General features: G+C 63.6%; 56 protein-coding genes (2 of these 56 only partly in view). 31 read left to right on the top strand and 25 right to left on the bottom strand.

From position 1 onward, the window contains the following. The 10 genes from OGV19_RS26920 to OGV19_RS26875 all read right to left on the bottom strand — a co-directional run. Positions 1-74: the start of a DUF493 domain-containing protein gene (locus OGV19_RS26920; protein WP_264311439.1), read on the bottom strand. It extends 202 nt beyond the left edge of the window; only the first 74 of its 276 coding nucleotides appear in the window; it begins with the start codon at positions 72-74; the stop codon falls past the left edge of the window. Positions 75-149: 75 nt separating this feature from the next. Beyond that, on the bottom strand, positions 150-1,310 hold the full coding sequence (locus OGV19_RS26915) for a D-alanyl-D-alanine carboxypeptidase family protein (RefSeq protein WP_264311438.1): 1,161 nt from the start codon (positions 1,308-1,310) through the stop codon (positions 150-152). A gap of 222 nt (positions 1,311-1,532) precedes the next feature. Further along, a complete protein-coding gene (locus OGV19_RS26910) occupies positions 1,533-2,537 on the bottom strand; it encodes a septal ring lytic transglycosylase RlpA family protein (protein WP_264311437.1) in 1,005 nt (334 codons plus the stop codon). Beyond that, positions 2,537-3,547, bottom strand: a complete 1,011-nt coding sequence (gene mltB, locus OGV19_RS26905; protein ID WP_264311436.1) for a lytic murein transglycosylase B — start codon at positions 3,545-3,547, stop codon at positions 2,537-2,539. Before mltB ends, OGV19_RS26910 begins: the two co-directional genes overlap by 1 nt. Positions 3,548-3,564: 17 nt before the next feature. After that, positions 3,565-4,668, bottom strand: a complete 1,104-nt coding sequence (rodA, locus tag OGV19_RS26900) for a rod shape-determining protein RodA (RefSeq protein ID WP_264314013.1) — start codon at positions 4,666-4,668, stop codon at positions 3,565-3,567. Between the two features lie 38 nt (positions 4,669-4,706). After that, positions 4,707-6,596, bottom strand: a complete 1,890-nt coding sequence (gene mrdA / locus OGV19_RS26895) for a penicillin-binding protein 2 (protein ID WP_264311435.1) — start codon at positions 6,594-6,596, stop codon at positions 4,707-4,709. 16 nt (positions 6,597-6,612) lie between these two features. Then, entirely contained in the window at positions 6,613-7,080 is a 468-nt protein-coding gene (rlmH, locus tag OGV19_RS26890; protein ID WP_023382530.1) for a 23S rRNA (pseudouridine(1915)-N(3))-methyltransferase RlmH, read from the bottom strand. A 10-nt stretch (positions 7,081-7,090) separates the two neighbouring features. Beyond that, positions 7,091-7,510 carry a ribosome silencing factor gene (gene rsfS / locus OGV19_RS26885; protein WP_264311434.1) on the bottom strand — a complete coding sequence of 140 codons (420 nt, stop codon included), beginning with the start codon at positions 7,508-7,510 and terminating at the stop codon, positions 7,091-7,093. A 43-nt stretch (positions 7,511-7,553) separates the two neighbouring features. Continuing rightward, entirely contained in the window at positions 7,554-8,213 is a 660-nt protein-coding gene (nadD, locus tag OGV19_RS26880) for a nicotinate-nucleotide adenylyltransferase (RefSeq protein ID WP_264311433.1), read from the bottom strand. 1 nt (position 8,214) lies between these two features. Next, positions 8,215-9,486 (bottom strand): glutamate-5-semialdehyde dehydrogenase, encoded by a 1,272-nt coding sequence (locus OGV19_RS26875; protein WP_264311432.1) that lies wholly within the window; start codon positions 9,484-9,486, stop codon positions 8,215-8,217. A 295-nt stretch (positions 9,487-9,781) separates the two neighbouring features. Between OGV19_RS26875 and OGV19_RS26870 the strand changes: the two genes are divergently transcribed. Both OGV19_RS26870 and OGV19_RS26865 read left to right on the top strand, forming a co-directional pair. Next, positions 9,782-10,450 carry a DNA-3-methyladenine glycosylase gene (locus OGV19_RS26870; protein ID WP_264311431.1) on the top strand — a complete coding sequence of 223 codons (669 nt, stop codon included), beginning with the start codon at positions 9,782-9,784 and terminating at the stop codon, positions 10,448-10,450. 3 nt (positions 10,451-10,453) lie between these two features. Then, positions 10,454-11,770 (top strand): bifunctional DedA family/phosphatase PAP2 family protein, encoded by a 1,317-nt coding sequence (locus OGV19_RS26865; protein WP_264311430.1) that lies wholly within the window; start codon positions 10,454-10,456, stop codon positions 11,768-11,770. A 117-nt stretch (positions 11,771-11,887) separates the two neighbouring features. Here the strand turns inward: OGV19_RS26865 and OGV19_RS26860 are convergent, their stop codons facing one another. Genes OGV19_RS26860 through OGV19_RS26850 form a run of 3 tightly spaced genes read right to left on the bottom strand, consistent with a single transcriptional unit; the run spans position 11,888 to position 13,563 of the window. After that, positions 11,888-12,478 carry an LON peptidase substrate-binding domain-containing protein gene (locus OGV19_RS26860; protein ID WP_264311429.1) on the bottom strand — a complete coding sequence of 197 codons (591 nt, stop codon included), beginning with the start codon at positions 12,476-12,478 and terminating at the stop codon, positions 11,888-11,890. A gap of 9 nt (positions 12,479-12,487) precedes the next feature. Beyond that, on the bottom strand, positions 12,488-13,204 hold the full coding sequence (locus tag OGV19_RS26855; RefSeq protein WP_264311428.1) for an LrgB family protein: 717 nt from the start codon (positions 13,202-13,204) through the stop codon (positions 12,488-12,490). Beyond that, positions 13,201-13,563, bottom strand: a complete 363-nt coding sequence (locus tag OGV19_RS26850; RefSeq protein ID WP_264311427.1) for a CidA/LrgA family protein — start codon at positions 13,561-13,563, stop codon at positions 13,201-13,203. Before OGV19_RS26850 ends, OGV19_RS26855 begins: the two co-directional genes overlap by 4 nt. Positions 13,564-13,707: 144 nt before the next feature. Here OGV19_RS26850 and OGV19_RS26845 point away from each other — a divergent pair, with 144 nt between their 5' ends. The 9 genes from OGV19_RS26845 (at position 13,708) to OGV19_RS26805 (ending at position 24,764) form a co-directional block, all read left to right on the top strand. Then, positions 13,708-14,163 (top strand): MaoC family dehydratase, encoded by a 456-nt coding sequence (locus OGV19_RS26845; protein WP_264311426.1) that lies wholly within the window; start codon positions 13,708-13,710, stop codon positions 14,161-14,163. A gap of 134 nt (positions 14,164-14,297) precedes the next feature. After that, positions 14,298-15,176, top strand: coding sequence for a 50S ribosomal protein L11 methyltransferase (gene prmA, locus OGV19_RS26840; RefSeq protein ID WP_264311425.1), 879 nt, complete (start codon positions 14,298-14,300; stop codon positions 15,174-15,176). Positions 15,177-15,216: 40 nt separating this feature from the next. Next, positions 15,217-16,572: a DUF3426 domain-containing protein gene (locus tag OGV19_RS26835; RefSeq protein WP_264311424.1), complete on the top strand. Its 1,356-nt coding sequence runs from the start codon at positions 15,217-15,219 to the stop codon at positions 16,570-16,572. Positions 16,573-16,746: 174 nt separating this feature from the next. Continuing rightward, positions 16,747-17,760 carry a tRNA dihydrouridine synthase DusB gene (gene dusB / locus OGV19_RS26830; RefSeq protein WP_264311423.1) on the top strand — a complete coding sequence of 338 codons (1,014 nt, stop codon included), beginning with the start codon at positions 16,747-16,749 and terminating at the stop codon, positions 17,758-17,760. After that, on the top strand, positions 17,757-18,077 hold the full coding sequence (fis, locus tag OGV19_RS26825; protein ID WP_012274390.1) for a DNA-binding transcriptional regulator Fis: 321 nt from the start codon (positions 17,757-17,759) through the stop codon (positions 18,075-18,077). Before dusB ends, fis begins: the two co-directional genes overlap by 4 nt. Before the next feature lie 80 nt (positions 18,078-18,157). Continuing rightward, on the top strand, positions 18,158-19,765 hold the full coding sequence (purH, locus tag OGV19_RS26820; protein WP_264311422.1) for a bifunctional phosphoribosylaminoimidazolecarboxamide formyltransferase/IMP cyclohydrolase: 1,608 nt from the start codon (positions 18,158-18,160) through the stop codon (positions 19,763-19,765). 147 nt (positions 19,766-19,912) lie between these two features. After that, on the top strand, positions 19,913-21,208 hold the full coding sequence (purD, locus tag OGV19_RS26815) for a phosphoribosylamine--glycine ligase (RefSeq protein WP_264311421.1): 1,296 nt from the start codon (positions 19,913-19,915) through the stop codon (positions 21,206-21,208). 135 nt (positions 21,209-21,343) lie between these two features. Next, a complete protein-coding gene (locus tag OGV19_RS26810) occupies positions 21,344-24,115 on the top strand; it encodes a hybrid sensor histidine kinase/response regulator (protein ID WP_264311420.1) in 2,772 nt (923 codons plus the stop codon). A gap of 52 nt (positions 24,116-24,167) precedes the next feature. Further along, a complete protein-coding gene (locus OGV19_RS26805) occupies positions 24,168-24,764 on the top strand; it encodes a type III secretion system genes modulator TspR (RefSeq protein WP_264311419.1) in 597 nt (198 codons plus the stop codon). Here the strand turns inward: OGV19_RS26805 and OGV19_RS26800 are convergent. The 7 genes from OGV19_RS26800 to cobG form a co-directional block, all read right to left on the bottom strand. Further along, the gene (locus OGV19_RS26800) at positions 24,761-25,384 is read right to left on the bottom strand and encodes a hypothetical protein (protein WP_264311418.1); all 624 of its coding nucleotides are present in this window, start codon (positions 25,382-25,384) and stop codon (positions 24,761-24,763) included. The genes OGV19_RS26805 and OGV19_RS26800 overlap by 4 nt on opposite strands. Then, a complete protein-coding gene (locus OGV19_RS26795; protein ID WP_264311417.1) occupies positions 25,371-26,051 on the bottom strand; it encodes a hypothetical protein in 681 nt (226 codons plus the stop codon). The genes OGV19_RS26800 and OGV19_RS26795 overlap by 14 nt, the downstream gene beginning before the upstream one ends. A 59-nt stretch (positions 26,052-26,110) precedes the next feature. Beyond that, a complete protein-coding gene (locus OGV19_RS26790) occupies positions 26,111-26,800 on the bottom strand; it encodes a hypothetical protein (protein ID WP_264311416.1) in 690 nt (229 codons plus the stop codon). A 101-nt stretch (positions 26,801-26,901) separates the two neighbouring features. After that, positions 26,902-28,599, bottom strand: a complete 1,698-nt coding sequence (gene cobJ / locus OGV19_RS26785; RefSeq protein ID WP_264311415.1) for a precorrin-3B C(17)-methyltransferase — start codon at positions 28,597-28,599, stop codon at positions 26,902-26,904. After that, a complete protein-coding gene (locus OGV19_RS26780; RefSeq protein WP_264311414.1) occupies positions 28,587-29,321 on the bottom strand; it encodes a precorrin-2 C(20)-methyltransferase in 735 nt (244 codons plus the stop codon). Before OGV19_RS26780 ends, cobJ begins: the two co-directional genes overlap by 13 nt. After that, complete coding sequence (locus OGV19_RS26775) at positions 29,318-29,944, bottom strand: precorrin-8X methylmutase (RefSeq protein ID WP_016489386.1); 627 nt, start codon at positions 29,942-29,944, stop codon at positions 29,318-29,320. Before OGV19_RS26775 ends, OGV19_RS26780 begins: the two co-directional genes overlap by 4 nt. Then, the gene (gene cobG, locus OGV19_RS26770; RefSeq protein WP_319026023.1) at positions 29,937-31,268 is read right to left on the bottom strand and encodes a precorrin-3B synthase; all 1,332 of its coding nucleotides are present in this window, start codon (positions 31,266-31,268) and stop codon (positions 29,937-29,939) included. The genes OGV19_RS26775 and cobG overlap by 8 nt, the downstream gene beginning before the upstream one ends. Positions 31,269-31,482: 214 nt before the next feature. Between cobG and cbiE the strand changes: the two genes are divergently transcribed. The 17 genes from cbiE (at position 31,483) to OGV19_RS26685 (ending at position 49,116) form a co-directional block, all read left to right on the top strand. Then, positions 31,483-32,694, top strand: a complete 1,212-nt coding sequence (gene cbiE, locus OGV19_RS26765) for a precorrin-6y C5,15-methyltransferase (decarboxylating) subunit CbiE (RefSeq protein ID WP_264311412.1) — start codon at positions 31,483-31,485, stop codon at positions 32,692-32,694. After that, positions 32,687-33,781: a cobalt-precorrin-5B (C(1))-methyltransferase gene (locus OGV19_RS26760; protein WP_264311411.1), complete on the top strand. Its 1,095-nt coding sequence runs from the start codon at positions 32,687-32,689 to the stop codon at positions 33,779-33,781. The genes cbiE and OGV19_RS26760 overlap by 8 nt, the downstream gene beginning before the upstream one ends. Beyond that, positions 33,778-34,503 (top strand): cobalt-precorrin-6A reductase, encoded by a 726-nt coding sequence (locus tag OGV19_RS26755; protein WP_264311410.1) that lies wholly within the window; start codon positions 33,778-33,780, stop codon positions 34,501-34,503. Before OGV19_RS26760 ends, OGV19_RS26755 begins: the two co-directional genes overlap by 4 nt. Before the next feature lie 130 nt (positions 34,504-34,633). Further along, positions 34,634-35,071 (top strand): NfeD family protein, encoded by a 438-nt coding sequence (locus tag OGV19_RS26750; protein ID WP_264311409.1) that lies wholly within the window; start codon positions 34,634-34,636, stop codon positions 35,069-35,071. A gap of 26 nt (positions 35,072-35,097) precedes the next feature. Continuing rightward, on the top strand, positions 35,098-35,952 hold the full coding sequence (locus tag OGV19_RS26745; protein WP_264311408.1) for an SPFH domain-containing protein: 855 nt from the start codon (positions 35,098-35,100) through the stop codon (positions 35,950-35,952). Positions 35,953-36,178: 226 nt separating this feature from the next. Beyond that, entirely contained in the window at positions 36,179-36,568 is a 390-nt protein-coding gene (locus tag OGV19_RS26740) for a DUF2946 domain-containing protein (protein ID WP_264311407.1), read from the top strand. A 46-nt stretch (positions 36,569-36,614) separates the two neighbouring features. Continuing rightward, positions 36,615-37,100, top strand: coding sequence for a copper chaperone PCu(A)C (locus tag OGV19_RS26735; RefSeq protein ID WP_264311406.1), 486 nt, complete (start codon positions 36,615-36,617; stop codon positions 37,098-37,100). Positions 37,101-37,123: 23 nt separating this feature from the next. Beyond that, complete coding sequence (locus tag OGV19_RS26730) at positions 37,124-37,555, top strand: DUF2946 domain-containing protein (protein ID WP_264311405.1); 432 nt, start codon at positions 37,124-37,126, stop codon at positions 37,553-37,555. A gap of 66 nt (positions 37,556-37,621) precedes the next feature. Beyond that, a complete protein-coding gene (locus tag OGV19_RS26725; protein ID WP_264311404.1) occupies positions 37,622-39,688 on the top strand; it encodes a TonB-dependent copper receptor in 2,067 nt (688 codons plus the stop codon). Positions 39,689-39,746: 58 nt separating this feature from the next. Then, positions 39,747-41,111, top strand: coding sequence for a PepSY-associated TM helix domain-containing protein (locus OGV19_RS26720; protein ID WP_264311403.1), 1,365 nt, complete (start codon positions 39,747-39,749; stop codon positions 41,109-41,111). A gap of 205 nt (positions 41,112-41,316) precedes the next feature. Continuing rightward, entirely contained in the window at positions 41,317-42,723 is a 1,407-nt protein-coding gene (cycA, locus tag OGV19_RS26715) for a D-serine/D-alanine/glycine transporter (protein WP_264311402.1), read from the top strand. Between the two features lie 185 nt (positions 42,724-42,908). Further along, a complete protein-coding gene (urtA, locus tag OGV19_RS26710; protein WP_264311401.1) occupies positions 42,909-44,174 on the top strand; it encodes an urea ABC transporter substrate-binding protein in 1,266 nt (421 codons plus the stop codon). A gap of 129 nt (positions 44,175-44,303) precedes the next feature. Next, complete coding sequence (gene urtB / locus OGV19_RS26705; RefSeq protein ID WP_264311400.1) at positions 44,304-45,791, top strand: urea ABC transporter permease subunit UrtB; 1,488 nt, start codon at positions 44,304-44,306, stop codon at positions 45,789-45,791. Further along, on the top strand, positions 45,791-46,870 hold the full coding sequence (gene urtC, locus OGV19_RS26700) for an urea ABC transporter permease subunit UrtC (RefSeq protein ID WP_264311399.1): 1,080 nt from the start codon (positions 45,791-45,793) through the stop codon (positions 46,868-46,870). The genes urtB and urtC overlap by 1 nt, the downstream gene beginning before the upstream one ends. Then, positions 46,867-47,724 (top strand): urea ABC transporter ATP-binding protein UrtD, encoded by an 858-nt coding sequence (gene urtD / locus OGV19_RS26695; RefSeq protein WP_264311398.1) that lies wholly within the window; start codon positions 46,867-46,869, stop codon positions 47,722-47,724. The genes urtC and urtD overlap by 4 nt, the downstream gene beginning before the upstream one ends. A 146-nt stretch (positions 47,725-47,870) precedes the next feature. Further along, the gene (urtE, locus tag OGV19_RS26690; protein WP_264311397.1) at positions 47,871-48,569 is read left to right on the top strand and encodes an urea ABC transporter ATP-binding subunit UrtE; all 699 of its coding nucleotides are present in this window, start codon (positions 47,871-47,873) and stop codon (positions 48,567-48,569) included. 31 nt (positions 48,570-48,600) lie between these two features. Further along, on the top strand, positions 48,601-49,116 hold the full coding sequence (locus OGV19_RS26685) for a GNAT family N-acetyltransferase (protein WP_264311396.1): 516 nt from the start codon (positions 48,601-48,603) through the stop codon (positions 49,114-49,116). Positions 49,117-49,504: 388 nt separating this feature from the next. Here OGV19_RS26685 and OGV19_RS26680 read toward each other — a convergent pair whose 3' ends face one another. Beyond that, positions 49,505-49,810, bottom strand: a complete 306-nt coding sequence (locus OGV19_RS26680) for a chaperone modulator CbpM (RefSeq protein ID WP_264311395.1) — start codon at positions 49,808-49,810, stop codon at positions 49,505-49,507. Between the two features lie 2 nt (positions 49,811-49,812). Then, entirely contained in the window at positions 49,813-50,769 is a 957-nt protein-coding gene (gene cbpA, locus OGV19_RS26675; protein ID WP_264311394.1) for a curved DNA-binding protein, read from the bottom strand. Positions 50,770-50,933: 164 nt separating this feature from the next. Between cbpA and OGV19_RS26670 the strand changes: the two genes are divergently transcribed. Continuing rightward, on the top strand, positions 50,934-52,205 hold the full coding sequence (locus OGV19_RS26670) for an Hsp70 family protein (protein ID WP_264311393.1): 1,272 nt from the start codon (positions 50,934-50,936) through the stop codon (positions 52,203-52,205). A gap of 123 nt (positions 52,206-52,328) precedes the next feature. Here OGV19_RS26670 and OGV19_RS26665 read toward each other — a convergent pair whose 3' ends face one another. The 3 genes from OGV19_RS26665 to OGV19_RS26655 all read right to left on the bottom strand — a co-directional run bounded on the left by OGV19_RS26665 (position 52,329) and on the right by OGV19_RS26655 (position 54,544). Then, positions 52,329-53,336 carry an AI-2E family transporter gene (locus OGV19_RS26665; RefSeq protein WP_264311392.1) on the bottom strand — a complete coding sequence of 336 codons (1,008 nt, stop codon included), beginning with the start codon at positions 53,334-53,336 and terminating at the stop codon, positions 52,329-52,331. Positions 53,337-53,407: 71 nt separating this feature from the next. Continuing rightward, positions 53,408-53,692 (bottom strand): PsiF family protein, encoded by a 285-nt coding sequence (locus tag OGV19_RS26660; protein ID WP_264311391.1) that lies wholly within the window; start codon positions 53,690-53,692, stop codon positions 53,408-53,410. A gap of 63 nt (positions 53,693-53,755) precedes the next feature. Further along, positions 53,756-54,544 carry an AraC family transcriptional regulator gene (locus OGV19_RS26655; RefSeq protein ID WP_264311390.1) on the bottom strand — a complete coding sequence of 263 codons (789 nt, stop codon included), beginning with the start codon at positions 54,542-54,544 and terminating at the stop codon, positions 53,756-53,758. A gap of 326 nt (positions 54,545-54,870) precedes the next feature. Between OGV19_RS26655 and OGV19_RS26650 the strand changes: the two genes are divergently transcribed. Both OGV19_RS26650 and OGV19_RS26645 read left to right on the top strand, forming a co-directional pair. After that, the gene (locus tag OGV19_RS26650; protein ID WP_264309399.1) at positions 54,871-55,806 is read left to right on the top strand and encodes an IS110 family transposase; all 936 of its coding nucleotides are present in this window, start codon (positions 54,871-54,873) and stop codon (positions 55,804-55,806) included. A gap of 192 nt (positions 55,807-55,998) precedes the next feature. Continuing rightward, a protein-coding gene (locus OGV19_RS26645) for a DMT family transporter (protein ID WP_264311389.1) crosses the window boundary here: on the top strand, positions 55,999-56,058 show its 5' portion. Its footprint extends 831 nt past the window's final position; 60 of the gene's 891 nt are visible here — the first part of the coding sequence; the start codon lies at positions 55,999-56,001; the stop codon falls past the right edge of the window.

The following is a 56,058-nucleotide window of genomic DNA, read 5'->3' as shown; positions in this document are numbered from 1 at the left end:
TCGCCAATGACCTTGATCGGGTAATCGGCGCAGGGGAACTCGATCTTGTGCGACTTGACGTCAGGTTCGCTCATGGCGGAAACGGCCTCGTAAGCCGTGGCAACAACAACGCCCCCGCATGAACAGCGGGAGCGTGGCAGGTCACGTTATCAGTTGAACAACCCGTAGAAGAATAGACGGATGCTATCCCACATACGGCGGAAGAAACCACCTTCCTCGACGCCATCAAGGGCGATCAGGTCGGCGCTGTGAACCACGTTCTCGTCCAGTTTGACTTCCACTTTGCCGATCACGTCACCTTTGGCGATCGGTGCGGTGAGCTGCGGGTTCATGGTCATCGAAGCCTGCAGGCGCTTCAATTGGCCTTTAGGCATAGTCATGGTCAGGTCGTTGGCCAGGCCAGCTTTAACCTGGCTGGTGGCGCCCTTCCAGACCGGGGCCTGAGTCAGCTCGGTGCCCTTCTGGTAGAAGGTCTGGGTTTCGAAGAAGCGGAAGCCGTAGGTCAGCAGCTTCTGGGTTTCGGCAGCACGAGACTGCTCGCTGTTGGTGCCAAACACCACGGCGATCAGGCGCTGGCCGTCACGTACGGCCGAAGCCACCATGCAATAACCGGCTTCGTCGGTGTGGCCGGTCTTCAGGCCATCGACGGTCTTGTCACGCCACAGCAGCAGGTTGCGGTTCGGCTGCTTGATGTTGTTCCAGTAGAACTCTTTCTGCGAGTAGATCGCATAGTGGGCCGGGTCGACGTCGATGATCGCGCGCGCCAGCAGGGCCATGTCGTGCGCCGAAGAGTAGTGCTCCGGGTTCGGCAGGCCGGTCGGGTTCATGAAGTGGCTGTTGGCCATACCCAGGTCGGTGGCCGTCTTGTTCATCATGTCGGCGAAAGCGTCTTCGCTGCCGGCAATGTGCTCGGCCAGGGCGACGGAAGCGTCGTTACCCGACTGGATGATGATGCCGTGCAGCAGGTCGCTGACGGTCACCTGGCTGCCAACCTTGATGAACATGCGCGAACCGCCGGTACGCCAGGCGTTTTCGCTGACGGTGACCGGATCGTTTTCACCGATCTGGCCACGACGAATGTCCAGGGTGGCGATGTAGGCGGTCATCAGCTTGGTCAGGCTGGCTGGCGGCAGGCGCTCGTCACCGTTGTTCTCGACCAGCACGTTGCCGCTGGACGCGTCCATGAGTACGTAGGACTTGGCTGCCAGTTGCGGTGGTGCCGGCATCATCTGCTCTGCCGCGAAAGCAGCAGGCGTGATCATCAGCAGTACGGGCAGGCAAAGTCGTTTGGCAAGGTTGGTGATGTTCATCCGTCTCTCGAAAATCGCTAATGGTCTGAGATGTTCCCTGGGCTACAGCGTGTGCCCAGCGCCAGTCAGTCTAGTTTTTAAGGCCTTGGGCCGAGCCCACGCAGTGCGGCTTTATGTCGCTGCGGGCAAAAGCCGTCATTGTACATGCGCGCGCCCGGCAATTCATGACAAAACCTGTAGGAGCGGCCTTGTGTCGCGAAAGGGCCGCTCCTACTAAAGCTGTCAGTCTGCTGTGACCAGCTTTGCCTGCCCCAAGTTCGCCAGGCGAATGCTGTCTTGCGCCTGCTGGAGCTCACCCTGGCTGCCGATCGGCCCCAGGCGCACGCGGTGCAAGGTCTGCTGGTTACGCACGATGGAACTGATGAACACCGGCGCACTGACCATGGTGCTCAGCTTCGAACGCAGCAGTTCGGCGGCGTCCGGGTTGGCGAAGGCACCCACCTGCAGGAAGCTGCCGCCGTTGCCGGCCGGCACATTGTTGCCGCCGACCTGTACGGGTACCACTGGCGCCGCGTGTTGCTGCGGCGGCGGGGTCCACTGCTCGACGCGCCCGGTGCTGGCCGGGATCGACTGGGTCTGGGCGACCTGCGGCTCCTTCAGCACCAACGGTGGTTGCTGGCCACGCTGGGCCCACCATTGTTGCGGGTCGATCCCCTCGACGCGCACATGCGCAGTGCCGATTTCGGCGTAGCCGAGCTTCTTCGCCGCCGCGTAGGACAGGTCGATGATGCGGTCGGAATAGAACGGGCCGCGGTCGTTGACCCGCAGGACCACGCTGCGACCGTTGGCCAGGTTGGTCACCCGCACATAGGCCGGCAGCGGCAAGGTCTTGTGCGCCGCACTCATGCCGTACAGGTCGTAGAGCTCGCCGTTGGCGGTGTTCTGGCCATGGAATTTGGTGCCATACCACGACGCGGTGCCCTCGGCGCGGTAGTTGCGCGACTCCTGCATCGGGTAGTAGGTCTTGCCCAGCACCGTGTAGGGGTTGGCCTTGTAGTTGCCCGTGTGCACGGTCGGTGTGGCATCGGGGATCTTGTTCACATCCACGTCCCACCACGGCGCGCCGTCCTTGTGGGCACGGTTGATGTCCAGGCCGGGCTGGGCGCGGACAGTATTGCCGCTTTTCTGGGTGGTGGTCGGGCGGCTGGAGGAGCAGCTGACCAGCAGCATGCCGACAGTCATGCAGGTCAGCAGCTTGAAGGTATTGGCAGAGATGATTGCGCGCATTACTTGACGCCCCGTGCTTGGACCAGCTGTTCCGAAAGCTGATGCACCGCCATGGCATACATCACGCTGCGGTTGTAGCGAGTGATCGCGTAGAAGTTCTTCAGGCCCATCCAGTACTCAGGGCCGTTTTCGCCCTCCAGGCGGAAGGCGGTAACCGGCAGATCATCGCGCAGCGCATCATGACTCGACCAGCCCAGCGCTCGCAACTCCCCGACGGTCTTCACCGGCTCGATGCCGGTGGTCAGGCCTTCATCGGCTCGCTCGCCCTGCACCATGGCACGGCTGACCACACCTTCGCCGGCCACCCAGCCATGGCGCTTGAAGTAACTGGCAACGCTGCCGATGGCATCGTCCGGGTTGTTCCAGATATTGATGTGGCCGTCGCCGTCAAAGTCCACGGCATAGTTGCGAAAGCTGCTCGGCATGAACTGCGGCAGGCCCATGGCGCCGGCGTAGGAGCCTTTGAGCGTGAGCGGGTCAAGCTGCTCTTCGCGGGCCAGCAGCAGGAACTCGCGCAACTCTTTGCGGAAGAATTCGGCCCGAGGCGGGTAGTCGAAGCCCAGCGTCGACAGGGCGTCGATGACCCGATAGTTGCCGGTATTGCGGCCAAAGAAGGTCTCTACGCCGATGATCGAGACGATGACTTGCGCCGGCACCCCGTATTCCTGCTCGGCACGTGCCAGCACCGCTTCGTGCTGGCGCCAGAAGTCCACACCACGGGCGATGCGCGCGTCGGTGATGAACATCGGCCGGTAGTCCTTCCAGGGCTTGACCCGCTCGGCCGGACGCGAGATGGCATCAAGGATCGACTGCTTGCGCTGGACCTCGCGGAATACACCTGTCAGCTGCTCGCTGGCAAAACCGTAGTCGCGGGCCATTTCGCCAACGAACTCAGCCACCTGAGGCGAGCCGTCGTAGTCGCCGGCATGGGCCAGCTGGACAGCGCCGAACAGGCCCACCGCGCCGATCCACGGCGCACAACGGGCAGCCCAGTTACGCACTGCTTGCATGAAATTCTTCACCTTATTCAAACCTGTGCGATCCATTTGCGGTGCGTATGGATCGACATCAGAACGCCAAACGCTGACAGCAGCGTCACCAACGAAGTTCCGCCATAGCTGATGAAGGGCAGCGGCACGCCCACCACGGGCAGAAGGCCGCTGACCATACCGATATTGACGAACACGTATACAAAGAAGGTCATCGTCAGGCTGCCTGCCAGCAGCTTGCCGAACAGGGTCTGCGCCTGGGCCGTGATCATCAGGCCGCGACCGATCAGCAGCAGATAGACGATCAGCAGCAGGCAGATGCCCACCAGGCCGAACTCCTCACCCAGCACCGCGATGATGAAGTCGGTGTGGCTCTCGGGCAAAAAGTCCAGGTGCGACTGGGTACCCAGCAGCCAGCCCTTGCCGAAGACCCCGCCCGAGCCGATCGCGGCCTTGGACTGGATGATGTTCCAGCCGGTGCCCAGCGGGTCGCTTTCCGGGTCAAGGAAGGTCAGCACACGTTGCTTCTGGTAGTCGTGCATGACAAAGAACCACATGGCCACCGCCACCGGCACCGCCGCAGCCACCACACTGACGATCCAGCGCCAGCGCAACCCGCCCATGAACAGCACGAACGCACCGGAGGCGAGAATCAGCAGCGCCGTCCCCAGGTCAGGCTGGCGGACGATGAGAATGAACGGCACACCGATCAGGACAAGGCTGATCGCCACATGCTTGAGGTGCGGCGGCAAGGTGCGCTTGGACAAGTACCAGGCGATGGTCGCCGGCATGATGATCTTCATGAATTCCGAGGGCTGGAAGCGGATCACCCCGGGAATGTTGATCCAGCGCGTGGCACCCATGGCGTTATGGCCCATGACGTCCACCACCACCAGCAGCAGCACACCGACCAGGTAGGCCAACGGCACCCAGCGCGCCATGAAGCGCGGCTCCAGCTGGGCGATGACGAACATCGACACCAGACCGATACCGAACGAGGTGGCTTGTTTGAGCAGCAGGTCCCAGTTCTTGCCACTGGCCGAATAGAGGACGAACAGGCTACCGGCCGCCAGGGCCAGGAGAATGACCAGCAAGGGGCCATCGATATGAATGCGCTGCAGAAAGCTGGCGCGCCGACGCATCACATCCTCGCTGGAGAGCATGCGATCGAAATTGTTCATCACGGGGCCAACTCCTGAGCAACAGTCGCTGGCGCGAACTCGGTTTTCAGACGGCCGTTCTCATCGAGCAGCCAGGCGTCCATCACCTGACGCATCACCGGCGCGGCAACCCGACCCCCGGCCTCGCCATTCTCGATCATGACCGCGATCACGATCTTGGGATCCTGTGCCGGCGCGAAGCCCACGAACAAGGCGTGGTCACGGTGGCGTTCCTGGACCTTGTTACGGTCGTACTTCTCGCCCTGCTTGATGGCCACCACCTGGGCAGTACCGCTCTTGCCGGCAATGCGATACTGGGCGCCGGCGGCAGCGGCCCGAGCGGTACCCCGCGCGTTGTGCATCACCTGCTCCATACCGTGAGTCACCTTGGCCCAGTCAGACGGGTCACGCAGCACGATATCGTCGATCGGGCTTTCGTCCACCGGCGGCTGGCCTTCGATGGTGCGGGCCAAGTGAGGGCGCCGCCACTTACCCTTGCTAGCGATCAGCGCGGTGGCCTGAGCCATCTGCAAGGGGGTGGTCTGCATGTAGCCCTGGCCGATACCGAGAATCAGCGTTTCACCCGGGAACCAGGCCTGGCGGCGGGTGGCACGCTTCCATTCACGTGTCGGCATCAGCCCGGAAGATTCCTCGAACATGTCCAGCGAGACCTTCTGGCCCAGGCCGAATTTGTTCATATAGCTGGACAAACGGTCGATGCCCATTTTGTGCGCCAGGTCGTAGAAGTAGGTGTCATTGGAGCGCATGATCGCCAGGTCGAGGTCGACCCAGCCATCGCCACTGCGGTTCCAGTTGCGGTATTTATGGTCATAGTTGGGCAACTGGTAGTAGCCCGGGTCGAACACCCTGCTACTGGCCGTCACCACACCACTGTCGAGGCCGGCGATGGCAACTGCCGGTTTGATGGTCGAGCCCGGCGGATACAGGCCACGCAGCACACGGTTGAACAGCGGCCGGTCGATCGAATCACGCAGCTCGGCATAGGCTTTGAAGCTGATACCGGTGACGAACAGATTGGGGTCGAAGCTGGGCTGGCTGACCATCGCCAAGACCTCGCCGCTACGCGGGTCAAGCGCGACCACGGCGCCGCGCCGGCCACCCAGGGCAGCCTCGGCGGCTTCCTGCAGCTTGATGTCCAGGCTCAGGACAATGTCCTTGCCAGGCTTCGGGTCGGTACGCTTGAGCACTCGCAGCACGCGGCCGCGGGCGTTGGTCTCGACTTCCTCGTAACCTACCTGGCCGTGCAGGGCATCTTCGTAGAAGCGCTCGATACCGGTCTTGCCGATATGGTGCGTGCCGCTGTAGTTCACAGGGTCCAGGGTTTTCAGTTCTTTCTCGTTGATGCGCCCGACATACCCCACCGAGTGCGCGAAGTGCGCACCTTGCGGGTAGTGCCGAACCAACTGCGCGACCACTTCCACGCCCGGCAGGCGGAATTGGTTCACCGCCACCCGGGCGATCTGCTCTTCATTCAGCTCGAACAGGATAGGCACCGGCTCGAACGGCCGACGCCCCTGGCGCATGCGTTTTTCGAAGAGGGCGCGGTCGTCCTCTGTCAGCTCCAGCACTTCGACGATGTTGTCCAGTACTTCCTGCCAATTACCCGCACGTTCGCGGGTCATGGACAGGCTGAAGCTGGGCCGGTTATCGGCGATGATCACCCCGTTGCGGTCGAAGATCAGCCCGCGGGTCGGCGGGATCGGCTGCACATGCACCCGGTTGTTCTCCGACAGCGTCGAGTGGTAGTCGTACTGGATGATCTGCAGGTAGTACAGCCGCGCGATCAAGACGCAGATAAGCAGCACGATCGCCACCGCGCCGACCACGACGCGGTTACGCACCAGGCGGGCGTCTTTCTCGTGGTCCTTGAGACGAATCGGCTGCGACATCGGACTACTTACAGGCTCATTTGTGGTAAGGGTGCCCGGACAACACGGTCCAGGCGCGATAGATCTGCTCGCCGATGAGTATCCTTACCAACGGGTGCGGCAACGTCAGCGGCGACAACGACCAGCGTTGCTCGGCGCGTGCGCAGACCTCAGGTGCCAGCCCTTCCGGGCCGCCCACCATCAAATTCACCGTGCGCGCATCCAGGCGCCAGCGGTCCAGCTCGGTCGCCAGTTGCTCGGTACTCCAGGGCTTGCCATGGACCTCGAGGGTGACGATGCGTTCCCCAGGCTGAACCTTGCTCAGCATGGCTTCGCCCTCCTGACGGATCAGGCGAGCGACGTCGGCATTCTTGCCACGGGTGTTCAGCGGGATTTCCACCAGCTCAAGCGACAGCTCAGGGGGCAGGCGCTTGGCATATTCATGCCAACCGTCCTCGACCCACTTGGGCATGCGCGAGCCGACCGCGATCAGGCGCAGACGCACAGCGCTTTCCTTATTCGCGGTCTTTGAGCTTTTCGGAGTACTCGTGGACGTGCTCCGGGCTGTGGTGCTTGCCATCAGCGGCACGGCTTTGCTCGGCGCCCTGCCACAGGCGTTCCAGGTCGTAGAACTGGCGGGCAGCGGCGGTCATCATGTGCACGATGACGTCGTTCAGGTCCAGCAACACCCAGTCGCTGTCGCCCTTGCCTTCTTCACCCAGCGGCTGGGCGCCTTTGGCCTTGACTGCTTCACGGACCTTTTCGGCCATCGCGTTGATCTGGCGGTTGGAGGTACCGGTGGCAATGATCATGTAGTCGGTCAGGCTGTGCTTTTCGCGCACGTCGATGACCTGGATGTCCTGGGCCTTGACGTCTTCCAGCGCTGCCTTGGTCACTGCGACCAGTTCGTCGCCGTAAATTTTCTGCTTGGTCATATAAAACTCGTTCAACTCGTTGGATGAGGCGCCAGAGGCACCGTCAGTTAGGCGCACGATAGAGTTCGTGCGCCTCGATATAGGCCAGTACGGCGTCCGGCACCAGGAACCTCACCGATTTGCCGCTGGCCAGCAGCTGTCGGATCTGTGTAGCCGACACCGCAAGCGGCGTCTGCCAGACGAACGAAATATTTCCCGCCGGGCCGGACATGGCGGTGGGATCGCTCTCGGAGCGCGCAGCCAGCAGGTTGCGCAGCTCGTCAGGGGGTTCAACGTCGGCATCCGGGCGTTGCAGCACCAGGATGTGACAGTATTGCAGCAGCTCTTCCCAGCGATGCCAGCCGGGCAACCCACAAAAGGCATCCCAGCCCAGCACCAGGAACAACTGGTCGTTCGTGCCCAGTTCGGCGCGGATCGACTCCAGGGTGTCGATGGTGTACGACGGCTTGTCGCGGGCAAGCTCGCGGGCGTCCACACTCAGGCGCTCGGCACCCTGCACGGCGCTGCGCACCATCGCCAGGCGATCCTGCGCAGCCACTTGCGGCGTGTCGCGGTGTGGCGGCCGGGCGTTGGGCAGCAGGCGCAACTCGTCCAACGCCATGAACTCGGCCACTTCCAGCGCGCTGCGCAGGTGGCCGATGTGCACGGGGTCGAAGGTACCGCCTAGAATGCCGATGCGCCGGACTGCCTGGGCCTTGCTCAACTCAGCAGGACTCCTGGCCGCGCAGTTGGCCGTCGCCGATCACCACGTACTTCTCGCAGGTCAGCCCTTCCAGGCCGACCGGGCCACGGGCATGCAGCTTGTCGGTGGAAATACCGATCTCCGCCCCCAGGCCGTATTCGAAACCGTCGGCGAAGCAGGTCGGGGTATTGAGCATCACCGATGCCGAGTCGACCTCGGCCATGAACTGGCGGGCCTGCCCCTGGTGTTCGGTGATGATCGAATCGGTGTGGTGCGAGCCATAATGATTGATGTGCTCGATGGCCTGGTCCAGGTCATCGACTACACGAATCGACAGGATCGCATCCAGGTATTCAGTGTGCCAATCGTCTTCGCTGGCCGGCTTAGCATCGATGATTGCGCACGTGCGCTCGCAGCCACGCAGCTCGACGCCCTTTTCCAGGAAGCGACGGGCCATTTCCGGCAGAAAACGTTCGGCCACGCGCTGGTCGACCAGCAGGGTTTCCATGGCGCCACAGATGCCGTAGCGGTAGGTCTTGGCGTTGAAGGCGACGCGCCAGGCCTTGTCCAGGTCGGCATGTTCGCTGACGTAGACGTGGCAGATGCCGTCCAGGTGTTTGATCACCGGTACTCGCGCATCGCGGCTGATACGCTCGATCAGGCCACGGCCTCCGCGCGGTACGATGACATCGACGAACTCCGGCATGCTGATCAGCGCGCCCACAGCTTCGCGGTCGGTGGTCTCGACCACCTGCACCACTGCCGCTGGCAGGCCGGCCTCAGCCAGGCCACGCTGGATGCAGGTGGCGATGGCACGGTTGGAGTGAATCGCCTCGGAACCACCCCGCAGGATGGTCGCATTGCCGCTTTTCAGGCACAGGCTGGCCGCATCGATGGTCACGTTCGGGCGCGATTCGTAGATGATCCCGATCACCCCCAGCGGTGCGCGCATCTTGCCAACCTGAATACCCGATGGACGGTAGCTCATGTCGCGGATGGCACCGACCGGGTCGGGCAGGCCGGCCACCTGGCGCAGGCCGGTGATCATGCCGTCGATACGCGCCGGGGTCAGCGCCAGGCGGTCGAGCAGCGCAGGCTCCAGGCCGTTGGCACGGCCCGCGGCGAGGTCCAGCTCGTTGGCGGCGGCCAGCTCGGCACGCGCGGCGTCCAGGGCGTCGGCGGCCGCTTGCAAGGCGCGGTTTTTCTGCGCAGTACTGGCACGGCCGATCACCCGGGAAGCCTGGCGGGCAGCGCGACCCAAACGGGTCATATAGTCAAGAACGGACTCAGTCATGGGTTCGGTGTCTTGGCGAAGGGGAAATCGGCTGATTATAACTGCCGCGCAGGTGTACGCCCAGCGGCGGGTGGCGGATGGTAGAAAATGGCCGAAGCCAATGTGTGGGAAAGATGTAACCGGGGTTATCGAAATTTCTATCTCCTGTTGTCGCCCATTCGCGGGCAAGCCCGCTCCCACAGGGTTTTTGCGAGCATCTGTGGGAGCGGGCTTGCCCGCGAATGGGCGACAGGTTCAGCCTCGATTAAGCCATTCATTGCTATCATCCCCGCCTCCTCAGCCGCGAACTGCCCGCATGTCAGCCCTGCCCGACAGCTTTTTCGACCGTGACGCCCAAACCCTGGCCAAAGCGCTGCTGGGCAAGGTCATTCGCCATCGCCAGGGCGACCTGTGGCTGGCCGCGCGCATCATCGAGACCGAGGCCTACTACCTGACCGAAAAAGGCAGCCACGCTTCGCTCGGCTACACCGAAAAACGCAAGGCGCTGTTCCTTGATGGCGGCCACATCTACATGTACTACGCCCGCGGTGGCGATTCGTTGAATTTCAGTGCCCAAGGCCCAGGCAATGCAGTGCTGATCAAATCCGCCTACCCTTGGCAGGATGCCATCTCGAACGCCAACAGCCTGGCGCAGATGCAGTTGAACAACCCGGATGCCAGCGGCAACCTGCGCCCGGCAGAGCGCCTGTGTGCGGGCCAAACCCTGCTGTGCCGGGCATTGGGCCTGAAAGTGCCCCACTGGGACGCCCAGCGGTTCGACCCTGAGCGCCTTTACGTCGAAGACTGCGGCATCGCCGTGCCTCGGGTAGTCCAGGCTGCCCGCCTGGGTATCCCCCATGGCCGCGACGAGCACCTGCCTTATCGCTTCGTCGACGCCGAATACGCCCGCTTCTGTACGCGGAACCCGATACGTCGCGGCCAAGTCGAAGGTCGGGACTTCTTCATACACGAACAAGGAAGCTGAAACATGGGCCAATGGCTCGACAGCCTGACCGGCTGGCTAAGCGCAAACCCTCAGTGGCTTGGCCTGGCGATTTTCCTGGTGGCCTGCATCGAGTGCCTGGCCATTGCCGGCATCATTGTGCCCGGCACGGTGTTGCTGTTCGCGGTCGCCGTGCTGGCCGGCAGCGGCACCTTCAGCCTGGGCGAGACACTGCTGCTGGGCTTTCTCGGCGGTTTGCTGGGTGACGCCGTGTCATACACGATCGGCAAGTACTTCCACCAAAACATCCGCCGCCTGCCACTGCTGCGCCACCACCCGGAATGGATCGGCAGCGCCGAAACCTACTTCCAGCGCTACGGCATCGCCAGCCTGCTGGTCGGGCGTTTCATAGGGCCGCTACGGCCCATGCTGCCGATGGTCGCTGGCATGTTCGACATGCCGCTGCCGCGCTTCATTGCCGTGAGCCTGGTGGCAGGCGCCGGCTGGTCCGTTGCCTACCTGCTGCCCGGCTGGGCCACCGGCGCGGCCATGCGCCTGCCGTTACCCGAAGGCTTCTGGCTGGATGCCGGCATCATTGCGGGCACTTTGGCGGTGCTCATCGGCCTGAGCCTGAGCAGCAGCCTGCGCGACCAACGCCACGGCACGCGACTGATCGCCGGTTTGAGCTTCGCGGCCCTGGCCGGTGTGTTCCTGGGCTGGCCCTACCTGCACGAATTCGATCAGGGCGTGATGACACTGGTGCAGGAGCATCGCAGCCAGGTCATCGACGGCGCCGTCGTGCTGGTGACGCGCCTGGGTGATTTTCGCACCCAATTTTTCCTCGGTGGGCTGCTGACCGGCCTGTTGCTGCTCGCCCGGCAATGGCGACATGCCCTGTTTGCGGGCGGCGCATTGATGGGGACGGCGCTTGCCAACGGCACGCTCAAATGGCTGTTCGCCCGCGCACGGCCTGAGGTGCTGACCGACCCACTGACGAGTTACAGCATGCCCAGCGGCCACAGCTCGGCGTCGTTTGCGTTCTTTCTGGTGATGGCGGTGCTAGCGGGACGAGGTCAGCCGCCACGGATGCGACTGACCTGGGTGTTGCTGGGGTGCATTCCCGCCCTGGCGATTGCCTTGTCGCGGGTTTACCTGGGGGCGCACTGGCCGACCGATATTCTGGCCGGCGCCCTGCTGGCGTGCTGCGTCTGTGCGCTGAGCTTGACCTTGACGCAGTACCGGCAGCCGCTTAGAGCACTGCCGCTGCGGGTGTGGTGGCTAGTGTTGCCGGCGTGTATCGCGCTGCTCGCGTTCTTTGCCATGCATGCGTTGCCACAGGCTTTGGAGCGGTATCAGTATTGAGGGTGGCTGTTGCGGCCTCTTCGCGGGGCAAGCCCGCTCCCACAGGTGGTGCATTGCAGGCTGCCTGTGGCTGCGGGCTTGCCCCGCGAAGAGGCCGGTACAGGCCACACTGATCAATCAGGCAAACAACTCACCCTGAATCCGCTCCAGCAGCCTCTGAATCTCTTCCAGCCGCAACTGCGGCGAGTCGATGGTCAGCAGATCCAGCTTGTCCTCTTCCATGAACGGCAGCAGATACGCCAGCTGATTGGCCAACGCTTGCCGCCCCTCCACCGGTCGCGGCATGTCCAGCGCCTCGACCATCGGATGCTCGCCCAAGGCAACCAGCAACGCCAGCAGGTCATCGTCCGCCTCGCCCAGCGGGCTGTCCGCAAGCTCCGGCAGCCACTGCACCTGCCCGACCAGCAACTGGTCCTTCTGCACTTCGGTCTGTTCCAGGTTGAAACGCCGCACACCTTCGACGCGGATACCCAGCAGGCCGTTATCCTGCTGCACGAAATCGCGGATCATCGCTTCGCAGCCGATCGACGCGACCACCGGTGGCGCCTTGCCGACCTGCTCACCTTCAAGAATGCACACCACACCAAAGCCCCCGCCCTGCTTCATGCAGCGGCCAATCATGTCCAGGTAGCGCGCCTCAAAAATCTGCAGATCGAGAAAACAACCGGGAAACAGCACAGTATTGAGGGGAAACAGCGGTAGCGTCATCACAACTCCTCAAGCCACCAGGCTGACCGCAAGCGGCAGGAACACCGCCGTGGCCACCCCCATCAGGCTCATCGCCAGCGCGGCGAACGCGCCGCATTCGTCACTTTCCTGCAAGGCTACCGAAGTGCCCACCGCATGCGCGGTGACACCCAACGACATGCCGCGCGCTTCAGGGCTGTGCACACCAAGCCGGGTCAACAGCGCCGGGCCGAAGATCGCGCCGATCACCCCGGTGATCAGCACGAACACAGCAGCCAGCGCTGCCACGCCGCCAATCTGCTCCGCCACCAGCATGGCAATCGGTGAAGTCACCGACTTGGGCGCCATGGTCATCAGGATCATGTGTTCGGCACCGAACCACCAGCCCAGCAGCAGGCAGCAGACGGTGGCGAACAGGCCTCCGACTACCAGCGTAGTAAAGGTTGGCCAGAACAGCTGACGAATGCGCCGCAGGTTGAGATAGAGCGGTACGGCCAGGGCCACGGTAGCAGGCCCCAGCAGCGTGTTCATGATCTCGGTGGTTTTGCGGTACTCGCGGTAGTCGATGCCACACACAAGCAGCACGCCAATCACCAGCAGCATTGAGACCAGCACCGGCTGCAGGAAGATCCAGCGGGTCTTTTCGTAGGCAGCGAGCACCACCTGATAAGCCCCGAGGGTAATCCCGATGCCGAACAAGGGGTGGTGGATGACCGCGTCGAGCGCACCTTGCCAATCGAGCATCATGGCTGCTCCCCGCGCTTGCCCTGGCGGTGGATCAGCTTCTGCATCAGCACGCCAACGAATACCAAGGTCAGCAGGCACGAAATAAACAGCGCACCGGCAATCGCCCAGAAGTCGGCGGCGATATCCTTGGCGTACACCATCACCCCCACCGCCGGCGGCACCAGTAACAGCGGCAGGTAGCGCAACAGGCTGCTGGCGGCTTCATTGAGCGGCTTGCCGACTTCGCCCCTGAGCATCAGGAACGCCAGCAGCAGCAACAGACCAATGATCGGCCCCGGCAGAAACGGCACAAACAGGTGATTGATCGCCGTACCCAGCAGCTGGAACAGCACCAGCCAGGTCAAACCACGCAACAGCATAAGCATCTCCCTCGGGCATGGCGGCCATTATAAGCACGCCACGGCTATAAGCCGATATTCGCCGAAAAAGGCTCAACTTGACTGAAAGGGTTCGCCGTGCTGATCTTGTACTTTCGTACCAACTGACAACCCTGGAGAGTCGCGATGCCTTATGTACCGGTTACAGAGCTTTCGCAGTACGTTGGCAAGGAACTGGGACGTTCCGCCTGGCTGACCATCGACCAGCAGCGCATCAACCTGTTTGCCGAGGCCACGGGTGATTTTCAGTTCATTCACGTCGACCCTGAAAAGGCCGCCAAAACACCCTTCGGCGGCACCATTGCCCATGGCTTTCTGACCTTGTCGCTGATCCCCACGCTGATGAACGACATCCTCATACTGCCGCAAGGGCTGAAGATGGTCGTGAACTACGGACTGGACAGTGTGCGCTTCATTCAACCGGTCAAGGTGAACAGCCAGGTTCGGCTGAAGGTCGACCTTGCCGAGGTGCTGGAGAAAAAGCCCGGGCAATGGCTGCTCAAGGCTATCGCCACGCTGGAGATCGAAGGGGAAGAAAAGCCTGCCTATATAGCAGAGTCCCTTTCGCTCTGTTTTGTCTGAACGATTGTCGGGGCGCTGCGCGCCCCATTCGCGACTTGCCCCCGATACAATCCACAAACACCCCACACTCGCGTAAACTGCCAGCCTTCGCGCAGCCTCGGGCTGCCCCTGTCGATTTACCAAAGGTGCCCGCCATGCCCTGGCTGCAAGTACGCCTGGCCATCAGCCCGGAACAAGCCGAAACCTACGAAGACGCCCTGCTCGAAGTCGGCGCGGTCTCGGTCACGTTCGTGGACGCAGAAGATCAGCCGATCTTCGAACCCGACCTCAACACCACACCATTGTGGTCGCACACCCACTTGCTGGCCCTGTTCGAGGCCGATGCCGAACCTGAGCAGGTGTTCGCCCACGTCCGCCTGCTGACCGGCACCGAGCTGCCCGAGCACCAGGCCGAAGTGATCGAGGACCAGGACTGGGAACGCAGCTGGATGGACAACTTCCAGCCCATGCGCTTCGGCCGCCGCCTGTGGATCGTGCCAAGCTGGCACGAAGCCCCGGAAAAGGACGCGGTAAACTTGCTGCTCGACCCCGGCCTTGCGTTTGGCACCGGCACCCATCCGACCACTGCCCTGTGCCTGGAATGGCTCGACGGCCAGCAACTCGAAGGCACCCAGGTGCTCGACTTCGGCTGCGGCTCGGGGATTCTGGCCATCGCGGCATTGCTGCTGGGCGCGCGCGAAGCGGTCGGTACCGACATCGACGTGCAGGCCATTGAAGCCTCGCGCGACAATGCCCAGCGCAACGGTATCGCCGATCAGAAGCTGGCGTTGTACCTGCCCGAGCACATGCCAGCCATGCAGGCCGACGTACTGGTTGCCAACATCCTTGCCGGCCCGCTGGTCGCGCTGGCGCCACAGCTGTCCGGCCTGGTTCGCCCTGGTGGCCTGCTGGCTCTGTCGGGCATCCTTGCCGAACAAGGCGAGGACGTGGCTGCTGCCTACGCCGCCGACTTCGAGCTGGACCCGATCGCCGTGCGCGACGGTTGGGTGCGCATCAGTGGTCGCCGTCGTTAAGCGCGCCTAGAATAACCTCTGTATAACCCCGGATCGCCGCATGACCGACAGTTTCGTCACCCAGTGCCCGCATTGCCAGACCAGCTTTCGCGTCACCCATCACCAGTTGAGTGTGGCGCGCGGCGTGGTGCGTTGCGGCCATTGCCTGCAGGTGTTCAACGCCGCCAAGCAGCTGCTGGAGCAGAACCGTCCCGGCGCTGGCGAAGCGCCCGTGGCACCGCCAGCACCGGCAGCGCCTGCCGAGACGGTCGCCGAGCCTGCGGTCACGCCCGATCCGCCCGTCAGCGAACGCCCACTGGCCATCGAGGAAGACTGGGCCCTCACCGCCCAGGCCCTGGATGAACTGGACCTGGACCAGGAACTGGCCCGCCTCGAACAGCGCGGCGACCCTGCCGAGTCTCGCCCGGCCCGTGCCGACAACGGCTTGCAGGCCCGCCGCGACGAGCATCAGCCGGACGCGCATGCCGACAAGCTGTTCGGCAACGCCACCGACGACCGCTTCGAGCCACAACAGGCGCCGGCCCCTGCACCGGTCCTGCTGGAACAGGAACCTCTGGACCTGGAGCCGGCCCCGGGTGATCGCACCGAGCCGACCCTGGGCGGCCACCTGGACCTGGACATCGACGATGAGCCGCCCGTGCGCCGGGGCATCGAGGCCGACGAGCACCATGCGTTCGTCAGCGAGCACTTCGCCACCAGCGATGATGCAGCCCCGGAAAAGGGCCTCAACGCCCGCGACGACGACGAACTGGACCTGCACCTGTCAGCCCGTGACGACGACCCGGTCGAGCCGCTGCCCGGCGAACGCCTGGAGCCAGGCTTGTCCGGCAAACCCGAGCGCACGCCGCGCAAGGAACCGCTGGTCGATGTGGTCGACGACCCGCTGCAACTGGGCTGGGAAAAGCCCCAGGCCAACTGGGGCAAGCGCTTGCTGTGGGGGCTGCTGACGCTGCTGGCAGCAGGCCTTCTGGCCTTCCAGTACATCTGGTTCCACTTCGACGAAATGGCCCGTCAGGACCAGTACCGGCCGATCTTCCAGCAATTGTGCCCGGTGTTCGGCTGCCAAGTGCCGACCCGCGTCGACATTGCACGCATCAAGAGCAGCAACCTGGTGGTGCGCAGCCATCCTGACTTCAAGGGTGCGCTGATCGTCGACGCAATCATCTACAACCGCGCCCCGTTCGCCCAGCCGTTCCCGCTGCTGGAGCTACGGTTCGCCGACCTCAATGGCCAGTTGATCGCCAGCCGACGCTTCAAGCCCAGCGAGTACCTCTCCGGCGAATTGGCCGGGCGTGGCGAGATGCCCAGCCAGACCCCGATCCACATCGCCCTGGACATCCTCGATCCGGGCCCCAAGGCTGTGAACTACAGCCTCAGCTTCCGCTCGCCGGAGTAATCAGCTGATCCTGGGGGCACTCCGCGCCCCCAGGTTCGCCTACCCGTACCAAAAGTCATAAGCCGGCAACTGTTCAGATTTTATCCAAATCCATCTTTATCCGGTCACCGAGAGCGGGTATCATGCCCACCCTTTTTCGAACTCCAAGATTCGGCCCCACAACAGGGATCACCTATGTCGGCGGTACGCATCGGCCCATACACACTGCGAAACAACCTGATCCTCGCCCCCATGGCCGGGGTCACGGACCAGCCTTTCCGAACACTTTGCAAGCGCCTTGGCGCAGGCATGGTGGTGTCGGAGATGGTGTCCAGCGACATGAGCCTGTGGAACAGCCGCAAGTCGAGCCTGCGCCGCATCCACGAAGGCGATCCCGAGCCACGCTCGGTACAGATCGCCGGTGGTGACGCGCAAATGATGGCGGCGGCGGCAAAGGCCAACGTCGAAGCGGGTGCCCAGATCATCGACATCAACATGGGCTGCCCGGCAAAAAAAGTCTGCAACAAAGCTGCAGGCTCTGCTTTATTGAAAGATGAAGCCTTGGTCAGCGAGATTCTCCACGCCGTGGTAAGCGCCGTGGACGTCCCGGTGACGCTGAAGATCCGCACAGGGTGGGATCGGGCGAACAAGAACGGCCTGAATGTGGCGAAGATCGCTGAGCAGGCCGGCATCCAGGCGCTGGCGGTGCATGGCCGCACACGCGCCGACCTGTACACCGGCGAGGCCGAATACGACACCATCGCTGCCATCAAGCAGTCGGTGTCTATCCCGGTATTTGCCAACGGCGATATCACTTCGCCAGAAAAGGCCCGGGCGGTACTGGACGCCACCGGGGTCGATGGCCTGTTGATCGGCCGCGCCGCCCAGGGGCGGCCATGGATCTTTCGCGAGATCGAGCATTACCTGCGGACCGGCGAACAGTTGCCGGCCCCGCAGCTGGACGAAGTGGAACGCATCCTGCTAGAGCACCTGGCCGCGCTGCATGCCTTCTATGGCGATGTGATGGGCGTACGTATCGCCCGCAAGCACGTTGGCTGGTACCTGGTGACACGACCCGGCGGCAAGGAGTTTCGCTCCCGGTTCAATGCTTTGGAAGACACACAAGCGCAGTGCGCCAACGTTCGCGCGTTTTTCAGTGAACGTCGACAGAGCCTTGAGACAGAGGACGGACAAGGGGTGGCCGCATGACGATGATGACCGAGACATTTGTGAGTGGAACAACGCCCGTGAGCGACAACGCCAACCTGAAACAGCACCTCAACACGCCGAGCGAAGAGGGCCAGACCCTTCGCGACAGCGTCGAGAAGGCGCTGCACAACTACTTCGCCCACCTGGAAGGCGCGACCGTCACGGACGTGTACAACCTGGTGCTCTCCGAAGTCGAGGCGCCCCTGCTTGAAAGCGTGATGAACTACGTGAAGGGCAACCAGACCAAGGCCAGCGAGATGCTCGGGCTCAACCGAGGCACCCTGCGCAAGAAGCTCAAGCAGTACGACTTGCTGTAAGCCAGAATCCCAATCAGAAAAGGCGGCTCCCTGAACAGAGGCGCCTTTTTTGCTGACTCCACCGCGTTATGGAATCCGAAATGACCGACCAGACTACCCGCCTGCCAGTCCGCCGCGCCCTGATCAGCGTCTCCGACAAGACCGGTATCCTCGAATTCGCCCGTGAGCTGCAGCAGCTCGGTGTCGAGATCCTGTCCACTGGCGGCACCTACAAGCTGCTCAAGGATAACGGCGTGAACGCGGTGGAAGTGGCCGACTACACCGGCTTCGCCGAAATGATGGATGGCCGGGTCAAGACCCTGCACCCGAAAATCCACGGCGGCATTCTGGGCCGTCGCGGCATCGACGACGCCATCATGAACGAGCACGGCATCAAGCCGATCGACCTGGTCGCCGTCAACCTGTACCCCTTCGAAGCCACCATCTCCAAGCCAGGCTGCGACCTGCCGACCGCCATCGAGAACATCGACATCGGTGGCCCGACCATGGTCCGCTCGGCCGCCAAGAACCACAAAGACGTTGCCATCGTGGTCAACGCCAGCGACTACGCCAACGTCCTCGACGGCCTGAAAGCCGGTGGCCTGACCTACGCCCAGCGCTTCGACCTGATGCTCAAGGCCTTCGAGCACACGGCCGCCTATGACGGCATGATCGCCAACTACATGGGCACCATCGACCAAGCCAAGGACACCCTGAGCACAGAAGCGCGCAGCGAGTTCCCGCGCACCTTCAACAGCCAGTTCGTCAAAGCCCAGGAAATGCGCTACGGCGAGAACCCGCACCAGAGCGCGGCGTTCTATGTCGAAGCCAAGAAGGGTGAAGCCAGCATCTCCACCGCCATCCAGCTGCAAGGCAAAGAGTTGTCGTTCAACAACGTGGCCGACACCGACGCCGCGCTGGAGTGCGTGAAGAGCTTCGTCAAACCTGCCTGCGTCATCGTCAAGCACGCCAACCCGTGCGGCGTGGCCGTGGTACCGGAAGACGAAGGCGGCATCCGCAAGGCCTACGACCTGGCCTACGCCACCGACACCGAGTCGGCCTTTGGCGGCATCATTGCCTTCAACCGCGAGCTCGACGGCGAAACCGCCAAGGCCATCGTCGAGCGCCAGTTCGTCGAAGTGATCATCGCCCCGAAAATCTCCCAGGCCGCCCGCGACGTGGTTGCCGCCAAGCAGAACGTACGTCTGCTGGAGTGCGGCGAATGGCCCGCTGAGCGTACTGCTGGCTGGGACTTCAAGCGTGTCAACGGTGGTTTGCTGGTACAGAGCCGCGATAACGGCATGATCACTGCCGATGACCTGAAAATCGTTACCAAGCGTGCGCCGACCGAGCAAGAGATCCACGACCTGGTGTTCGCCTGGAAAGTGGCCAAGTTCGTCAAGTCCAACGCCATCGTCTACGCCAAGCAGCGCCAGACCATCGGCGTCGGCGCCGGCCAGATGAGCCGCGTCAACTCCGCGCGCATTGCTGCAATCAAGGCCGAGCATGCTGGCCTGCAGGTACAAGGCGCGGTCATGGCGTCGGATGCGTTCTTCCCGTTCCGTGACGGCATCGACAATGCGGCTAAAGTGGGTATCAGCGCCGTGATCCAGCCAGGTGGTTCGATGCGTGATGCCGAAGTCATCGCCGCAGCCGACGAAGCCGGCATCGCGATGGTGTTCACCGGTATGCGCCACTTCCGCCACTAATTACATGGATCCCGGGGCTGGCAACGGCCCTGTGGGAGCGGGCTTGCCCCGCGAATACGATGGTGCATTCACCGCCGCATTCGCGGGGCAAGCCCGCTCTCACAGGTCTACTGCTAGCCTCGAGATCACCTGAATCGAGGTTTTGACATGAAAGTTTTGATCATCGGCAGCGGCGGCCGTGAGCACGCCCTGGCCTGGAAAGTCGCCCAGGACCCACGCGTCGAGAAAGTCTTCGTTGCCCCAGGCAACGCCGGCACCGCCACTGAAGCCAAGTGCGAAAACGTCGCCATCGACGTCAATGCCCTGGAGCAACTGGCCGACTTCGCCGAACAGAACGTGCAGCTGACCATCGTCGGCCCTGAAGCGCCACTGGTCGCCGGTGTCGTCGACCTGTTCCGCAGCCGTAACCTGGACTGCTTCGGCCCTACCAAGGGCGCGGCGCAGCTGGAAGGCTCCAAGGCCTTCACCAAGGATTTCCTGGCGCGTCACAAGATCCCGACCGCTGACTACCAGAACTTCACCGAAATCGAGCCAGCCCTGGCCTACCTGCAGGAAAAGGGTGCGCCGATTGTGATCAAGGCCGACGGCCTGGCTGCGGGCAAAGGCGTCATCGTCGCCATGACCCTGCAGGAAGCCGAAGACGCCGTGCGTGACATGCTGGCAGGCAACGCCTTTGGCGATGCCGGCTCGCGTGTGGTGATCGAAGAGTTCCTGGACGGCGAAGAAGCCAGCTTCATCGTCATGGTCGACGGCCACAACGTGCTGCCGATGGCCACCAGCCAGGACCACAAACGCGTCGGCGACGCCGACACCGGCCCGAACACCGGTGGCATGGGCGCCTACTCCCCTGCCCCGGTGGTTACCGCCGACGTGCACCAGCGCGTGATGGACCAGGTCATCTGGCCAACCGTGCGCGGCATGGCCGAGGAAGGCAACGTCTACACCGGCTTCCTGTATGCCGGCCTGATGATCGACAAGGCGGGCAACCCCAAGGTCATCGAGTTCAACTGCCGCTTCGGCGACCCGGAAACCCAACCGGTCATGCTGCGCCTCGAATCGAGCCTGGTGCTGCTGATCGAAGCGGCTTTCGCCAAGGCCCTGGACAAGGTTGAAGCCCAGTGGGACCCACGGCCGAGCCTGGGCGTTGTGCTGGCTGCCGGTGGCTACCCAGGCGACTACGCCAAAGGTGACGCGATCAGCGGCCTGGACGCAGCGGCCAAGCTCGAAGGCAAGGTGTTCCATGCTGGCACTACCCTCAAAGATGGCCAGGTGGTGACCGCCGGCGGCCGTGTGCTCTGCGCCACCGCCCTGGGCGAGACCGTCGAAGCCGCTCAGCAGCAGGCCTACCGCCTGGCAGAGCAGGTCAAATGGGACGGCAGCTTCTACCGTACCGACATCGGCTACCGGGCCATCGCCCGCGAGCGCGGTGAACACCAGCAGTAACCTTTACCGAAGTGCCGTGACGCCTTGCGCCCACGGCCTTCGGCTCGTCGACAGGGCCCTGTGTGGGCCTTGCCTTCGAGTTGGCGCGCCGCGCATAGTTAGTATCCGGCACCTCGGCTAAGAAGGGATTTCGTAGTGCGTCGGCTTCGGATTGCCACAGCTCTGATCGTCAGCTTGCTGACCTTGCTCTGCCTGCTCCCGGCCTCGGCCGACGAGGGCGGAGGCTGGTCCGTTCTGCTCGACGAACAGGCCAACCTGCAATTGAGCGACGTGCGCTCCGATCGCTATCGCAACCAGTTCAGCCCACTGCTGCTCGGCGACCTGGATGCGGCCCCCGCAGAACAAGCCCTGTGGCTGCACTATCGCCTGGAACCCGGCGATCAGGAGCAACTGCTACGGGTGTTCGCCCCAGACCTTTCAGGCCTGGACCTCTACGCCCTCGATGGCGACAAATTACTCCGTCAGCTGCACCACGGGCGCCAGGCCGGCAATGCCAGCCCGACCCTGCGCGGCAGCGACCATGTGCTGCCACTGCCCAACAGCAAGCAGCCGCTGGACATCTACCTGCGTCTGGTCTCCGAGCACCAGCTGCGCCCGGCCATCAGCCTGGAGCCCGCTGCCGTGGCCGCCTCGGACCAAAGCCAACCGCTGCTGTTCGGCATGCTCTTCGGCGGCCTGGTGATGCTGATCCTGCACAACCTGATCCGCTTCCTCTACAGCCGCTCCAGCACCACCTTGATTCTGGCCGTGTACCACGGGCTGATGATGCTCAGCGGGTTGATCCTGCTCAACCTCAGCGGCCCTTGGTGGCATGTGTGGCATAGCGCGCAAACGCCAGCCGCCTACCTCACGCTGGTCCTCGCGGGCCTGGCCGGCCTGTATTTCACCCTGCATTTTTTCGCGCCGTGCCATTCGCCGCGGCTGAACCGCCTGTTGCAAGGCGAGATGCTGGTGGCTGCGCTCAGCGGCCTGGTGCTGCTGTTCGTCGACACCTTGCCACTCAACCTGATGACTTATGCCCTGCTGGCCCTGGGCAGCGTCAGCATGCTGCTGGTCAGCGCCTATCACTGGTACAAGGGCTACGCGCCCGCACGCCTGTTCACCCTCGCCATGGGGGTCTACAACCTCGGCGGCCTGGTATTGCTGCCAGCACTACTGGGCCTGACCCGTACGTCGACGCCCTGGCTGCTGTGCGTGCTCATGGGCCTGACCGTCATCTGCGGCCTGCTGCTCAACCTGGCGGTCAGCGAACGCCTGCGGCGCATGAGCGAAGAGCGCTTCAGCGCCAGCCGCGCCCTGGCTGCCAGCGATGCCGAGATCAACGCCAAGGCCGAGTTCCTGGCCAAGATCAGCCACGAAATCCGCACCCCGATGAACGGCGTGCTAGGCATGACCGAGCTGCTGCTCGGCACGCCGCTGTCGGTCAAGCAGCGCGATTATGTGCAGACCATCCACAGCGCCGGCAACGAGCTGCTGACGCTGATCAACGAGATTCTCGACATCTCCAAGCTGGAGTCACGGCAGATCGAATTGGACGATGTGCAGTTCGACCTCAATGCGTTGATCGAGGACTGCCTGAACATCTTCCGGGCAAAGGCCGAGCAGCAGAACATCGAGCTAATCAGCTTTACCCAGCCACAGGTGCCGCGCGTGATCAGTGGCGACCCGACGCGCCTGCGTCAGGCGCTGTCGAGCCTGCTGGAAAATGCCCTGAAAAACACCGACCAGGGGGAAATCCTGCTGGTGGTGGCACTCGACCAGCGCGGCGCCGCGCCGCGCTTGCGCATTGCCGTGCAGGACAGCGGCGAACCGTTGCCGGCCGCCGAACGCGAAGCGCTGTTGCAAGCCGAGCTGCACAGCCACCACTTCCTCTCCAGCAACAAGCTGGGTGGCCACCTCGGGCTGGTCATCGCCAAGCAACTGATCGGCCTGATGCAGGGCGAATTCGGCATCAAGAGCAGCAGTGGCATGGGCAACACGCTGTGGCTGACCCTGCCGCTGGACCCTTCGCGCCTGGAACAACCCCCAGCCGACCTCGACGGGCCGCTACGCGATGCCCGTGTCCTGGTGGTGGACGACAACGACACCTGCCGCAAGGTGCTGGTGCAGCAGTGCAGCGCGTGGGGCATGAATGTCAGCGCAGTGCCGTCCGGCAAGGAAGCGCTGGCGTTGCTGCGCACCAAGGCCCACTTGCGCGACTACTTCGATGCCGTGCTACTGGACCAGAACATGCCCGGCATGACCGGTATGCAGTTGGCCGCCAAGATCAAGGAAGACCCAAGCCTGAACCACGACATCCTGGTGGTGATGCTCACCGGCATCAGCAATGCACCGAGCAAGGTCATCGCGCGCAATGCCGGGGTCAAGCGGATCCTCGCCAAACCGGTGGCGGGCTATACACTGAAGACCACCCTGGCCGAAGAGTTGGCCCAGCGCGGCCGTGAGCAAGCGGTGCCAGCCACCCTCCCCGGCATCCCGCAAGCCTTGGACCTGCCCAGCGACTTCCGCGTGCTGGTCGCCGAAGACAACAGCATCTCGACCAAAGTAATCCGCGGCATGCTCGGCAAGCTCAACCTGGAGCCAGACACGGCCTGTAATGGTGAAGAGGCGTTGCAAGCGATGAAAGCGCAGCGTTATGACCTGGTGCTGATGGACTGCGAGATGCCCGTGTTGGACGGTTTCTCGGCAACCCAGCAACTGCGCGCGTGGGAAACCGCACACCAGCGTCAGCGAACGCCAGTGGTGGCGCTGACCGCGCATATCCTCGCCGAGCACAAGGAGCGCGCCAAGCTGGCGGGCATGGATGGGCACATGGCCAAGCCGGTTGAGTTGTCGCAATTGCGCGAGCTGATCCAGTATTGGGCGAATCACCGGGAAGCCAAGACGGATCCGGCGCCTATCCCGTAAACACTGCCGATGATGTTCCTACAGGCCCCACCGCAGCCGAGGATCCACGCCCATGCTTCATGAGTTGTTCAGCGTCTACCTGAAAATGCTCGTGCTCTACAGCCCATTCTTCGTGCTGTCGTGCTTCATCAGCCTGACCCGCGGTCACTCCAGCAAGGAACGCAAACAGCTGGCCTGGAAGGTGGCCTTTGCCGCACTGGTCGCCAGTGTTCTGCTGTACCTGTTCGGCAGGGCGATCTTCGGTATTTTCGGCATCACCGCCGACGCCTTCCGCATCGGTGCTGGCAGCGTGCTGTTCATCTCCGCGCTGGGCATGGCCCAAGGCAAACCCGCCGTGCAGGCCGACAACGTGCAGCAGGATGTGACTATCGTGCCGCTGACCATCCCGCTGACCGTCGGCCCCGGCACCATCGGCGCCCTGCTGGTGATGGGCGTGGGCCAGCCGCACTGGGACGACAAGCTGCTGGCCATCGTCAGTATCGCCTTGGCCAGCTTCACGGTGGGCCTGGTGCTGTACCTCTCGCACGGCATCGAGCGGATTCTCGGCGACCAGGGCCTGCAGATCGTCAGCCGTTTGATGGGGCTGTTCGTCTGTGCCCTGGCGGCGCAAATCATCTTTACCGGGATCAAGGGTTATCTCGTGCTCTAGATCTCCATTTCATGGATCTCCTTCAGCGCGATTTTCACCAGCGCACGCTCAACCGCACTGCGGCGCTCCTGGTCGAACAGGCGTGTATTGAAACGTACCAGCTCTGCGGTTACCTGCGTGTCGCGGCGCTCACGAAACATAAACCCGGCCGTGAAAGCCGCGACGTTGCCGGCCTCGTGATACACCACGATGTCCACGTAATTACCACTCACCGGGGCGCAGGACAAAAGCTGAAACTGTGCCCGGTCCTTGCTGCGCGATTCAAAATGCAGCAACGGCTTGCCGTTCTTCTTCAATGCCTCAAGCGCCAGTGCCATGTTGCTCGAATGCTGAACGCCTGCGATGGCGTCGATTTTGCTCAGCGCCTGGTCAACGATTTTCGGCCGTTGAGGGTCCGGCCAGTGCACCTCTTCAGCCGACTTCGCGTCCCACCCCAGATACATCAACTTCTTGCGATAGTACTGATACTGGTCCTGCGCGTTTTCCTTGGCCATGTCCTGCAGGGTCACGGTCTCGGCCCACAGCGCAGCGAGCTTGACGGCCTTGCGCTGCCCCTGGCTGACACCGGGGATGAAAGAGACCAGGCTGGCACCGACGACAGTGGCTTCATGTGTTTGCATGGCTAACCTCCGGCTTCAGTACGCCCAAGTTCCTGATCCGCCCTGCGTATTGCTTGTGTTCGAGCAACGCGTGCAGCCCTTGGCGGTCAGCTTCCGCCACGTGATCACCCAGCGTTGCAAGGGTGGTGCGCAGATCGACCTTATCGCTGGGTGACGGCGATAACGCCGTGCAAGGGTGGATTTGCGCAGCGGGCAGCACGCTCTTCAACGCCAGCCCGCACAGGTCCAGGGATGCGTCGGGCAGCATCACACCCACCTCATACACCACGTGGGCTGCCTGGCCCTGTTCGACCACGGTGAAGGGCCGCAGGTATGGTTGCACCTCATCGTGCGAGAGTTTGACAATGGCTGCCTGCAGGTAGCCTGCCAGGCTTGGATGACGAGCCTGCAAGCCATCTGTAAGGCGTTGAGTCAGCGGCGCGTTGCCCTGCTGGGGCTGATAATCACTGCGACTGTAGGGGATCACCCAACCACGCGCCTCCAAGGCTGTGCGGTAGCTGCTGTACCAGCGCGCGTAATCGGCAAAGCGTGATCCATGCAGTTTGTCCGCACGCAACTGCGCGAACAGCACCGAGTCCAGCGCATATTGCCGGGACGGCAATGCCGTTTCGGCAACCAACAAGGCCGTGCCGCCAACGAGCCACAAGGAATAGACGTCCTTACTCATCGGAATACCTCGACGTTCAAACACATTGAAAAAGGGGGCCCGAAAGCCCCGCTGTTGTGTCAGATCTCGAATTCGCTGGCTGCCTTGACGGCCTTGTTGATCAGCTTTTGCTCGATCGACTCACGAACCGCGTCGTTGTAGACCACTTCGTTGAAACTGAGCACAGCCGAGCCACAGTAGCGGTCCTTACTGGCGCTCTTCCATTCGAACACTGTGGTATTGAGGTCGTTTTCGCTCGGCGAGGCACTGAAGGCGTTGACCAGCATGAACAGTTCGCCTTCGGGCGTTTCGATACAGGCCCCCAGCCCCGTGGTCGAGACCGGATGCCCTTTGAGATTTTGCTGGTAGATCTTCTGGGCTTCCTCGATATTTCCCAACGCGCTGATGGCATCGCCCGCCAGCTTTGCCATGGCCTCACCCAGTGGCCCACCGAGCAATGCCTTACCTGCGGCGCTGGCGACCTTGAAGGCAATCGGCCCCAGCGTCAGCGACAGGCTCTGGTCGTAGTCGCGCTCGTAGGAACGCTTACCCACCACCCAACCCAAGGTGCGCATCACTTCCAGAAACTTGTTGAACCAGGCTTCGGATTCGCCATCGCGGTCATGCAGCTTGGACGCCACGCGGGAAGCAAACTGGAACGTGGTCTTGGCATCGCGCCGGCTTTGCGCCGACATGCCTGCGCTGAGCGCCAGCAGCGACTGTTCGACAACGGCAATGCTGTTGCCGCTGATAGTGGTTTCATCGGTCATGTGCAGGGTCCTTTGAAGGCCCCCGACGGGTATCGTCGAGGGGCCTTCACCCTATGCCGTAAACCAGCAGGGAACAGGCATGAACAGGTTCCCTCGGTGCCTCAATTGGCTGTCGGGTACCAACGCGGGGTGTACACCCACTGCGTGCCATCGGCCCTCGGGAACTGGCAGGTCGTGGAAGAGCCCAGCAGGACCATGGTGCGCATGTCGACCATTTCTGGCACCAGCTCGGCCAGGGAGACGACCTTGAGCGTCTGCCCAGGCCTACCGATGTCGCGGCCAAGGACTACAGGCGTTGTCCCATTTCGGTGCCGGCGCACGATGTCCAGGGCACACCCCAGCTGCCACGGCCGTGACCGGGAAATCGGGTTGTAGAACGCCAACACAAGGTCGGCTTGAGCGGCCAGGTCCAGGCGCTGCTCGATAACTGACCAAGGTTTGAGATTGTCCGACAGCGACATCACACAGAAGTCATGCCCCAGCGGTGCCCCGGCCTGGGCGGCGGTTGCCAGCGAAGCCGAAACACCCGGCAGAATCTCCAGATCGACCCGATGCCAGGCCGGGTCGCTGGATGCGTGCAGCGCTTCGAGCACGGCCGCGGCCATGGCGAACACACCCGGGTCCCCCGACGACACCACCACCACCGAACGCCCTTGTGCAGCAAGCTCGAAGGCATGGCGTGCGCGCTGCATCTCTTCGCGGTTATCGGTGCAATGCTGCACCTGGTCGGCACGGAACGGCCCGGCCATGCGCACGTAGGTTTCGTAGCCGAGAATGTCCTGGGCGCGTGCCAGTTCGGCTTTGACCGCCGGCACCATCAATTCGGCCGCGCCAGGGCCAAGGCCGATCACTGCCAACCGGCCACGGCGGCGGCCGACCTGCTCGGCATCCACGGGGGCCGAAGCTACGGCGATGACTGCATCCGCCTGCTCGATCAACTGTGCCTCTGGCAGCGCCTGGGCAACCATGCCGCGCAAATCGCCAGGCTTGGCCGCAAAACGCAGCGCCACGCCAAGGGCCTGTGCAGCCTCGTGCAAGGCTGTATCGGCCATGGCGAGCTCGCCCGCCAGCAAGCAGGCCAGCGACTGCTCGGCAATGCCCGCATCCTGCAGTGCTGCGCGAATGCTCTGCAGGTTGCCGGTATCGACGCCAACCACCACCGACCGAGGATGGATCAGCAACTCGTCCCGATTGCTCGGGCGCGCCTGATGGCCAACATGAATGGTACGCTGGGCCGACTCGCTGGCAGGCAGTTGCGCCTGATCCAGCCAAGGCGCATCCCCTTCGACGCGCACCGTCTCGCCGGCCAATAGGTCGGAGACAAAACGCTTGCCTTGCTCGATATCCGCCAGGGCATAGCCCTGTGGCGGGTTCAGCAGGCAGGTGCCAAAGCGCAGCTCGCCACTGGTGGTGATCGCAGCCGCCACGCCAAGTGCCTCGCCAATCTCGCGCGCCATCACGTTTACACCACTCAAGCCACCGAGCAGTGGCACGACCGCGCTGCCATCCTCCGCCACCGCCAACACGGGCGGCTCGACGCCTTTCTCGCTGAGCACGCAGGCCAAGCTGCGGATGACGATACCGGCGGCGCACAAGGCGATGATCGGGGTGTCCTGCTGATACAGCGCGCGCAGGGTGTCGCCAAACGAGGCATAAGACTGATCGGCGCCCTCGACCCGGCCACTCAGGCCATGAATCACTGCCTGTGGATAACGCTGCTGGATACGCTGCGCCGTGGCCAGGCTGCCGGGGCCCAGAATGACGATTGCCGGCGCCTTGTGCATGCTCATCCCTGCCATTTTTCACCCGGCACGATGATCAGCGAGAAGTACGGCGACGACTGCGGGTCGACGTCCGCCAGCGGCACGATCTTCTGGTTGGCCATGGTCGCGCGCTCGACATACAGCGCACGCCCGTCCAGGCCCAGTTCGGCCAGCACGCCACGCACCTTGGGGAAGTTGCGGCCAAGCTTCATGATCACCGCTGCATCGGCATCGGCCAGGCGCCGCTTGAGCTCCTCGGCCGGCAGCACGCCCGACAGCACCGACAGGCTCTGGTTGCGGTACACCAACGGCGCGCCGAGCACCGAGGCGCCCCCGAGCATCGAGCAGACGCCGGGAATCACTTCAGCCTCATAGCGCTGCGCCAGGCGGTCATGCAGGTACATGTAGGAGCCGTAGAAGAACGGGTCGCCCTCGCAGATCACCGCCACGTCGCGGCCGGCATCCAGATGCTCGGCAACCTGCACGCTGGCTTCATCGTAAAAGTCGCTGATCACCTGTTCATAGGACAGCGGTGCCGGCAGGGCCTCGGTGGTGACCGGGTAGACCAGCGGCAGCAAGGTTTGCTCTGGCTGCAGGTGCGCCTCGATGATGCCGAACGCGTTGCCGCGCTTGCCCTTGGCCACGAAGTAGCCAACCACCGGCGCCTCGCGCAACAGGCGCAGCGCTTTGACGGTGATCAATTCAGGGTCGCCGGGGCCTACGCCCAGGCCGAGCAGACGTCCACGTGGCGCCATCATTCCACCTCCGTGGCAAGGGCGTTGACCGCAGCAGCGGCCATCGCGCTACCGCCCAGGCGGCCTTGCATGATCACAAACGGCACGCCACGGCTGTCGGCGGCGAGCATGGCCTTGGATTCTGCGGCACCGACGAAGCCAACCGGGAAGCCGAGGATGAGCGCAGGCTTGGGTGCGCCGGCGTCGATCATTTCCAGCAGGTAGAACAGTGCTGTCGGGGCGTTGCCGATCACCACCACGCTGCCTTCCAGGTACGGCCGCCACAGCTCCAGGGCCACGGCGGAACGGGTATTGCCGGCGTCCTTGGCCAGGCCTGGCACGCTTGGGTCGCGCAGGGTGCAAATGACTTTGTTGTCTGCTGGCAGGCGGGCCCGGGTGATGCCTTCGGCGACCATGTGCGCATCGCACAGGATCGGCGCGCCGTTAAGCAGCGCCTCACGCCCGGCCCGGCCAGCGCCTTCGGAGAACTGCAGGCCATCGATGGCGTCGACCATGCCGCAGGCATGGATCACGCGTACAGCGAGTTTTTCGAGGTCTGCGGGTATCCGCTCGAGTCGGGCTTCCTCACGGATGATCCGGAAGGAATTGCGATAGATCTCCTGACCATCGCGGATGTAGTCAATCATCAAGGTGCTCCGTCGGCAGGTCGAGCATGGCGCCTGCTTCGTTCAAGGTGAGGTCGATGCCGCGCAGGGCGCCAAAGCCCGGCAGGCGCGCATCGCGCACATACAAGTCGTAACGGCCCGGTGAACGGGCCAGCAAGGTGGCCGGGGCAACATGGGCCACGGCGCAAGATCGGGGGCAGCCGGACAGGTGCACGCTGCCTGGCACGCCAGGGCCCAGCAGCGCGGCCAAGGCCACGGCATCGGCCTTGGTCTCGCCCTGGGCCTTGGCGCAACCACGGCTGCCGGTGCAGGCGCTGATACGGGCCAGCGGCTCATGGCTGTGGCAAAGCAGGCCCAATGCGGACAGTTGGCCCTGGGCCTGCTCGATATGGCCTGGGTCGAGGTTGGTCAGCACCAGGCTTTGCCAAGGGCTCAGGCGCAGGCTGCCGTCACCCAGGTGGCGGGCGATGCGCGCGGCACCTCGCAGCATCGCTGGGGTCAACCGGCCCTGTGGCGGGGCCACACCCAGGGCGAGGCCGTGGCCCTGTGGCAGCACACCCAGCCATGTGGGCTGGCTGTGCGGGCGACGCCACTGGAGCACGGCGGCATCGCGACGGATGTCCAGGCCGAGCCCTTCGACGAAAACACTGGCCGAACAGTTTTCCAGCAACTGGCGCATGCGCGATTGCTGCGCAGACGCCAGGTCAAGGAAACGCTCCAGCACCGCACGTACCAGCGCCAGGCCCTGCGCCAACGGCACCGCACCGAGCACCTGAGCGTCGGCCGGGCAGCCCGCCAAGCCGAACGCCAACCACGTCTGGTGTTCCAGATGCAGGGCCGAAAGCCACAGATCATGAGGATGTTCGAGCATCGCCAGGCCTTCGCCGGCATCCAGTTGCACGGCGAACTTGGCCGACAACTGGTGAAAACGCGGTGTGCGTTCCAGCATGTCGAGGATCTGCCCTGCCAGCGGCCGGGCATCCAGCAACATGGCCGGATCATGCCCGGCCAGCGGGCTGAGCATCAGGTTGCGCACATCGTCACCGGCGGCATCGCGCGGGCCCAGGCCGGCAGCGAGCAGCCTGGCGACCAGGCCGCCATGGTCGTTGCCGATACCGCGGATCTGCAAGTTGCCGCGGTTGGTGGCCTCGATCACCCCGCCCGCGAAACACTCGGCGGCCTCGGCCACCGCATCGGCCTGATCGGCCAGCAGCAGACCGCCCGGCAGCTTGATCCGGCAAATCCCGCCGTCAAGGGCACTGACGATGCGCCACAACCCCGGGCAAGCCGAGGGGCGAGGTGAAACGTCGGAGGGATGAGCCTGCTTCAAAGGGGTGTCCGGCAATCTGTGAAAGTGCGCTTGAGTGTAGAAGGCGCGGTATTATGCCTGCTTTGTCCGGCGGCATGAAAAGCCGGTGGTCGAGCTTATTGTTTACCCGGGGCCGCTTCGTGCCCCTTCGCGGGCAAGCCCGCCCCTACAGGGATCACGCTGCACCTGTGGGAGCGGGCTTGCCCGCGAAGGGGCGCGAAGCGGCCCCAGAAATGGCGGATTGAAACACATGGCACCCTGGCTGACAGTAGTAGGCATCGGTGAAGACGGCTTCAATGGCCTTGGCAAGCAGGCCCGGCGTGCCCTGCTGGGCGCTTCGCGGATCTTCGGCAGCCCTCGCCAACTGGCCTTGCTGCCGCGCTGCGTGGTCGGCGAGCGGCTAAGCTGGCCAACCCCGTTCTCTCTGGCGCCCGTGCTCGCCCAGCGCGGCGAACCCATTTGCGTGCTGGCCAGCGGCGACCCGATGTTCTACGGCGTCGGTGCCAGCCTGGCACGCCAGGTGCCCGCCAGCGAGATGCGGGTGCTGTCGATGCCGTCCTCTTGCGCCCTGGCCGCCGCCCGACTGGGCTGGCCGCTGCAGGATGTGCAGGTGGTGTCGGTGGTCGCCCGCCCGCTGGCGGCGCTCAATGTGCACCTGCACAGCGGTGCTCGCCTGCTGGTGCTGAGCAACGACGGTGACAGCCCCGCCGCAATTGCCGCACAGCTGTGCGAGCGTGGCTTCGGGCCAAGCCGCCTGCGCGTGTTCGAACACCTCGGTGGCACCGAGGAACGTGAACGGGCGGGCAGCGCCCAGGACTGGCCTCACGCTCAGGTTGCAGCGCTCAACCTGGTGGCCATCGAGTGCCTCGCCGCGCCCAATGCACCGCGCCTGGCACGGGTAGCCGGGCTGCCGGACACCGCCTTCGAGCATGACGGCCAACTGACCAAGCGCGATGTCCGCGCTATCACCCTGGCCCGCCTCGCGCCACAACCCGGCGAGCTGCTGTGGGACGTGGGCGCAGGCTGTGGGTCGATCGGCATCGAGTGGATGCGCGCCCACCCCGCCTGCCGTGCGCTGGCCATCGAGGCCGACGAAGGGCGCCAGGGGTTTATCGAACACAATCGCGATGCATTGGGCGTGCCCGGCCTGCAACTGGTCCGCGGCAAGGCGCCCGAGGCGCTGGCAGGCCTTGAGCAGCCCGATGCGATCTTCATCGGTGGCGGGGTGACACGTGAAGGCGTACTCGACCTGTGCTGGCAGCGCCTGCGCCCCGGTGGGCGGCTGGTGGCCAACGCGGTAACCCTGCAAAGCGAGTTGACCCTGGCGCTTTTTCGCGAACGTCACGGTGGCGAACTGACCCGGGTTCATGTTGCCCAGGCACAGCCGTTGGGGGCGTTTGACACCTGGCGCCAGGCACTGCCGATCACCTTGCTGGACGTGGTGAAGCCCGCCGATGCGTGAAGAAACCCACGAACAGCCCGCACCGCTGCGCAGCGGCCTGACCACCGGCAGCTGCGCCACCGCCACCAGCCTCGCGGCGGCGCGTCTGTTGCTGACCGGCGTCTGCAGCGATGCAGTGAGCATCACCCTGCCCAAGGGCAAGGTGGTGCAGATGCGCCTGGAGTTTTGCCGTCGCGAGGGCGAACGTGCCGAAGCGGGCACCCTCAAGGACGCCGGCGACGACCCGGATGTGACCCATGGTGCCCTGCTGTTCAGCCAGGTCCGTTTGCTGGCGGAGCCCGGCGTGCGCTTCGTTGCCGGCGAAGGCGTCGGTACCGTGACACGCCCCGGGCTGGTGCTGGCGGTGGGCGAACCAGCCATCAACCCGGTGCCCCGGCGCATGATAGGCGAACACCTGCAACGCCTGGCGGAGGAGTGTGCCTACCACGGCGGCTTTGAAATAACGGTCAATGTGCAGGGCGGAGCACTGCTGGCACTCAAAACCATGAACCCGCGCCTGGGCATCCTCGGCGGGCTGTCGATCCTGGGTACCAGCGGCATCGTCCGGCCGTTTTCCTGCGCGGCCTACATCGCCTCGATCCATCAAGGTATCGACGTCGCCCACACCAACGGCTACACACACATCGCCGCCTGCACCGGCAACGCCAGCGAAGACACCATGCGCCGGGTCTACGGCCTGCCGGAAATCGCCCTGATCGAAATGGGCGACTTCGTCGGCGCGGTGCTCAAGCACCTGCGCAAGGTACCGGTGCCGCGCCTGAGCCTGTGCGGGGGGTTCGGCAAGATCAGCAAGCTTGCCGCCGGGCACATGGACCTGCACAGCCGCCATTCGAGCATCGACCTGCCACAACTGGCCGGCTGGGCGGCGGATATCGGCGCCGACGCAAACCTTCAGGCCGCGATCATCGCCGCCAACACCAGCCAGCAAGCCCTGGCGCTGGCGCATGCCGCTGGCATCGCCCTGGGCGACGCCGTTTGCGCACACGCGCTGGCCTTCGCCCGCAGCGTGGTGCCGCCGCAGGTGCAAGTAGAGGTGTTCGCCATCGACCGCCAAGGTGGCATCGTCGGCCAGGCAGGTGTGCAATGACCGCGCGCATCCTGCTGCTGGGCGGCGTCACCGAAGCCCTGGCCATCGCCCGCCAGTTGGGCCCGCAGCACATCTACAGCCTGGCGGGCATCGGCCGCGTACCGCAGGACCTGACCTGCCAGGTACGGGTCGGCGGCTATGGCGGTGCTGAAGGCCTCGCCCAGTACCTGCGTGAGGCGGGCATCACCCTGCTGATCGATGCCACCCACCCCTATGCCGCGCAAATCAGCCGCAACGCCGCCATTGCCTCGCGTAGCGCAGGTATTCCCTGCTGGGCGCTACGCCGCCCCGCCTGGCAGGCACAGCCGGGTGACGATTGGCGCGAAGTGGACGACTGGGCGGGGCTGATCGAAGCACTCGCGCCGTTCCGGCGACCGCTGTTCACGCTGGGGCGTGAGCCGCTACAACATCTGGCAGAGATCCCGCCGGAGCAGTTCTGGACCTTGCGCGCACTGGAGGCCTGCCCCGGTAACGAACGCTGCGAAGTGATCGGCGCACGCGGGCCCTTCCGCATTGAAGACGAACGTGCGTTGTTCGCGCGCCGCAAGATCGATGTGCTGATCAGCAAGAACAGCGGCAGCGTAGCGACCGAGCCAAAGCTGGACGTGGCGCGGGAGCTAGGGGTGCCGGTGTTGATTCTGCGCCGGCCGGAACTTCTGGGAGTCGATCGGACATTCAGCTCACCTGCTGATTTGACTGCAGCACTCAGCCCCAACGGCTAACGCTGCGGCAGGCGCTGGGCAACTCCCCTTTTCTGACACGAAGTTCAGACGGTTCACATGCCGCTTGAATAGCCTATGGCGGCCCCTCTGCCTTAGACTTCAGCCCTCTCCCCCGGAAGGCTTCATTCATATGGACATGCAATGGTGGATCTGGCTGGTCTTCGGTATCGCGCTGACCCTGCTCGAACTGGTCCTGCCCACGTTCTTCATTCTCTGGTTCGGCATCGGTGCCGTGCTGGTTTCGCTCATCTCGCTCGCCGCGCCCAGCCTGCAACTGGATATGCAGATGCTGCTGTGGGTGCTGCTTTCTTCAGCCACCACTGCGCTGTGGTTCAAAGTGTTTCGGCGCAAAAAGCCAGATGTGCGCTGGACAGCCGACAGCGTGATCGGTGAAGTCGGCCTGCTGACCGCCAGCGTTTCCGAGTTTCAGAAAGGCCGCGTGCGTTTCCAGAAGCCGATCCTCGGCAATGAGGAATGGACCTGCGTCGCCGACACTGACATCCCGTCCGGCGAGCGTGTGCGCCTTACCGCCATCGAAGGCAATACCGCCCGCGTCATCCGGGCCTGAATCCGTACAAAAAGGAAGTTCGTATCATGACCAGCCTTATCGTCGTGGGCGCCCTCGCCCTGTTCGTCCTGATCACCGTGTTCAAGGGGGTGCGCATCGTGCCTCAGGGCGAAGAATGGATCGTCGAGCGCCTGGGCCGCTACAACAACACCCTCAAGCCCGGCCTGAACATCGTCATTCCCTACGTGGACGTGGTCGCTTATCGCCTGCCCACCAAAGACATCATCCTCGATGTGCAGCAGCAGGAAATCATCACCAAGGACAACGCGGTGATCGTTGCCAATGCCCTGTGCTTCGCCAAGGTGGTCGACCCGCAGAAGGCCTCTTACGGCGTACAGAACTTCTCCTTCGCCGTCACCAGCCTGACCATGACTTCGCTGCGTGCCATCGTCGGTGCCATGGACCTGGACGAAGCCTTGTCCAGCCGTGAGCAGATCAAGGCCCGCCTGCGCGAGGCGATGTCCGAGCAGACCGAAGACTGGGGCGTGACCGTGCGCTCGGTGGAAATCCAGGACATCAAGCCATCCGAGAACATGCAACTGGCCATGGAGCGCCAGGCGGCAGCAGAGCGTGAGCGCAAGGCCGACGTGACCCGCGCCGAAGGTGCCAAACAGGCGGCGATCCTCGAAGCCGAAGCACGCCTGCAATCGGCCAAGCTGGATGCCGAGGCGCAGATCAACCTGGCCGAGGCTTCGGCGCGGGCGATCTCGCTGGTAAAAGAGGCGGTGGGTAACGAGACCGTGCCGGCCATGTACTTGCTGGGCGAACGGTACATCGGGGCGATGGAGAACCTGGCCAGCAGCGACAATGCCAAAGTCGTGGTGTTGCCAGCGGACCTGCAGGAGACCGTGCGCGGCTTGATGGGCCGCAACAAGGCTTGAGAATGTCGGGGCTGCTCTGCGGCCCATTCGCGGGACAAGCCCGCTCCCACAGGAACTGCGCAACTCCAGAGGTCAGCGCTGTGCCTGTGGGAGCGGGCTTGTCCCGCGAATGGGCTGCAGAGCAGCCCCAGAAACCACCACCAACTGCGTCACTTCACCGCACCCCGCCTTTTTTACCTATACTCCGCCTTACAATACCCGCCACGATTCCTGACCGGATCTCTCCATGCCCCCACGTCGGCACATTGCCTGGATAGCCTGCCTAGCAGTGCTGTTCAACCTGCTGGCCATGCCGCTGTCCTCTGCCGCGCCCAAGGGCCCGGCAGAGCAGTTGCTGTGGGGGGCTTTCTGTTCCAGCATGGCCAACAAGGCCAAAGTCGACGTCCAGGCCCTGGCCAAAATCGACCTCGGCCCGCAAAGCGATGACAGCGCCAGCATGATGAACTGCTGGTGCTGCTCCGGTGCCGCGCCGCTGCTGGCTTTACCGGGCTACCCGCCGCAGTTGCACAACCCGCCGACAATGACCGCGGGGCATTCGCCGCAGCTTGCCGACTACCAACCCACGCCGCGCCAGTTATGGCCCGCGCTCAATCCCCGTGCCTCTCCCCTGGTCTGAGTTACTCACGCTGTCTGCCTGAACCTGAACAGATCGGAGACTCACCATGCTCAAGCAAGCTCTCGTCGTGGCCGCCCTGCTGCTGCCCAGCGCCTTCGCCACAGCCCACGAATACACCGTGGGCGACCTGCACATCGCGCACCCCTGGTCGCTGCAACTGCCACCGAATGCCCCCAACGTCGCCGCGTATTTCGTCGTGCACAACAATGGCCAGGCCGATGACCGCCTGCTGAGTGTCGACAGCCCCATCAGCGATGACGCCCAGTTGCACGAGCACGCCATGACAGCCAGCGGCACCATGAAGATGCAACAGGTGCCCAACGTGGTGGTGCCCGCCGGCAAGGACGTGACCTTCGCCCCTAGCGCCTACCACGTGATGCTGATGCAGCCCAAGGACCGCAGCCTGCTCAGCGACGGCAAGCGTTTCCCTTTGACTCTGCACTTCGAGAAAGCCGGTGACGTCACCGTCGAAGTCGCCGTGCAGAAAGAGGCGCCCTCGGGCCAGCCCCAGGCCCACGAACACGCGCACTGACCATTAGCTGACAGGCACTCGTCATGAGCCTGCCGCGCAACAGCACCAGCCGTACCACCCGCCCTGAACGCAGGCGCGTCGGTGGCAGCTGGCTGAGCCTGTTCGCCATGTGGATGATCTTCATCGGCCCGCTGATTTCCCAGTCGATGCCGATGGATCACCACGCCGGCATGAGCATGCCGATGGACATGTCGATGTCCACCGAGCATGAGCATGGCGCAGACTCGCATCACGGCCATGGCGACGACGGCCAGCTGCATGTGATGTGGGAAAAGTGCGGCTACTGCAGCCTGCTGTTCAACTGCCCCGCACTGCCACAAACCCTCAGCCCGCTCAGTGCCGGCGTCGTAGCCCCCTCCACCCACCTGATTGCCCCCACGCGCCAGGGGCATGCCCGGCAGGCTGTATTCCCTGGCGCGCGCAGCCGCGCGCCGCCTTCCTCGATCAGCGTCTGAAACCACATTGTCCGCACGGAGCCAGGAGGCTTCGCGCACACCCATGACTGATCGACTGGAATCATTATGTCTGGCTGCACCCCTGTTTTTGCCCTGTCCCTGCGCGGGACCATCGCCGCCCTGTGCGGTTCGCTGATTGCGCCCATGGCCCTGGCCACCGACCTTGGCCATGAAGGCCACGTGCACGACGCGCCCGAACTGAGCCCGACGGTGATCACCGCCGTGGCGCCCAGCTCGCCGCTGACCGTGGTCACCAACCCGAAAGACCCACGCCAACCCGTACCTGCCAGCGACGGTGCCGATTACCTCAAGACCATCCCTGGTTTCTCGGCTATCCGCTCCGGCGGTACCAACGGCGACCCGGTGTTGCGCGGCATGTTCGGTTCGCGCCTGAACATCCTCACCAATGGCGGCGTCATGCTGGGTGCCTGCCCTAACCGCATGGACGCACCGACCTCGTACATCTCGCCGGAAACCTACGACCGCCTGACCGTGATCAAAGGCCCGCAAAGCGTGATCTGGGGCCCTGGCGGTTCCGCCGGGACCATCCTCTTCGAACGCGAGCCGGAAAAGTTCGGTACCCTGGGCAGCCGTGTCAACGCAAGCCTCTTGGCCGGCTCCAATGGCCGCTTCGACAAGGTACTCGACGCCGCCGCCGGCAACAGCCAAGGCTATGCCCGCTTCGTCGGCAACCAGTCGCGCTCGGACGACTACCACGACGGCAACGATGACACCGTGCCGTCGCGCTGGGACAAATGGAACGGCGATGTAGCCCTCGGCTGGACACCCGACCCGGACACCCTGCTGGAACTCACCGCCGGCAAGGGCGATGGCGAAGCACGCTATGCCGGGCGCGGCATGGACGGCTCGCAGTTCAAGCGCGAGAGCCTGGGGCTGCGCTTCGAAAAGTCCAACCTCGGCGAGGTGCTCGACAAGGTCGAGGCACAGGTCTACTACAACTACGCCGACCACGTGATGGACAACTACAGCCTGCGCACGCCCTCCGGCAGCGGCATGATGGGCATGCCGATGGTCAGCAACGTCGACCGCCGCACCATGGGCGCCAGGGTCAAGGCGACCTGGCGCTGGGCTGACGTGCAACTGGTCAGCGGCATCGATGCGCAGACCAACGAGCATCGCAAGCGCGGTGGCATGGGCGTCGATGCGCACAAGGGCCAGGCGTGGACCAAAGATGCCGACTTCCATAACTACGGTGCCTTCAGCGAGCTGACCTGGTACGTCAGCGGCGAAGACCGGCTGATCTCCGGCGCCCGCCTCGACCGTGCCTCGGCCCGTGATTTTCGCCAAGGCGTCGCCACCGAAGGCGATACCCGCGCCGATACACTGCCCAGCGGCTTCATCCGCTACGAGCACGACCTGGCAGCGATCCCGGCCACCACCTACATCGGCCTCGGCCACGCCCAGCGCTTCCCCGACTACTGGGAGCTGTTCTCGCCCAAGCTGGCGCCAGCCGGCGCGGCCAATGCCTTCGACGGCATCAAGCCAGAGAAGACCACCCAGCTCGACTTCGGCATCCAGTACCGCGACGCGCGCCTGGAAGCCTGGGCCTCGGGTTATGTCGGGCAGATCCGTGACTACATCCTGTTCGACTACCGCACCGGCATGATGGGCATGAGCACCTCCCAGGCCCAGAACATCGACGCCCGCATCATGGGCGGCGAGCTGGGTGCCGCTTACAAGCTCAGCGAAAACTGGAAGGCCGACGCTACCCTGGCCTACGCTTGGGGCAAGAACAGCAGTGATGGCAAAGCGCTACCGCAAATGCCACCCCTGGAGAGCCGTCTGGGCCTGACCTACAGCCGCGACGTCTGGAGTGTCGGTGCGCTGTGGCGGCTGGTGGCCGCGCAAAACCGCATCGCCGAAAACCAGGGCAACGTAGTCGGCAAGGACTACGACAAGAGCGCAGGCTTCGGCGTGTTCTCGCTCAATGGTGCCTACAAGGTGAACAACAACCTCAAGCTCAGCGCAGGGGTCGACAACCTGTTCGACAAAACCTACGCCGAGCACTTGAACCTGGCCGGGAACGCCGGGTTCGGCTACCCGGCCACAGACCCACAGCCGGTGAACGAGCCAGGCAGGACCTTCTGGACCAAGGTCGATTTCAGCTTCTGACAATAACAATGGGCGCGGCTACGGTCGCGCCCCTCACCTGGTCAAACAGGAGGTTCCCATGAGCGGAACACGCGTGTCTTTCTACAACCTGGCCTGGCGTTGGCACTTTTACGCGGGGCTGTTCGTCGCCCCGTTCATGATCCTGCTGGCGATCACCGGGATCATCTACTTGTTCAAGCCGCAGCTCGACCCGCTGCTGTACCGCGACTTGATGGTGGTCGAAGCCGGCCACCACCGACAGGCCGCAGACACCCTGCTCGCCGAGGTACGCCAGGCGTATCCGCAAGGCCATGTCGGCCAATACCTGCCGCCCCTCGATGCCGAGCGCAGCGCGCAGTTCGTGGTGCATGACGGCGGGCGCGAACTGAACGTGTTCGTCGACCCCTACAGCGGCAAGCTGCTCGGTGAGCAGGATGGCAAACAGAACTTGCAGGCGGTTGCCCGCGCCCTGCATGGCGAATTGATGGTTGGCACGGTGGGCGATCGCCTGGTGGAGCTGGCCGCGGGCTGGGGCATTGTGCTGGTGGTGTCCGGCTTGTATCTCTGGTGGCCACGCGGGCGCAGCAGCGCTGGCGTGCTGTGGCCGCGTTTTTCCGCGCGCGGTCGGCTGCTGTGGCGTGACCTGCATGCGGTGACGGGGTTCTGGGGCTCGGCCCTGCTGCTGTTGATGCTGCTCAGTGGCATGACCTGGACGGGCATGTGGGGCAAGCAGTATGCCGATTTGTGGAACCGCTTCCCGGCAGCGATGTGGAACGACGTGCCCAAATCCGACCAGCAGGCCCGGGAGCTCAACAGCGCCCATCGTCAGACCGTGCCTTGGGCGGTGGAGAACACCCCCATGCCGCAGTCCGGCGCACATGCCGAACATGCCGGGCATCACATGATGTCGAACGCCCCGGCGGCGCCGCAGGTGAGCGTGCAACAGGTCGAGGACATTGCCACTGCGCGCCAGGTGGCGCCGGGCTACAGCATCACCTTGCCGACGACGGCAGACGGTGTGTTCACCGTCGCGGTATTCGCTGACGACCCGCGCAACGACGCCACCCTGCATATCGATCAGTACACCGGCAAGGTACTGGCCGACGTGCGCTGGCAGGATTACAGCCCGGTTGCACGGGCTACCGAACTGGGCGTGATGCTGCACGAAGGCAAGATGTTCGGGGCGTTTAACCAGATCATCATTCTGCTGGTGTGTCTGATGATCCTGCTGGGTTCGGTCAGTGGCCTGGTGATGTGGTGGAAACGCCGGCCCGCGGGCGGGCTGGGTGTGCCGCCGCTGCGTCATGACTTGCCGCGCTGGAAAACGGCTGTTGGGGTGATGGTGGCGCTGGGGGTGATGTTCCCGCTGGTGGGGGTATCGATGGTGGTGATGTGGGGGGTGGACAGCTTGATGGTGCGGCGTAGGGTGATGGCCAGCGCCTGATTGCAGTATTGAGCATACCGGCCTCTTCGCGGGGCAAGCCCGCTCCCACAGGTCTCGCGTTGCTGTGGGAGCGGGCTTGCCCCGCGAAGAGGCCAGGCGCTGCACCGCAAAGGTCGTGTCGATCTGTCGCGCCCCGAATTGGGACGCCCGTGTTAGCCTACTTGGCTTTCACAAAAAAAGACTGACCCTCAATGGAATGCAGCCAATGACCCGGACCTCTTCCCCGCCCGCTGAAGAGCAGCATCTGCAGCGCAACCTGACCAACCGCCACATTCAGCTCATCGCCATCGGCGGCGCCATCGGCACCGGCCTGTTCATGGGCTCGGGCAAGACCATCAGCCTCGCCGGCCCATCGATCATCTTCGTCTACATGATCATCGGCTTCATGCTGTTCTTCGTCATGCGCGCCATGGGCGAACTGCTGCTGTCGAACCTCAACTACAAGTCGTTCATCGACTTCTCGGCAGACCTGCTCGGCCCCTGGGCCGGCTACTTCACCGGCTGGACCTACTGGTTCTGCTGGGTAGTCACCGGTATCGCCGACGTGGTCGCGATCGCCGCCTACACGCAATTCTGGTTCCCGGACCTGCCGCAGTGGATACCCGCGCTAACCTGCGTGGCAGTGCTTTTGTCACTGAACCTGGTGACCGTGAAAATGTTCGGTGAGATGGAGTTCTGGTTCGCCCTGATCAAGATCGTCGCCATCCTCGGCCTGGTCGCCACCGGCCTGTACATGGTCATCACCGGCTTCGAATCGCCGAGCGGGCGCACCGCGCAACTGGCCAACCTGTGGAATGACGGCGGCATGTTCCCCAACGGCCTGATGGGCTTCTTCGCCGGTTTCCAGATTGCCGTGTTCGCCTTTGTCGGTATCGAACTGGTCGGCACCACCGCCGCCGAAGCGAAGAACCCCGAGCGCACGCTGCCACGGGCGATCAACTCGATCCCGATCCGTATCATCATGTTCTACGTGCTGGCGCTGATCGCGATCATGGCCGTGACCCCATGGCGCGACGTGGTACCGGGCAAGAGCCCGTTCGTCGAGCTGTTCGTGCTGGCCGGCCTGCCGGCAGCGGCCAGCATCATCAACTTCGTGGTACTGACCTCGGCAGCCTCGTCGGCCAACAGTGGCGTGTTCTCCACCAGCCGCATGCTCTATGGCCTGGCCCAGGAAGGTGACGCGCCCAAGGCACTGGAAAAACTGTCGAGCCGCGCGGTACCGGCCAACGGCCTGTATTTCTCCTGCACTTGCCTGTTGCTGGGCGCGGTGCTGATCTACCTGATTCCCGACGTGGTCGAGGCGTTTACCCTGATCACCACGGTGTCGGCGGTGCTGTTCATGTTCGTCTGGACGCTGATCCTGCTGTCGTACCTCAGCTACCGCAAACGCCGTGCTGCACTGCACCAAGCGTCGAAGTACAAAATGCCCGGCGGGCGCTTCATGTGCTACGTGTGCCTGGCGTTCTTTGCCGGCATTCTGGTGCTGCTGAGCCTGGAGGCGGACACCCGCTCGGCCTTGCTGGTTACGCCGATCTGGTTCGTGCTGCTGGCAGTGACCTACCAGGGTGTGCGCAGCAAGCGCCATCCACGCACGGCGGTGCGTAACGGCTGATAACACTGGGGCCGCCGCGCGGCCCCAATGCTGTGCACGCGAATCATTCAGGCACCATCCTGGGCCTTCTCCACGCCCTATTTCCTCGCACAGCCTCTCTATTTCGCACCTTCTGCCACTCGGCACACCCCTTGCAACGCCCCTCCCGCTTGGCCAACACGATAAAAACTCAGCGGAGAGAGCACATGAAGCGTCGCAGTCTGATCAAGGCCTTTACCCTCAGCGCATCGATTGCGGCGATGGGCCTTAGCTGGAGCATTCAGGCCGCCGAGACCATCAAGGTCGGCATCCTGCATTCGCTGTCGGGGACCATGGCCATTTCCGAAACGTCGCTCAAGGACATGGCGCTGATGACCATCGAGCAGATCAACGCCAAGGGTGGGGTGAACGGCAAGATGCTCGAAGCGGTGGTGGTCGACCCAGCGTCCAACTGGCCGCTGTTCGCTGAGAAGAGCCGCCAGCTGCTGACCCAGGACAAGGTGGCGGTGGTATTTGGCTGCTGGACCTCGGTGTCGCGCAAGTCAGTGCTGCCGGTGTTCGAAGAGCTCAACGGCCTGCTGTTCTACCCGGTGCAATACGAAGGCGAAGAGATGTCGCCGAACGTTTTCTACACCGGCGCCGCGCCTAATCAGCAGGCCATCCCTGCCGTGGAATACCTGATGAGTGAAGACGGCGGCAGCGCCAAGCGTTTCTTCCTGCTGGGCACCGACTACGTCTACCCGCGCACCACCAACAAGATCTTGCGCGCCTTCTTGCACAGCAAAGGCGTAGCCGACAAGGACATCGAAGAGGTCTACACGCCATTCGGCCACAGCGACTACCAGACCATCGTCGCCAACATCAAGAAGTTCTCCGCCGGCGGCAAAACGGCAGTCATCTCCACCGTCAACGGCGACTCCAACGTGCCGTTCTACAAGGAGCTGGCCAACCAGGGCCTGAAGGCCACCGACGTGCCGGTGGTGGCGTTCTCGGTAGGCGAAGAAGAGCTGCGCGGCATCGACACCAAGCCGCTGGTGGGCCACCTGGCGGCGTGGAACTACTTCGAGTCGGTGGATAACCCGGTCAACCAGAAGTTCGTCGCCGACTGGAAGGCCTACGCCAAAGCCAAGAACCTGCCCGGCGCTGACAAAGCCGTGACCAACGACCCGATGGAGGCCACCTACGTGGGCATCCACATGTGGGCGCAGGCGGCCGAGAAAGCCCAGTCCACCGATGTCGACAAGGTGCGCGAGGCGTTGGCTGGCCAGAGCTTCCAGGCCCCGTCCGGTTTCACCCTGACCATGGACAAGACCAACCACCACCTGCACAAGCCGGTGATGATCGGCGAGATCCAGGATGACGGGCAGTTCAGCGTGGTCTGGGAAACCGAGCAGCCATTGCGCGCACAGCCTTGGAGCCCGTTCATTCCGGGTAACGACAAACGCCCGGACTATGCAGTGAAAGGTAACTGAGTGCATGGGGCCGCCTTGCGGCCCATTCGCGGGGCAAGCCCGCTCCCACAGGGATTGCTTTACACAGGTCCACTGTGGGAGCGGGCTTGTCCCGCGAAGAATCCACCGCCGATTTCCAGGATTACTCGCATGCTCAGACTCCTGCTCACCCTGCTCCTGCTCATACCCCTGGCAACCCAGGCCAGCGAGGGCGAATTCTTCCTCACCGCCAAGCCCCCCGAGCAAGCCCGTTTGCTCGAAGGCTGGGCGGCGCAACCCGATGCCGCGCGCCTACCGCTGCTGGACAACCTGCGCCAGGGCCGCATCGCCGAAGGCGACACCCGCAAGGTGCGCCTGAATAACCGCCTGCGCGGCCTGATCGACAACGCGCTGGCCAGCCACCAACTGCTCAGCGACAACCACGACACACGCCTGGCCGCCGCCCAGCAACTGCAAAAGAGCGCGCAGCCTGCACAGATGGCCTTCCTCGACCGCCGCTTTGCCAACGAACCGGACGCAGCGGTACACGCCGCCCTCGGCCTGGCCTTGGCCAACCTGCAACTGGGCGCCAGCGAGCCTGCTGTACGTCTGGCCGCCGTGCGCCTGCTGGGCGAGACCGGCGACCCGGTCGCCCGCACGCGCCTGGAGGCCCTGCTGCAACCCGACGCGGAAACCGACGCAGCCGTGCGCACCGCCGCTGAAACCAGCCTGGCCCAGGTCAAACGCAAACTCATGGTCGGCGAACTGCTCGGCCAGGCCTTCAGCGGCCTGTCGCTGGGCTCGATCCTGCTGCTGGCGGCCTTAGGCCTGGCGATCACCTTCGGCCTGCTCGGGGTGATCAACATGGCCCATGGCGAGATGCTCATGCTCGGCGCCTACAGCACCTACATGGTCCAGGTGCTGCTGCAGCGCTACGCCCCCGGCGCGATCGAGTTCTACCCGCTGATTGCCCTGCCCGTGGCCTTCGCCGTCAGCGCCGGGGTCGGCATGGCGCTGGAACGCACAGTGATCCGTCACCTTTACGGCCGCCCACTGGAAACCCTGTTGGCGACCTGGGGAATCAGCCTGATCCTGATCCAGGCCATCCGCCTGCTGTTCGGCGCGCAGAACGTCGAAGTCAGCAACCCGGCGTGGTTGTCCGGGGGTGTTCAACTGCTGCCCAATCTGGTGCTGCCGTACAACCGCCTGGTGATCATCGGCTTCGCCCTCGCCGTGGTGTTGCTCACTTGGCTGCTGCTCAACCGCACGCGGCTTGGCCTGAACGTGCGCGCAGTGACCCAGAACCGCAACATGGCCGCCTGCTGTGGCGTGTCCACCGGGCGCGTCGACATGCTCGCCTTCGGCCTGGGTTCGGGCATCGCCGGGCTCGGTGGTGTGGCCCTGAGCCAAGTCGGCAACGTTGGCCCGGACCTGGGCCAGAGCTACATCATCGACTCGTTCCTGGTGGTGGTGCTCGGCGGTGTCGGGCAACTGGCCGGCAGCCTCTGGGCCGCCTTCGGCTTAGGGATAGCCAACAAGCTGCTGGAGCCGCAGATCGGTGCGGTGCTTGGCAAGATCCTCATCCTTGCGTTGATCATTCTGTTCATCCAGAAGCGCCCGCAAGGCCTGTTCGCCCTCAAGGGACGGGTAATCGACTGATGAACCAGCCACTGCTTGTCACCGCTTCGCAAAAAGCCGGGCCGCGCCTGTCGCTGGCCATCGGCGCCGTCGTCGTCCTGCTGTTGCTGGCGCTGCCGTTACTATCGCTGCTGCCGGCGGACCACACGCTGCAAGTCTCGGCCTACACCCTGACCCTGGTCGGCAAGATCCTCTGCTACGCCATCGTCGCGCTGGCCCTGGACCTGGTCTGGGGCTATGCCGGGCTGCTGTCGCTGGGCCACGGTCTGTTCTTTGCCCTCGGCGGCTACGCCATGGGCATGTATCTGATGCGCCAGGCCGCTGGGGACGGGCTGCCGGGCTTCATGACCTTCCTGTCGTGGACCGAACTGCCTTGGTACTGGGCCGGCACCCAGCACTTTGCTTGGGCCATGTGCCTGGTGGTGCTGGCGCCGGGCTTGCTGGCACTGGTATTCGGCTTTTTCGCCTTCCGCTCGCGGATCAAGGGCGTGTACTTCTCGATCATGACCCAGGCCCTGACCTTCGCCGGCATGCTGCTGTTCTTTCGCAACGAAACGGGGTTTGGCGGCAACAACGGCTTCACCAGTTTTCGCACCATTCTCGGCTTCGACATTGCCGCGCAAGGCACGCGCGCGGTGCTGTTTCTGCTCACCGTCGGCCTGCTGCTGGCCAGCCTGTACCTGTGCTGGCGCCTGACCCAAAGCAAATTCGGCCGCTTGCTCACCGCCGTGCGTGACGCCGAGAACCGCCTGATGTTCTGCGGCTATGACCCGCGCGGTTTCAAACTGCTGGTGTGGGTGCTCAGCGCCGTGCTGTGTGGCCTGGCCGGCGCGCTGTACGTGCCTCAGGTGGGCATCATCAACCCCAGCGAAATGTCGCCGACCAACTCCATCGAAGCCGCGGTGTGGGTCGCCCTGGGCGGGCGTGGCACGTTGATCGGCCCGCTGCTCGGCGCCGGCCTGGTCAATGGCATGAAGAGCTGGTTCACCGTGGCGTTCCCCGAGTTCTGGCTGTTTTTCCTCGGTGCGCTGTTCATTCTCGTCACCCTGTACCTGCCCAAGGGCGTGGTCGGCATGCTGAAGAAAAGGAGCCAGCCATGAGAGGCGTGCCCCCTGTGCACCCGGAGTTCATGCTTGAACCGGTGTTCGACAACCTCGGCAGCGGCCGTGACGCCATCGGCCTGGGCAGCCGCCGCACAGCGGGCCTGGACACCCGCCACGGCACGGTGCTGAGCCTGGAAGGCATCAGCGTCAGCTTCGATGGCTTCAAGGCCCTTAACGCGCTCAACCTGTACATCGGCGTAGGCGAGTTGCGCTGCATCATCGGCCCCAACGGCGCGGGCAAGACCACCATGATGGACGTGATCACCGGCAAGACCCGCCCCGACACCGGCAGCGCATTCTTTGGCGACACCCTCGACCTCACCCGCATGAGCGAATACCAGATCGCCCAGGCCGGTATCGGCCGCAAGTTCCAGAAACCGACGGTGTTCGAAGCGCTGACGGTGTTCGAGAACTTGGAGCTGGCGCTGAAGGCCGACAAGTCGGTGTGGGCCAGCCTGGCCGCGCGTTTGAGTGGTGAGCAGCAGCAGCGCATTGACGCGGTGCTCGCCACCCTGCGCTTGCAGCCTCTGGCGCAGCGCCAGGCTGGGCTGCTGTCCCACGGCCAGAAGCAGTTCCTGGAGATCGGCATGTTGCTGGTGCAGGAGCCGCAACTGTTGCTGCTCGACGAGCCGGTGGCCGGCATGACCGATGCCGAGACCGAATTCACCGCTGAACTGTTCAAGGGCCTGGCCGGCAAGCATTCGCTGATGGTGGTGGAGCATGACATGGGGTTTGTCGGCAGCATTGCTGACCATGTGACAGTGCTGCACCAGGGCAGCGTGCTGGCGGAGGGCTCGCTGGAGCAGGTGCAGGCGGATGAACGCGTGGTCGAGGTGTACCTGGGCCGATGATCTTCGCAGCCTGTGCCGGCCCTTTCGCGGGGCAAGCCCGCTCCCACAGGTACACCACTGGATTTGGGCACTGTGGTGTACCTGTGGGAGCGGGCTTGCCCCGCGAAAGGGCCGGTGCAGCCAGAGTAAAAAACAGGAACACTCTCATGCTCAAAATCGACACCCTGCACCAATACTACGGCGGCAGCCACATCCTGCGCGGCCTGTCCTTCGAGGCCAAGGTCGGCGAAGTCACCTGCCTGCTGGGCCGCAACGGCGTGGGCAAGACCACCCTGCTGCGCTGCCTGATGGGCCTGGTCGCCGCCCGCGAAGGCAGCGTCGAATGGGAAGGCAAGCCGATCACCACGCTCAAGCCCCAGCAACGGGTCCAGGCCGGCATTGCCTACGTGCCCCAGGGCCGCGAGATCTTCCCGCGCCTGACCGTCGAGGAAAACCTGCTGATGGGCCTGTCGCGCTTCCCCGCCCGCGAGGCCCGTGAAGTGCCCGCCTTCATCTACGAATTGTTCCCAGTACTCGAACAAATGAAACAGCGCCGGGGCGGCGACTTGTCCGGCGGCCAGCAGCAACAGCTGGCCATTGGCCGAGCGCTGGCCAGCCGGCCACGCCTGTTGATCCTCGACGAGCCCACCGAAGGCATACAGCCCTCGGTGATCAAGGAAATCGGCGCGGTCATCCGGCGCCTCGCCGAACGTGGCGACATGGCCATCTTGCTGGTGGAGCAGTTCTACGATTTCGCCGAAGCACTGGCCGACCAGTATCTGGTAATGGCCCGTGGCGAGATCATCCAGCGCGGGCGCGGGGAAAACATGCAGGCAGAAGGTGTACGCGGGCTGGTAACCATTTAATCTGCGCCCATCAACCTTGTGAGACGCTGCAATGAGCCAGGAAATTCGCGACGCCTTGCCCGCCGACGTGCAGGGCATCCTCGACATCTACAACGACGCCGTGCGTAACACCACGGCGATCTGGAACGAAACCCCGGTGGACCTGGCCAACCGCCAGGCCTGGTTCGAGGCCCGCGCACAGCAGGGCTACCCGATTCTGGTGGCGGTAGATGAGACGGGCGTGCTGGGCTATGCATCGTTCGGCGACTGGCGGCCGTTCGAAGGGTTTCGCCACACCGTGGAGCACTCGGTGTACATTCGTGGCGACCAGCGCGGCAAAGGCCTGGGGCCGCAGTTGATGGTCGCATTGATCGAGCGCGCGCGGGGCTGTGGCAAGCATGTGATGGTGGCGGCGATCGAAAGTGGCAATGCGGCGTCGGTACGCCTGCACGAACGGCTGGGGTTCGTGGTGACCGGGCAGATGCCGCAGGTGGGGGTGAAGTTTGGGCGGTGGCTGGATTTGACCTTCATGCAGTTGGTGCTGAATCCAGGGGCTGAGCCCGCTTAAGCTTTATGCTGCCTGCACCGGCCTCTTCGCGGGGCAAGCCCGCTCCCACAGGTACCCCACTGCATTCAGATTGAGTGGAGTAACTGTGGGAGCGGGCTTGCCCCGCGGAGGCCCTGACAGGCAAACACATCTACATCTGTGTAAACCGCCCCAGCCGCTGCTTGAGCATCTCCCACAGGTACCCCACTGCATTCAGATTGAGTGGAGTAACTGTGGGAGCGGGCTTGCCCCGCGAAGAGGCCCTGACAGGCAAACACATCTACATCTGGGTAAACCGCCCCAGCCGCTGCTTGAGCATCTCCCACAGGTACCCCACTGCATTCAGAGTGAGTGGAGTTACTGTGGGAGCGGGCTTGCCCCGCGAAGAGGCCCTGACAGGCAAACACATCTACATCTGGGTAAACCGCCCCAGCCGCTGCCTCAGCATGCTGTTCTCACTGCGCAACTGCTGCACTTCCTGCAACAGCTCCAGCGCCAGCGCCACGCCTTCCCACTCCAGCTCCAGCTCCTGGTGCAGCTTCGCCGCCCGCTTGGCCAGCAGCGGCGCCTGATCATCGAACAGCCAGTCCTCCGGCGTTCGCCCTTTCGGTTCAACAATACCGTGCTCGACGATCTCGACCACGTAGTCGGCCGTGATGTCGGCCTCCTGGCAAAGGGTGCGCATGTCCAGTTGAACGATCAGGGTGCTGCTCATGATCACTTACTCCATTGTGCCCTCGGGTTGAACGCGGCCGTCTCGGAAAGCTTGGCCCACAGTTCACGGGTAGACGCGTCGGATGCAGTCGGCATGACCACTTTGAGCTGCGCATAGAGGTTGCCACGCTCGCCGTGCTTGTTGGCCAGGCCCTTGCCCGGCACACGCAGGCGCTGGCCGCTCTGGCTGTCGGGGCGGATGGTCAGGTTGATCTTGCCGTCCAAGGTCGGCACCGCCACCTTGGCGCCCAGCGCAGCCTCCCACGGTGCCAATGGCACCGTGATGATCAAGTCATGACCTTCGACATCGAACAGCGGATGCGGTGCCATGCGAATGGTCAGGAACAGGTCGCCATTGGCCCCGCCGCCACTGCCTGGTGCACCCTGGCCCTTGAGGCGGATGCGCTCGCCGTCGGTCACCCCGGCGGGGATCTTGACGTTCAGGGTCTTGGTGGTGAACCCGGTGCGCTGCCCGGCGGCATTGGTTTGCGGCACTTGGAAGCTGATCTGCTTGGATTCCTTGCTCAGGGTTTCCTCAAGGAAAACCGCCAGTTCCAGCTCCACGTCCTGCCCTCGCCTGCCTGCGCTGCGCTGTTGCCGGGCGCCGCCAAAGGGGCTGCCCCCTCGTGCGCCAAAAATCGAGCTGAAGAAGTCGGAGAAGTCGCCGCCTTCGAAACCACCGCCCGCACCACCGCCCCGGTTTTCCCAGCCTGGCGGTGCCTGGAACGGCCGGCCATGCTGGCCGCCGTACTTGCGGATCTCGTCGAATTCGGCACGTTTCTGCGCGTCGCCCAGCACTTCGTAGGCCTCGTTGGCCTCTTTGAATTTGTCCTCGGCGTCGCGCTCCTTGCTGACATCGGGGTGATACTTGCGTGCCAGCTTGCGGTACGCGGCCTTGATGGCCTTGTCATCCGCCGTGGGCTCTACGCCGAGTATCTTGTAATAGTCTTTGAAGTCCATTTATGGATCACCAATGTGAATTTGCGTGTTGCAACTGAAGATAGGGGTCAAGCATAGCCTTTCAAGGCCCGCTTGGGATTGCTGCATGGCAGACGACTGGTCTTGATTCTGTTGCCAACTGGCATAAACTGCGCGGCCGTTTTGCCTCCGGAAGTTTTTTTCCCATGTCTGACGTATCCCCGGCCCGCGCCCTTGGCATCGACTTTGGCACCTCCAACTCCACGGTCGGCTGGCACCGCCCCGGTGTCGAGTCGCTGATTGCCCTGGAAGACGGCAAGATCACCCTGCCTTCGGTGGTCTTCTTCAACATCGAGGAGCGTCGCCCGGTGTATGGCCGCCTGGCGTTGCACGAGTACCTGGAAGGCTACGAAGGCCGCCTGATGCGCTCGCTCAAGAGCCTGCTCGGTTCCAAGCTGATCAAGCACGACACCAGCGTGCTGGGCAGCGCCCTGCCGTTCAAGGACCTGCTGGGCATGTTTATCGGCGAGCTGAAAAAGCGCGCCGAAACTGCCGCCGAGCGCAGCTTCGAGCAAGTCGTGCTGGGTCGCCCGGTGTTTTTTGTCGATGAAGACCCGGCCGCCGACCAGGAAGCCGAGGACACCCTGGCCGACGTGGCGCGCAAGATCGGTTTCAAGGACGTGTCGTTCCAGTACGAACCGATTGCCGCAGCCTTCGACTACGAGTCGAGCATCAGCCGTGAAGAGCTGGTACTGATCGTCGATATCGGCGGCGGTACCTCCGACTTTACCCTGATCCGCCTGTCGCCCGAGCGCCACCTGGTGGCCGAACGCCAAAGCGATATCCTCGCCACCGGCGGTGTGCACATTGGCGGTACCGATTTCGACAAGCAGCTGAGCCTACAGGGCGTGATGCCGCTGTTCGGCTATGGCAGCCGGATGAAGAGCGGCGCGTTGATGCCGACCAGCTACCACCTGAACCTGGCCACCTGGCACACCATCAACGCCCTGTATTCGCAAAAGTCGCAGCTGGCCTTGGGCAACATGCGCTATGACATCGAGGACACCCTGGGTATCGACCGCCTGTTCCAGCTGATTGAGCAGCGTGCTGGCCACTGGTTGGCGATGGAAGTGGAAGCCAGCAAGATCGAGCTGACCGAGCACGACAGCCGCCACATCGACCTGCGCCGGGTAGAGCCTGAGCTGACGGCACAGCTGACCCGCGCGGTGTTCGAAGACGCCATCAATGGCCTGCTGGAGCGCGTGCGCGGCAGCGTCAGCGAGCTGCTGAACAAGGCCGGGGTGAGCGAAGGGCAGGTGGATACGGTGTTCTTTACCGGCGGTTCGAGCGGGATTCCGGCGCTGCGTAACAGCGTGGCGGCGATGCTGCCTAATGCGCGGCATGTGGAAGGCAATATCTTCGGCAGCATTGGTAGCGGGTTGGCGATCGAGGCGCGCAAGCGGTACGGGACAGCCTGAGGTTTTCTCTACCGCCTGAGTGGGCCTCTTCGCGGGCAAGCCCGCTCCCACTGGTACTCCACTGTACTTGAACACTGTGGTGTACCTGTGGGAGCGGGCTTGCCCCGAAGAGGCCCATTCAGGCTAGACCAGCTCCACCCGCTTGAGCTCACTCTTCAGGTAGGCATAGTAGATCGGCCCCGCCACCACCCCCGGCAAGCCGAATGCCGCCTCGAACACCAGCATCGCCAGCAGCAGCTCCCATGACTTGGCACTGATCTGCCCGCCCACGATCCGCGCGTTGAGGAAGTACTCGACTTTGTGGATAACGATCAGATACCCCAACGCCGCCATCGCCACCCAGATCGACAATGACAGCCCGACAATGGTGATCAGGGTGTTGGACATCAGGTTGCCGATCACCGGCAGCAGGCCGAGCAGGAAGGTCAGCACGATCAGCGTCTTGGTCAGCGGCAGGTGCACACCAAACATCGGCAGCACCACGGCCAGGAAAATGCCCGTGAAGGTGGTGTTGAGCAGCGAGATCTTGATCTGCGCGAAGACAATGTTGCGAAACGCCTGCACCAGCAGGCTCAGGCGTTCGAACAAGGCTGCCGCCAACGGCTTGCGCCGAGAAATGTCAGGGATACGCTGCAGGGCAACGATGGCCCCGAGGATCATGCCGATCAGCAAGGTGACGAACATGTGCGCCATGCCCTTGCCCACCAGTTGCAGCTCGCCCAGGTGGCTCTTGAGCCAGTCGCCGATGGCCACTTTGAACTCGGCGGCACTGGCCGGCAGGTAGCCTTCGATGAACGGCGGCAACTGCCCACGGGCCCGCTCGACCAGGGCCATGAACTTGTCCAGCGAAGCCCCGGGGTTCTCCGCCTCGTGCAGCAGGAAGCTGAACGCGCCAGCGATCAGCAGGGTCAGGGTACTGACCACCAAGGTGCCGAGCAGGGCCACGGCCAGCCAGCGGGCGCGTTGCCCGGCAATCAGTGGCTGCAACCGCGGCGTGAGCATGTTGACCAGTTCGAACACCAGCAAACCGGCAAGCAGGCTCGGCAGCAGCTTCAGGGGCAGCGCCAGCAACAGGCCGGCAAACACGATGATCCAACTGGCCAGGGTGACCTGGCGGGGGGTGAAAGTCATACAGCCTCAGGGGCAGACAACGGAAAAGACCCGCAGTCTGCCAGCCTTCGTCCTACAGGCATAGGCGCAGGTCATTTCTTCTTAAGGCAGTCGCTCATGAACGCCTTGCGTTCGTCACCCTTGAGTGCTTTGGTGCTGGCATCGGCGTTGCAGGTCTTCATCTTTTCCTGCTGGGTGGCAGGCACGCTCTTCTTCAGGCAGTTGCTCATGAACGCCTTGCGCTCATCGCCCTTGAGCGCCTTGGCGGTGGCGTCGGCATTGCACGTGGTCATCTTTTCCTGTTGCGCGGTGGCGGCGAATCCCTGCGCGCTGAACAACACAGCCAATACCAGCAATGGCATTTGCAACAGCTTCATGGAGTGGTCTCCTGGTCTCCGCGCCCAATGCACGGTGGTGCAACTGAGTGTAGACAAAAATGCTTACACCCCAGCCCGCGCCTGACGCCGGTACTGCTCCGGGGTGCAGTGGGCCTGGCGCTGGAACATGGCAATGAATGCCGAGGCGCTGCTGTAGCCGAGGTCGAAGGCAATGGCCTGGATAGGCAAGCCCGCTTCCAGCGCCTCGATAGCCCGCAGAAAGCGCAGGCGCAGGCGCCACTCGCCAAAACTGATGCCCAGTTCGCGGATGAACTGACGGGCCAGGGTCCGTTCGCTGACATGCACCTGCGCCGCCCAGTCGGCCAGCGGGCGATTGTCACCCGGGGCGTGGCTCAAACCGTCGAGCACCTGGCCCAGGCCCTCGCTGCGGGCGAAGGGCAGGTAGCAGGTCTGGGTCGGCGCCAGCAGCAACTGGTCGAGCAGCACCTGCACCAGGCGCTGGTCGCGCTCGTCCTGCGCCACGCTCAGCTCACGCCGAGCGAAGTCGCCGAGGATGGCCTTGAGGATATCGCTGATGACCAGGCTGCACGGCTGTTGCGGCAGGTCGGCGCACAGGCTGCGGTCCAGGTAGACCGAGCGATAGACGATGGCCTGTGGGTTGTAACAGCCATGTTCGGTGCCCGGCGGCACCCACACGGCATAGTGCGGCGGCGAAAGGAAACGCTGGCCTTCGACGTCCAGGTGCATGACGCCGTGGGCGGCGTAGTTCAGCTGGCCCCAGGCGTGGCAGTGGGGGGCGCTGTGGGTGCGAGCGCCGAATTCGTCGTGGCGAAAGTACACCGGCGCCGGGAGTTGGTCGAAACCTGGGATCACGAGGTATTTGCGCGGCATGCTGTCTGCTTCAAAGGGCGGGTTGTCTGGATACAAGTATAGGCTTGTGAACAGACAGCGGATAATACCGGGCTATAGGGGCCTGCTGCGCAGGCCTTCGCGGGCAAGCCCGCTTGTGTCTTGGAGAGGGAATAGAATCTGAAGTGAGAGCGGTGAATGGCAAGCTGATAGCCCGAGGTGCCCAGAGCACGTGTGGGAGCAAAAGCTGCCATTCACCGTTCCACTTTGGCGAGAGCCCGAACAGTTGGATGAGGGGCGTAATCTCGAATCACAAGCGTGGGCCAAGCCAAAGCGCTCTCACTCCTTGAGTTTAAGAGGGTTTGGCCATGTCTTCCTCTGTCGGCATCGATGTTTCCAGTGCCACACTTGCTGTTCACATCCGCCCTGAGGGGGTGAACTTCAGTGTTTCCAATGACTTGAAGGGATTCCAACTGCTCGTCGAAAAGCTTGGCGGGTATGCAGTTTCAATGGTCTTGCTCGAAGCTACCGGTGGCTACGAGTGCAATGTCCTCAAAGCGCTGCAGGATGCCGATTTTCCGGTTTGCCGGATCAATCCCAGTCGTGCCCGGGACTTTGCCAAGTCGATGGGTAAACGCGCCAAGACCGATCCCATTGACGCAGCTGTTTTGGCTCACCTGGCTGAAGTTATGCCCCCACGGCCTTGCCAGGTGATGACACCCGAGCGGGCCTTGCTGCGCGAACTGCTTATGCAGCGGGATCGCTTCGTCCAACAGCGCGACGATGACAAGCGGCGCCTGAAGCAGGCGCGGGCTCCCAGTGTTTGTTTGCGGTTGGAACAACACATCGCCTATCTGAAGGGTGAAATTCGAGCGCTGGAACAAGAGATCGCACAGCAGGCAGCAGCTTTGCCTGATGACCGGGTTAAACAGCTCACTCAAGTCAAAGGAATTGGTCTGATTACTGCCGGAAAGCTGATGGCCTTGCTGCCAGAGCTGGGCCAGGTGGATAAGAAGGAAATTGCCGCCTTGGTCGGTGTTGCGCCGTTCAACCAGGACAGCGGCAAGCAGTCGGGCAAGCGTTCAATCTGGGGGGGGCGCTCACAAGTCAGGCGGGCGCTCTATATGGCCTGCTGGGTGGTGATACGGCACAACAAGGACTTCTGCGAGCGCTACAAAGCACTGCGAGCCCAGGGGAAGTGCGCGAAAGTATCGGTGGTGGCGTGTATGCGAGTATTGATAGTGAGGCTAAATGCGATGCTCAAGACCGGAACGCCCTGGAAGGAGCAAATAGCTCATTCGTAGGAGCAAGCCTTGCTGGCGATGCCCGGCACAGCCGGGCCTGGGGCGCTACGCGCCCCATCGCCGGCAAGGCCAGCTTCCACAAGAAGACAGTTGCTCCCACAGCTAGAGCGCTGCCCCTGTATCTGTGGGAGTGGGCTTACCCGCGAAGGGCTGCAAGGCAGCCCCAACCTGGCCAAACCGAGTAACCGCGATATGAACTACACCTTCCCCCTCCTCGCCATCCTCATCTGGGCTGGCAACACCGTGGTCACC

It is taken from the genome of Pseudomonas putida (assembly GCF_025905425.1).
In the GTDB taxonomy this organism is placed as follows: domain Bacteria; phylum Pseudomonadota; class Gammaproteobacteria; order Pseudomonadales; family Pseudomonadaceae; genus Aquipseudomonas; species Aquipseudomonas putida_AF.
Note: the sequence above shows the minus strand (reverse complement) of the source record. Positions and strands in the feature narration are given on the sequence as shown.

Excerpts from the sequence above, each read along its gene's own strand:
- OGV19_RS26915 (WP_264311438.1), bottom strand. The coding sequence starts at position 1,310 with ATGAACATCACCAACCTTGCCAAACGACTTTGCCTGCCCGTACTGCTG.
- OGV19_RS26910 (WP_264311437.1), bottom strand. The coding sequence starts at position 2,537 with ATGCGCGCAATCATCTCTGCCAATACCTTCAAGCTGCTGACCTGCATG.
- mltB (WP_264311436.1), bottom strand. The coding sequence starts at position 3,547 with ATGCAAGCAGTGCGTAACTGGGCTGCCCGTTGTGCGCCGTGGATCGGC.
- rodA (WP_264314013.1), bottom strand. The coding sequence starts at position 4,668 with ATGCGTCGGCGCGCCAGCTTTCTGCAGCGCATTCATATCGATGGCCCC.
- mrdA (WP_264311435.1), bottom strand. The coding sequence starts at position 6,596 with ATGTCGCAGCCGATTCGTCTCAAGGACCACGAGAAAGACGCCCGCCTG.
- rsfS (WP_264311434.1), bottom strand. The coding sequence starts at position 7,510 with ATGACCAAGCAGAAAATTTACGGCGACGAACTGGTCGCAGTGACCAAG.
- OGV19_RS26875 (WP_264311432.1), bottom strand. The coding sequence starts at position 9,486 with ATGACTGAGTCCGTTCTTGACTATATGACCCGTTTGGGTCGCGCTGCC.
- OGV19_RS26870 (WP_264311431.1), top strand. The coding sequence starts at position 9,782 with ATGTCAGCCCTGCCCGACAGCTTTTTCGACCGTGACGCCCAAACCCTG.
- OGV19_RS26865 (WP_264311430.1), top strand. The coding sequence starts at position 10,454 with ATGGGCCAATGGCTCGACAGCCTGACCGGCTGGCTAAGCGCAAACCCT.
- OGV19_RS26860 (WP_264311429.1), bottom strand. The coding sequence starts at position 12,478 with ATGACGCTACCGCTGTTTCCCCTCAATACTGTGCTGTTTCCCGGTTGT.
- OGV19_RS26855 (WP_264311428.1), bottom strand. The coding sequence starts at position 13,204 with ATGATGCTCGATTGGCAAGGTGCGCTCGACGCGGTCATCCACCACCCC.
- OGV19_RS26850 (WP_264311427.1), bottom strand. The coding sequence starts at position 13,563 with ATGCTGTTGCGTGGTTTGACCTGGCTGGTGCTGTTCCAGCTGCTGGGT.
- OGV19_RS26845 (WP_264311426.1), top strand. The coding sequence starts at position 13,708 with ATGCCTTATGTACCGGTTACAGAGCTTTCGCAGTACGTTGGCAAGGAA.
- prmA (WP_264311425.1), top strand. The coding sequence starts at position 14,298 with ATGCCCTGGCTGCAAGTACGCCTGGCCATCAGCCCGGAACAAGCCGAA.
- OGV19_RS26835 (WP_264311424.1), top strand. The coding sequence starts at position 15,217 with ATGACCGACAGTTTCGTCACCCAGTGCCCGCATTGCCAGACCAGCTTT.
- dusB (WP_264311423.1), top strand. The coding sequence starts at position 16,747 with ATGTCGGCGGTACGCATCGGCCCATACACACTGCGAAACAACCTGATC.
- fis (WP_012274390.1), top strand. The coding sequence starts at position 17,757 with ATGACGATGATGACCGAGACATTTGTGAGTGGAACAACGCCCGTGAGC.
- purH (WP_264311422.1), top strand. The coding sequence starts at position 18,158 with ATGACCGACCAGACTACCCGCCTGCCAGTCCGCCGCGCCCTGATCAGC.
- purD (WP_264311421.1), top strand. The coding sequence starts at position 19,913 with ATGAAAGTTTTGATCATCGGCAGCGGCGGCCGTGAGCACGCCCTGGCC.
- OGV19_RS26805 (WP_264311419.1), top strand. The coding sequence starts at position 24,168 with ATGCTTCATGAGTTGTTCAGCGTCTACCTGAAAATGCTCGTGCTCTAC.
- OGV19_RS26800 (WP_264311418.1), bottom strand. The coding sequence starts at position 25,384 with ATGCAAACACATGAAGCCACTGTCGTCGGTGCCAGCCTGGTCTCTTTC.
- OGV19_RS26795 (WP_264311417.1), bottom strand. The coding sequence starts at position 26,051 with ATGAGTAAGGACGTCTATTCCTTGTGGCTCGTTGGCGGCACGGCCTTG.
- OGV19_RS26790 (WP_264311416.1), bottom strand. The coding sequence starts at position 26,800 with ATGACCGATGAAACCACTATCAGCGGCAACAGCATTGCCGTTGTCGAA.
- cobJ (WP_264311415.1), bottom strand. The coding sequence starts at position 28,599 with ATGGCAGGGATGAGCATGCACAAGGCGCCGGCAATCGTCATTCTGGGC.
- OGV19_RS26780 (WP_264311414.1), bottom strand. The coding sequence starts at position 29,321 with ATGATGGCGCCACGTGGACGTCTGCTCGGCCTGGGCGTAGGCCCCGGC.
- OGV19_RS26775 (WP_016489386.1), bottom strand. The coding sequence starts at position 29,944 with ATGATTGACTACATCCGCGATGGTCAGGAGATCTATCGCAATTCCTTC.
- cbiE (WP_264311412.1), top strand. The coding sequence starts at position 31,483 with ATGGCACCCTGGCTGACAGTAGTAGGCATCGGTGAAGACGGCTTCAAT.
- OGV19_RS26760 (WP_264311411.1), top strand. The coding sequence starts at position 32,687 with ATGCGTGAAGAAACCCACGAACAGCCCGCACCGCTGCGCAGCGGCCTG.
- OGV19_RS26755 (WP_264311410.1), top strand. The coding sequence starts at position 33,778 with ATGACCGCGCGCATCCTGCTGCTGGGCGGCGTCACCGAAGCCCTGGCC.
- OGV19_RS26750 (WP_264311409.1), top strand. The coding sequence starts at position 34,634 with ATGGACATGCAATGGTGGATCTGGCTGGTCTTCGGTATCGCGCTGACC.
- OGV19_RS26745 (WP_264311408.1), top strand. The coding sequence starts at position 35,098 with ATGACCAGCCTTATCGTCGTGGGCGCCCTCGCCCTGTTCGTCCTGATC.
- OGV19_RS26740 (WP_264311407.1), top strand. The coding sequence starts at position 36,179 with ATGCCCCCACGTCGGCACATTGCCTGGATAGCCTGCCTAGCAGTGCTG.
- OGV19_RS26735 (WP_264311406.1), top strand. The coding sequence starts at position 36,615 with ATGCTCAAGCAAGCTCTCGTCGTGGCCGCCCTGCTGCTGCCCAGCGCC.
- OGV19_RS26730 (WP_264311405.1), top strand. The coding sequence starts at position 37,124 with ATGAGCCTGCCGCGCAACAGCACCAGCCGTACCACCCGCCCTGAACGC.
- OGV19_RS26725 (WP_264311404.1), top strand. The coding sequence starts at position 37,622 with ATGTCTGGCTGCACCCCTGTTTTTGCCCTGTCCCTGCGCGGGACCATC.
- OGV19_RS26720 (WP_264311403.1), top strand. The coding sequence starts at position 39,747 with ATGAGCGGAACACGCGTGTCTTTCTACAACCTGGCCTGGCGTTGGCAC.
- cycA (WP_264311402.1), top strand. The coding sequence starts at position 41,317 with ATGACCCGGACCTCTTCCCCGCCCGCTGAAGAGCAGCATCTGCAGCGC.
- urtA (WP_264311401.1), top strand. The coding sequence starts at position 42,909 with ATGAAGCGTCGCAGTCTGATCAAGGCCTTTACCCTCAGCGCATCGATT.
- urtB (WP_264311400.1), top strand. The coding sequence starts at position 44,304 with ATGCTCAGACTCCTGCTCACCCTGCTCCTGCTCATACCCCTGGCAACC.
- urtC (WP_264311399.1), top strand. The coding sequence starts at position 45,791 with ATGAACCAGCCACTGCTTGTCACCGCTTCGCAAAAAGCCGGGCCGCGC.
- urtD (WP_264311398.1), top strand. The coding sequence starts at position 46,867 with ATGAGAGGCGTGCCCCCTGTGCACCCGGAGTTCATGCTTGAACCGGTG.
- urtE (WP_264311397.1), top strand. The coding sequence starts at position 47,871 with ATGCTCAAAATCGACACCCTGCACCAATACTACGGCGGCAGCCACATC.
- OGV19_RS26685 (WP_264311396.1), top strand. The coding sequence starts at position 48,601 with ATGAGCCAGGAAATTCGCGACGCCTTGCCCGCCGACGTGCAGGGCATC.
- OGV19_RS26680 (WP_264311395.1), bottom strand. The coding sequence starts at position 49,810 with ATGAGCAGCACCCTGATCGTTCAACTGGACATGCGCACCCTTTGCCAG.
- cbpA (WP_264311394.1), bottom strand. The coding sequence starts at position 50,769 with ATGGACTTCAAAGACTATTACAAGATACTCGGCGTAGAGCCCACGGCG.
- OGV19_RS26670 (WP_264311393.1), top strand. The coding sequence starts at position 50,934 with ATGTCTGACGTATCCCCGGCCCGCGCCCTTGGCATCGACTTTGGCACC.
- OGV19_RS26665 (WP_264311392.1), bottom strand. The coding sequence starts at position 53,336 with ATGACTTTCACCCCCCGCCAGGTCACCCTGGCCAGTTGGATCATCGTG.
- OGV19_RS26660 (WP_264311391.1), bottom strand. The coding sequence starts at position 53,692 with ATGAAGCTGTTGCAAATGCCATTGCTGGTATTGGCTGTGTTGTTCAGC.
- OGV19_RS26655 (WP_264311390.1), bottom strand. The coding sequence starts at position 54,544 with ATGCCGCGCAAATACCTCGTGATCCCAGGTTTCGACCAACTCCCGGCG.
- OGV19_RS26650 (WP_264309399.1), top strand. The coding sequence starts at position 54,871 with ATGTCTTCCTCTGTCGGCATCGATGTTTCCAGTGCCACACTTGCTGTT.